At 70.8% G+C, this 57,671-nt stretch carries 44 protein-coding genes and 1 riboswitch (1 of these 45 only partly in view); of the genes, 13 read left to right on the top strand and 31 right to left on the bottom strand.

Features of this window, described 5'->3' with window-relative positions; all coding sequences use genetic code 11:
• The 3 genes from ACZ4E1_RS07635 to ACZ4E1_RS07625 form a co-directional block, all read right to left on the bottom strand.
• On the bottom strand, nucleotides 1–220 hold the 5' end (the start) of the coding sequence (locus ACZ4E1_RS07635; protein ID WP_467536847.1) for a M23 family metallopeptidase. It extends 566 nt beyond the left edge of the window; the window shows 220 of its 786 coding nt (coding positions 1–220); it begins with the start codon at nucleotides 218–220; its stop codon lies off the left edge, out of view.
• 12 nt (nucleotides 221–232) lie between these two features.
• Nucleotides 233–397, bottom strand: a riboswitch (cyclic di-AMP (ydaO/yuaA leader).
• 288 nt (nucleotides 398–685) lie between these two features.
• Nucleotides 686–2,053, bottom strand: coding sequence for a M16 family metallopeptidase (locus tag ACZ4E1_RS07630; RefSeq protein WP_467537585.1), 1,368 nt, complete (start codon nucleotides 2,051–2,053; stop codon nucleotides 686–688).
• Nucleotides 2,054–2,070: 17 nt separating this feature from the next.
• On the bottom strand, nucleotides 2,071–3,426 hold the full coding sequence (locus tag ACZ4E1_RS07625; protein WP_467536846.1) for a M16 family metallopeptidase: 1,356 nt from the start codon (nucleotides 3,424–3,426) through the stop codon (nucleotides 2,071–2,073).
• Between the two features lie 331 nt (nucleotides 3,427–3,757).
• Between ACZ4E1_RS07625 and ACZ4E1_RS07620 the strand changes: the two genes are divergently transcribed.
• On the top strand, nucleotides 3,758–6,214 hold the full coding sequence (locus tag ACZ4E1_RS07620) for a DNA gyrase/topoisomerase IV subunit A (protein WP_467536844.1): 2,457 nt from the start codon (nucleotides 3,758–3,760) through the stop codon (nucleotides 6,212–6,214).
• Here ACZ4E1_RS07620 and ACZ4E1_RS07615 read toward each other — a convergent pair.
• Nucleotides 6,211–7,398, bottom strand: a complete 1,188-nt coding sequence (locus tag ACZ4E1_RS07615; RefSeq protein ID WP_467536842.1) for a CobW family GTP-binding protein — start codon at nucleotides 7,396–7,398, stop codon at nucleotides 6,211–6,213. The two genes, ACZ4E1_RS07620 and ACZ4E1_RS07615, sit on opposite strands and share 4 nt — an antisense overlap.
• A 282-nt stretch (nucleotides 7,399–7,680) precedes the next feature.
• Here ACZ4E1_RS07615 and ACZ4E1_RS07610 point away from each other — a divergent pair, with 282 nt between their 5' ends.
• Both ACZ4E1_RS07610 and ACZ4E1_RS07605 read left to right on the top strand, forming a co-directional pair.
• Nucleotides 7,681–8,214: a DUF6082 family protein gene (locus tag ACZ4E1_RS07610; protein WP_467536840.1), complete on the top strand. Its 534-nt coding sequence runs from the start codon at nucleotides 7,681–7,683 to the stop codon at nucleotides 8,212–8,214.
• Nucleotides 8,215–8,400: 186 nt separating this feature from the next.
• Nucleotides 8,401–8,637 (top strand): hypothetical protein, encoded by a 237-nt coding sequence (locus ACZ4E1_RS07605; protein WP_467536839.1) that lies wholly within the window; start codon nucleotides 8,401–8,403, stop codon nucleotides 8,635–8,637.
• 35 nt (nucleotides 8,638–8,672) lie between these two features.
• On the opposite strand, the gene ACZ4E1_RS07600 is transcribed toward ACZ4E1_RS07605, so the two are convergent.
• Nucleotides 8,673–9,842, bottom strand: a complete 1,170-nt coding sequence (locus ACZ4E1_RS07600) for a citrate synthase/methylcitrate synthase (protein ID WP_467536837.1) — start codon at nucleotides 9,840–9,842, stop codon at nucleotides 8,673–8,675.
• Between the two features lie 96 nt (nucleotides 9,843–9,938).
• On the opposite strand from ACZ4E1_RS07600, the gene ACZ4E1_RS07595 reads away from it, so the two are divergent.
• The 4 genes from ACZ4E1_RS07595 to ACZ4E1_RS07580 all read left to right on the top strand — a co-directional run bounded on the left by ACZ4E1_RS07595 (nucleotide 9,939) and on the right by ACZ4E1_RS07580 (nucleotide 14,626).
• Complete coding sequence (locus tag ACZ4E1_RS07595; RefSeq protein WP_467536836.1) at nucleotides 9,939–11,189, top strand: citrate synthase; 1,251 nt, start codon at nucleotides 9,939–9,941, stop codon at nucleotides 11,187–11,189.
• A 45-nt stretch (nucleotides 11,190–11,234) separates the two neighbouring features.
• Complete coding sequence (locus ACZ4E1_RS07590; RefSeq protein WP_467536834.1) at nucleotides 11,235–12,161, top strand: sucrase ferredoxin; 927 nt, start codon at nucleotides 11,235–11,237, stop codon at nucleotides 12,159–12,161.
• Nucleotides 12,162–12,278: 117 nt separating this feature from the next.
• Entirely contained in the window at nucleotides 12,279–13,949 is a 1,671-nt protein-coding gene (locus ACZ4E1_RS07585; RefSeq protein ID WP_467536832.1) for a sensor histidine kinase, read from the top strand.
• Nucleotides 13,949–14,626, top strand: a complete 678-nt coding sequence (locus ACZ4E1_RS07580) for a response regulator (RefSeq protein ID WP_467536830.1) — start codon at nucleotides 13,949–13,951, stop codon at nucleotides 14,624–14,626. The genes ACZ4E1_RS07585 and ACZ4E1_RS07580 overlap by 1 nt, the downstream gene beginning before the upstream one ends.
• Nucleotides 14,627–14,692: 66 nt before the next feature.
• Here the strand turns inward: ACZ4E1_RS07580 and ACZ4E1_RS07575 are convergent, their stop codons facing one another.
• The 6 genes from ACZ4E1_RS07575 to ACZ4E1_RS07550 all read right to left on the bottom strand — a co-directional run bounded on the left by ACZ4E1_RS07575 (nucleotide 14,693) and on the right by ACZ4E1_RS07550 (nucleotide 21,687).
• Nucleotides 14,693–16,303, bottom strand: a complete 1,611-nt coding sequence (locus tag ACZ4E1_RS07575; protein ID WP_467536828.1) for a solute symporter family protein — start codon at nucleotides 16,301–16,303, stop codon at nucleotides 14,693–14,695.
• The gene (locus tag ACZ4E1_RS07570) at nucleotides 16,300–16,926 is read right to left on the bottom strand and encodes a DUF485 domain-containing protein (RefSeq protein ID WP_467537584.1); all 627 of its coding nucleotides are present in this window, start codon (nucleotides 16,924–16,926) and stop codon (nucleotides 16,300–16,302) included. The genes ACZ4E1_RS07575 and ACZ4E1_RS07570 overlap by 4 nt, the downstream gene beginning before the upstream one ends.
• A 54-nt stretch (nucleotides 16,927–16,980) precedes the next feature.
• On the bottom strand, nucleotides 16,981–17,688 hold the full coding sequence (locus ACZ4E1_RS07565) for a response regulator (protein WP_467536826.1): 708 nt from the start codon (nucleotides 17,686–17,688) through the stop codon (nucleotides 16,981–16,983).
• Nucleotides 17,685–18,785: a sensor histidine kinase gene (locus tag ACZ4E1_RS07560; RefSeq protein WP_467537583.1), complete on the bottom strand. Its 1,101-nt coding sequence runs from the start codon at nucleotides 18,783–18,785 to the stop codon at nucleotides 17,685–17,687. Before ACZ4E1_RS07560 ends, ACZ4E1_RS07565 begins: the two co-directional genes overlap by 4 nt.
• 53 nt (nucleotides 18,786–18,838) lie before the next feature.
• Nucleotides 18,839–19,345, bottom strand: coding sequence for a DUF1453 domain-containing protein (locus ACZ4E1_RS07555; RefSeq protein ID WP_467536824.1), 507 nt, complete (start codon nucleotides 19,343–19,345; stop codon nucleotides 18,839–18,841).
• A gap of 218 nt (nucleotides 19,346–19,563) precedes the next feature.
• A complete protein-coding gene (locus ACZ4E1_RS07550) occupies nucleotides 19,564–21,687 on the bottom strand; it encodes a DNA gyrase/topoisomerase IV subunit B (protein WP_467536822.1) in 2,124 nt (707 codons plus the stop codon).
• Between the two features lie 440 nt (nucleotides 21,688–22,127).
• On the opposite strand from ACZ4E1_RS07550, the gene ACZ4E1_RS07545 reads away from it, so the two are divergent.
• Nucleotides 22,128–22,358 carry a DUF7455 domain-containing protein gene (locus tag ACZ4E1_RS07545; protein WP_399129699.1) on the top strand — a complete coding sequence of 77 codons (231 nt, stop codon included), beginning with the start codon at nucleotides 22,128–22,130 and terminating at the stop codon, nucleotides 22,356–22,358.
• A gap of 117 nt (nucleotides 22,359–22,475) precedes the next feature.
• Here the strand turns inward: ACZ4E1_RS07545 and ACZ4E1_RS07540 are convergent, their stop codons facing one another.
• The 7 genes from ACZ4E1_RS07540 to ACZ4E1_RS07510 all read right to left on the bottom strand — a co-directional run bounded on the left by ACZ4E1_RS07540 (nucleotide 22,476) and on the right by ACZ4E1_RS07510 (nucleotide 33,253).
• Nucleotides 22,476–23,354, bottom strand: a complete 879-nt coding sequence (locus ACZ4E1_RS07540; protein WP_467536819.1) for a S1 family peptidase — start codon at nucleotides 23,352–23,354, stop codon at nucleotides 22,476–22,478.
• Nucleotides 23,355–23,515: 161 nt separating this feature from the next.
• Nucleotides 23,516–25,051 carry an RNA polymerase sigma factor gene (locus ACZ4E1_RS07535; protein ID WP_467536817.1) on the bottom strand — a complete coding sequence of 512 codons (1,536 nt, stop codon included), beginning with the start codon at nucleotides 25,049–25,051 and terminating at the stop codon, nucleotides 23,516–23,518.
• A 520-nt stretch (nucleotides 25,052–25,571) separates the two neighbouring features.
• Complete coding sequence (locus ACZ4E1_RS07530) at nucleotides 25,572–26,441, bottom strand: FadR/GntR family transcriptional regulator (RefSeq protein ID WP_467536815.1); 870 nt, start codon at nucleotides 26,439–26,441, stop codon at nucleotides 25,572–25,574.
• 163 nt (nucleotides 26,442–26,604) lie between these two features.
• The gene (locus ACZ4E1_RS07525) at nucleotides 26,605–28,593 is read right to left on the bottom strand and encodes an ABC transporter ATP-binding protein (protein ID WP_467536813.1); all 1,989 of its coding nucleotides are present in this window, start codon (nucleotides 28,591–28,593) and stop codon (nucleotides 26,605–26,607) included.
• A gap of 176 nt (nucleotides 28,594–28,769) precedes the next feature.
• Nucleotides 28,770–29,531 carry an NUDIX hydrolase gene (locus ACZ4E1_RS07520; protein ID WP_467536811.1) on the bottom strand — a complete coding sequence of 254 codons (762 nt, stop codon included), beginning with the start codon at nucleotides 29,529–29,531 and terminating at the stop codon, nucleotides 28,770–28,772.
• A gap of 108 nt (nucleotides 29,532–29,639) precedes the next feature.
• Complete coding sequence (locus ACZ4E1_RS07515; RefSeq protein ID WP_467536809.1) at nucleotides 29,640–31,652, bottom strand: glycogen debranching N-terminal domain-containing protein; 2,013 nt, start codon at nucleotides 31,650–31,652, stop codon at nucleotides 29,640–29,642.
• Between the two features lie 185 nt (nucleotides 31,653–31,837).
• Nucleotides 31,838–33,253 (bottom strand): DUF4192 domain-containing protein, encoded by a 1,416-nt coding sequence (locus tag ACZ4E1_RS07510; protein ID WP_467536807.1) that lies wholly within the window; start codon nucleotides 33,251–33,253, stop codon nucleotides 31,838–31,840.
• A 133-nt stretch (nucleotides 33,254–33,386) separates the two neighbouring features.
• Between ACZ4E1_RS07510 and ACZ4E1_RS07505 the strand changes: the two genes are divergently transcribed.
• Together ACZ4E1_RS07505 and ACZ4E1_RS07500 are read left to right on the top strand one after the other, a co-directional pair.
• Nucleotides 33,387–35,549 carry a RecQ family ATP-dependent DNA helicase gene (locus ACZ4E1_RS07505; protein WP_467536805.1) on the top strand — a complete coding sequence of 721 codons (2,163 nt, stop codon included), beginning with the start codon at nucleotides 33,387–33,389 and terminating at the stop codon, nucleotides 35,547–35,549.
• Nucleotides 35,550–35,818: 269 nt separating this feature from the next.
• A complete protein-coding gene (locus tag ACZ4E1_RS07500) occupies nucleotides 35,819–36,457 on the top strand; it encodes a hypothetical protein (protein ID WP_467536804.1) in 639 nt (212 codons plus the stop codon).
• 81 nt (nucleotides 36,458–36,538) lie between these two features.
• On the opposite strand, the gene ACZ4E1_RS07495 is transcribed toward ACZ4E1_RS07500, so the two are convergent.
• From ACZ4E1_RS07495 to ACZ4E1_RS07485, 3 genes are all read right to left on the bottom strand, one after another.
• On the bottom strand, nucleotides 36,539–37,168 hold the full coding sequence (locus tag ACZ4E1_RS07495) for a hypothetical protein (protein WP_467536803.1): 630 nt from the start codon (nucleotides 37,166–37,168) through the stop codon (nucleotides 36,539–36,541).
• A gap of 68 nt (nucleotides 37,169–37,236) precedes the next feature.
• A complete protein-coding gene (locus ACZ4E1_RS07490; RefSeq protein ID WP_467536802.1) occupies nucleotides 37,237–37,938 on the bottom strand; it encodes a ribonuclease HII in 702 nt (233 codons plus the stop codon).
• A gap of 51 nt (nucleotides 37,939–37,989) precedes the next feature.
• Complete coding sequence (locus tag ACZ4E1_RS07485; RefSeq protein ID WP_467537582.1) at nucleotides 37,990–38,616, bottom strand: TetR/AcrR family transcriptional regulator; 627 nt, start codon at nucleotides 38,614–38,616, stop codon at nucleotides 37,990–37,992.
• Nucleotides 38,617–38,773: 157 nt separating this feature from the next.
• On the opposite strand from ACZ4E1_RS07485, the gene ACZ4E1_RS07480 reads away from it, so the two are divergent.
• Nucleotides 38,774–40,321, top strand: a complete 1,548-nt coding sequence (locus ACZ4E1_RS07480) for an MFS transporter (protein ID WP_467536800.1) — start codon at nucleotides 38,774–38,776, stop codon at nucleotides 40,319–40,321.
• 108 nt (nucleotides 40,322–40,429) lie between these two features.
• Here ACZ4E1_RS07480 and ACZ4E1_RS07475 read toward each other — a convergent pair whose 3' ends face one another.
• The 3 genes from ACZ4E1_RS07475 to ACZ4E1_RS07465 form a co-directional block, all read right to left on the bottom strand.
• The gene (locus tag ACZ4E1_RS07475) at nucleotides 40,430–41,338 is read right to left on the bottom strand and encodes an ADP-ribosylglycohydrolase family protein (RefSeq protein ID WP_467536798.1); all 909 of its coding nucleotides are present in this window, start codon (nucleotides 41,336–41,338) and stop codon (nucleotides 40,430–40,432) included.
• Between the two features lie 12 nt (nucleotides 41,339–41,350).
• The gene (locus tag ACZ4E1_RS07470) at nucleotides 41,351–42,010 is read right to left on the bottom strand and encodes a histidine phosphatase family protein (protein ID WP_467536797.1); all 660 of its coding nucleotides are present in this window, start codon (nucleotides 42,008–42,010) and stop codon (nucleotides 41,351–41,353) included.
• Nucleotides 42,011–42,101: 91 nt separating this feature from the next.
• A complete protein-coding gene (locus tag ACZ4E1_RS07465; protein ID WP_467536795.1) occupies nucleotides 42,102–42,707 on the bottom strand; it encodes a YdbC family protein in 606 nt (201 codons plus the stop codon).
• A gap of 172 nt (nucleotides 42,708–42,879) precedes the next feature.
• Here ACZ4E1_RS07465 and ACZ4E1_RS07460 point away from each other — a divergent pair, with 172 nt between their 5' ends.
• Nucleotides 42,880–43,416 (top strand): TerD family protein, encoded by a 537-nt coding sequence (locus tag ACZ4E1_RS07460; RefSeq protein WP_467536793.1) that lies wholly within the window; start codon nucleotides 42,880–42,882, stop codon nucleotides 43,414–43,416.
• Nucleotides 43,417–43,541: 125 nt separating this feature from the next.
• Here ACZ4E1_RS07460 and ACZ4E1_RS07455 read toward each other — a convergent pair whose 3' ends face one another.
• Both ACZ4E1_RS07455 and nrdR read right to left on the bottom strand, forming a co-directional pair.
• Nucleotides 43,542–46,436: a vitamin B12-dependent ribonucleotide reductase gene (locus ACZ4E1_RS07455; RefSeq protein ID WP_467536791.1), complete on the bottom strand. Its 2,895-nt coding sequence runs from the start codon at nucleotides 46,434–46,436 to the stop codon at nucleotides 43,542–43,544.
• 136 nt (nucleotides 46,437–46,572) lie between these two features.
• Nucleotides 46,573–47,118: a transcriptional regulator NrdR gene (nrdR, locus tag ACZ4E1_RS07450; protein ID WP_467536790.1), complete on the bottom strand. Its 546-nt coding sequence runs from the start codon at nucleotides 47,116–47,118 to the stop codon at nucleotides 46,573–46,575.
• 516 nt (nucleotides 47,119–47,634) lie between these two features.
• Between nrdR and lexA the strand changes: the two genes are divergently transcribed.
• On the top strand, nucleotides 47,635–48,420 hold the full coding sequence (lexA, locus tag ACZ4E1_RS07445; RefSeq protein ID WP_467536788.1) for a transcriptional repressor LexA: 786 nt from the start codon (nucleotides 47,635–47,637) through the stop codon (nucleotides 48,418–48,420).
• A gap of 202 nt (nucleotides 48,421–48,622) precedes the next feature.
• Here the strand turns inward: lexA and ACZ4E1_RS07440 are convergent, their stop codons facing one another.
• The 5 genes from ACZ4E1_RS07440 to ACZ4E1_RS07420 all read right to left on the bottom strand — a co-directional run bounded on the left by ACZ4E1_RS07440 (nucleotide 48,623) and on the right by ACZ4E1_RS07420 (nucleotide 57,442).
• Nucleotides 48,623–50,596: an ATP-dependent DNA helicase gene (locus ACZ4E1_RS07440; protein ID WP_467536786.1), complete on the bottom strand. Its 1,974-nt coding sequence runs from the start codon at nucleotides 50,594–50,596 to the stop codon at nucleotides 48,623–48,625.
• Nucleotides 50,597–50,636: 40 nt separating this feature from the next.
• Nucleotides 50,637–52,562 (bottom strand): IucA/IucC family protein, encoded by a 1,926-nt coding sequence (locus ACZ4E1_RS07435; RefSeq protein WP_467536783.1) that lies wholly within the window; start codon nucleotides 52,560–52,562, stop codon nucleotides 50,637–50,639.
• Between the two features lie 42 nt (nucleotides 52,563–52,604).
• Nucleotides 52,605–53,411 (bottom strand): GNAT family N-acetyltransferase, encoded by an 807-nt coding sequence (locus ACZ4E1_RS07430; RefSeq protein ID WP_467536781.1) that lies wholly within the window; start codon nucleotides 53,409–53,411, stop codon nucleotides 52,605–52,607.
• 169 nt (nucleotides 53,412–53,580) lie between these two features.
• Nucleotides 53,581–55,701, bottom strand: coding sequence for an IucA/IucC family protein (locus tag ACZ4E1_RS07425; RefSeq protein WP_467536780.1), 2,121 nt, complete (start codon nucleotides 55,699–55,701; stop codon nucleotides 53,581–53,583).
• A gap of 112 nt (nucleotides 55,702–55,813) precedes the next feature.
• A complete protein-coding gene (locus tag ACZ4E1_RS07420) occupies nucleotides 55,814–57,442 on the bottom strand; it encodes a diaminobutyrate--2-oxoglutarate transaminase family protein (RefSeq protein ID WP_467536779.1) in 1,629 nt (542 codons plus the stop codon).
• Nucleotides 57,443–57,671: the final 229 nt, after the last annotated feature.

Genomic DNA, 57,671 nt, shown 5'->3' with positions numbered 1-57,671 from the left:
CCTGGGCGTCGATCTGGGCGGCCAGGGTGTCGCCGATCGCGATGGCCTGCGTCAGACCGTTCTGGTCGGCGGGCGCGGCGGTGTCGGCGGCGAGAGCGGGGGCGGCGAGGCCTCCGATGACACCGGTCGTGGTGAGCGCCGCGACGCCGGCGACCTGCGCCGTGGTGCGCGTGAGGCGGCTCGGACGACGATGCTTCCCGGTGGCACGGGTGAACGCCATGGAGTGGCTGATCCTTTCCTTCCCTCTCGCCTACCGGGTTAGCTGACGGGTTCGGAGCAGGAAGGTCTCCTACGGGCCCCCTCCCCGTACGGGAAGAGCGTCCGATTCACCCCAGGGACTGCGATGGGTCCCCGGCTCCCCTGGCTCGCGCCGTGGGGGACTCGGCGATGACTGTCCGGGGCCGCGGGCGCGGCTCATACGTGGCGAACAGCCGGACCGACGCTAAGCGGGACATCTTTCAATCAACAAACGGATCCCGGCTTTTGTAGCGCATGCCACAGGGCACACGGGCAACCTCTACATCAATTCGGGCATTTACGACGCACGGTGACGTGCTGGGTGAATCGAACGCGGCCCGCGGGAAACGTGAGTGACGCCACGAAGCCCCGGAGGCCTGTGCGGCTTCCGGGGCTTCGTCCCGTTTCGGGCGTTGCCGCCCGGGCGTGGCGTCGTCAGCCGGCGGCGTCAGCCTGCGACGACGGTCACCTCGCCGATGCCGAGGGCCTTGACGGGCTCCTCGATCTGCGCGGCGTCGCCCACGAGGATCGTCACCAGACGGTCCGCAGGGAAGGCGCTCACGACGGCCGCGGTGGCCTCCACGGTGCCCGTGGAGGCCAGTTGGCGGTACAGCTGGGCCTGGAAGTCCTCGGGCAGCTGCTGCTCGTCCTGGTCGGCGAGCGTGCCCGCGACCGCGGCGGCGGTCTCGAACTTCAGCGGGGCCACGCCCACCAAGTTCTGCACCGCCGTGTCCCGTTCGGCGTCGGTCAGACCCTCGGCGGCCAGCTTGCGGAGCACCTTCCACAGGTCGTCGAGCGCCGGTCCGGTGTTCGGCGTGTCGACGGAGCCGCTGATGGCGAGCATCGCGGCCCCCGTGCCGTCCGCCGTGGAGCGCAGCACCTGGGCGAAGGAGCGCACCCCGTAGGTGTAGCCCTTCTCCTCGCGCAGCACCCGGTCCAGACGGGAGGTCAGCGTGCCGCCGAGGCAGTACGTGCCGAGGATCTGGGCGGCCCACACGCGGTCGTGCTTGTCGGGGCCGATGCGGCCGATGAGCAGCTGCGTCTGGACGGCTCCGGGGCGGTCCACGATGACGACCCGGCTGGTGTCGTCGGCGGTGACCGGCGGGACCGGACGCGGCTGCGCCGTGTCACCGGTCCAGGCGCCGAGCGTGTCCTTCAGGAGGGTGTCGAGGTCGACGCCGGAGAGGTCGCCCACCACGACGGCGGTGGCGGTGGCCGGGCGGACGTGCCGCTCGTAGAAGGCGCGTACGGCGGCGGCGTCGATGCCGGCGACGGTCTCCTCGGTGCCCTGCCGCGGGCGCGACATGCGCGCCGTGGCGGGGAACAGCTGCTTGGAGAGCTCCTTGGCGGCGCGACGGGCCGGGTTGGCGCTCTCGTGCGGGATCTCGTCCAGGCGGTTGCGCACCAGGCGCTCGATCTCGCTGTCGGCGAAGGCGGGGGCGCGCAGGGCGTCCGCCAGCAGGCCGAGCGCCTTCGGGAGGCGGGAGACGGGCACTTCGAGGGAGACCCGGACACCGGGGTGGTCGGCGTGCGCGTCCATGGTGGCGCCGCAGCGCTCCAGTTCCGCCGCGAACTCCTCCGCCGAGTGCTTGTCCGTGCCCTCGTTGAAGGCGCGCGCCATGATCGTGGCGACGCCGTCGAGGCCCTCGGGCTCGGCGTCCAGGGGCGCGTCCAGGTTGATCTCCACGGCGACGACCTGCTGGCCGGGGCGGTGGCAGCGCAGCACCGTGAGGCCGTTGCCGAGCACGCCGCGCTGCGGGGCCGGGAAGGCCCACGGCCTGGCGTCGCCCGCCTGCGGCCGGGGGTGGAAGTCCATGGTCGCGAGCTGCTCGGTCACCGGCCCGCCTCCTCGTCGCTCTGGTCGCTCTCGTCGGATTCGTCGGTGTCCTCGGCCGCTGTGGGCTCATAGACGAGGACCGAGCGGTTGTCGGGGCGCAGGCGGGCCTTGGCGACCTCCTGGACCTCCTCGGCGCTCACCTCGAGGACGCGCTGCACGGCCGAGAGGGCGAGCTGCGGGTCGCCGAAGAGGACGGCGTAGCGGCACAGCTCGTCGGCGCGGCCCGCAACAGTGCCCAGCCGGTCGAGCCACTCGCGCTCCAACTGGGCCTGGGCCCGCTCCATTTCCTCGGCGGTGGGCCCCTCGTCGGCGAACCGGGCGAGTTCCTCGTCCACGGCGGCCTCGATGACGGGCACCTCCACGTCGCCGGACGTCTTCACGTCCAGCCAGCCGAGGGAGGGGGCACCGGCCAGGCGCAGCAGGCCGAAACCGGCGGCCACGGCGGTACGGTCCCGGCGCACCAGGCGGTTGTAGAGGCGCGAGGACTCGCCGCCGCCGAGGACGGTGAGGGCGAGGTCGGCGGCGTCGCACGCGCGCGTGCCGTCCTGGGGCAGCCGGTAGGCCGCCATCAGGGCGCGGGCCGGCACGTCCTCCTCGACGACCTCGCGGACCTGCTCGCCGATGACCTCGGGCAGGGCGCCGTCGCGCGGGGCGGGCTTGCCGTCGTGGCCCGGGATGGAGCCGAAGTACTTCTCGACCCAGGCGAGCGTCTGCTCGGGGTCGATGTCGCCGACCACGGACAGCACCGCGTTGTTCGGCGCGTAGTAGGTGCGGAAGAAGTTCCGCGCGTCTTCCAGGGTGGCCGCGTCCAGGTCGGCCATGGAGCCGATGGGCGTGTGGTGGTACGGGTGGCCCTCGGGGTACATGAGGGCCGTCAGCTTCTCGAACGCGGTGCCGTACGGAACGTTGTCGTAGCGCTGGCGGCGCTCGTTCTTCACGACGTCCCGCTGGTTCTCCATCGACTCGTCGTCGAGGGCCGTGAGCAGGGAGCCCATGCGGTCGGCCTCCAGCCAGAGCGCGAGCTCGAGCTGGTGCGCGGGCATGGTCTCGAAGTAGTTCGTCCGCTCGAAGCTCGTCGTGCCGTTGAGGGAGCCGCCGGCGCCCTGGACCAGCTCGAAGTGGCCGTTGCCCGGCACCTGCTTCGAGCCCTGGAACATCAGGTGCTCGAAAAGGTGAGCCAGGCCCGTACGGCCCTTGACCTCGTGGCGCGAGCCGACGTCGTACCAGAGGCAGACCGCGGCGACCGGGGTCAGGTGGTCCTCGGAGAGCACCACGCGCAGGCCGTTGGCCAGCCGGTGTTCGGTCGCTGTCAGGCCGCCGGAGCCGGCCTCGGCCGTGGCCGTGTGACCCATGGGCATGTACGTCCCTTCGATCGCGGAGAACTGCGTGAACGCGCAGAACTGCTACCAGTCCCGCCACTGTATGCAAGCGTGCTGACGCCTGGCGAAGTTCCCGCCGGCGCTACGCCGAGAGCGAGCGCGGAGCGCCTCGCGGGTCGAGTCGAAACGAAGCGCGGTTCGAGCCGGGGGCGCCGCGCGGGTAGCGTGCGAGCACCCAGCGGCGGCCGCGGACCCACCGGTATGGACGGGTCGCGATCGGCGTTGTCAGTGGGGCGGTCCACAATGGTCCGCGACAGTTCCCGTTCATGTACCCGTTCATGTTGGTGAAGGAGCCGCAGCAGCGATGGCCCGCCGCAGCACGAAGACCCCGCCGCCCGACGACTTCGAGGAGAAGATCCTCGACATCGACGTGGTCGACGAAATGCAGGGCTCCTACCTGGAGTACGCGTACTCGGTCATCTACTCGCGCGCCCTGCCCGACGCGCGGGACGGGCTGAAGCCCGTCCACCGGCGGATCGTCTACCAGATGAACGAGATGGGCCTGCGCCCCGAGCGCGGCTACGTGAAGTGCGCCCGTGTCGTCGGCGAGGTCATGGGTAAGTTGCACCCCCACGGCGACACGTCGATCTACGACGCCCTGGTGCGCCTGGCCCAGCCCTTCTCGATGCGGGTCCCCCTGGTGGACGGCCACGGGAACTTCGGCTCGCTCGGCAACGACGACCGCCCGGCGGCCATGCGGTACACGGAGTGCCGCATGGACCCGGCCGCGTCGCTCATGACCGAGTCGATCGAAGAGAACACGGTCGACTTCACGCCGAACTACGACGGCCAGGAGCAGGAGCCCGTCGTCCTCCCGGCGGCGTACCCGAACCTGCTGGTGAACGGCACGTCCGGCATCGCGGTCGGCATGGCGACGAACATGCCGCCGCACAACCTGGGCGAAGTGATCGCCGCCGCGCGCCACTTGATCAAGCACCCGGGCGCCGACCTCGACACGCTCATGAGGTTCGTCCCCGGACCCGACCTGCCCACGGGCGGCAAGGTCGTCGGTCTGTCCGGCATCCGGGACGCGTACGAGTCGGGCCGGGGCACCTTCAAGATCCGCGCGACCGTGGCGGTGGAGGCGGTGACGGCGCGTCGCAAGGGGCTGATCGTCACCGAGCTGCCGTTCGCGGTGGGCCCCGAGAAGGTCATCGCGAAGATCAAGGAACTGGTCGGCTCGAAGAAGCTCCAGGGCATCGCCGACGTCAAGGACCTCACGGACCGCGAGCACGGCCTGCGCCTGGTCATCGAGATCAAGAACGGCTTCGTGCCCGAGGCGGTCCTGGAGCAGCTCTACAAGCTGACGCCGATGGAGGAGTCCTTCGGTATCAACAACGTGGCGCTGGTCGACGGTCAGCCGCTCACGCTCGGCCTCAAGGAGCTGCTCGAGGTCTACCTGGACCACCGCTTCGACGTGGTCCGCCGCCGCAGCGAGTTCCGCCGCAGCAAGAAGCAGGACCGCCTCCACCTGGTGGAGGGTCTCCTCGTCGCCCTTCTGGACATCGACGAGGTCATCCGCCTGATCCGCTCCAGTGAGAACAGTGCGCAGGCCAAGGAGCGCCTGATGGAGCGCTTCTCGCTGACCGAGGTCCAGACGCAGTACATCCTCGACACGCCGCTGCGCCGGCTCACCAAGTTCGACCGCATCGAGCTCGAGGCGGAGCGCGACAAGCTCAACGGCGAGATCGACGAGCTGACCGGCATCCTGGACTCCGACACCGAGCTGCGCAAGATGGTCTCGGCCGAACTGGCGGCGGTGGCCAAGAAGTTCGGCACCGACCGGCGCACGGTGCTCCTGGAGTCCGCGGGCACCGCGGTCGCCTCGGTGCCGCTGCAGGTCGCGGACGACCCGTGCCGTGTGCTGCTCTCCTCGACGGGCCTGCTGGCCCGCACGGCGTCGGACGAGCCCTTCGCGACGGACGACGACGGCAAGCGCGTCAAGCACGATGTGATCGTCTCGGCGGTGCCGGCGACGGCGCGGGGCGAGATCGGCGCCGTCACGTCGACGGGACGGCTGCTGCGACTGAACGTGATCGACCTGCCCCAGCTCCCGCCGACGGCCACCGCGCCGAATCTGTCGGGGGGTGCGGCGATCTCCGAGTTCCTGTCCTCCCTGGAGGCCGACGAACAGGTCGTGTGTCTCACGACGCTCGACGAGTCCTCCCCGGGGCTCGCGATCGGCACGGAGCAGGGTGTCGTGAAGCGTGTGGTGCCGGACTATCCGTCCAACAAGGAAGAGCTGGAAGTCATCGCCCTGAAGGACGGCGACCGCATCGTGGGCGCGGTCGAGCTGCACACGGGCGAGGAGGATCTGGTCTTCGTCACGGACGACGCCCAGCTGCTGCGCTTCCAGGCGTCGATCGTCCGGCCCCAGGGTCGGCCGGCGGGCGGCATGGCGGGCATCAAGCTGGCGACCGGTGCGAAGGTCATCTCGTTCACCGCGGTCGACCCGGCGGCCGACGCGGTGGTCTTCACCGTGGCGGGCTCGCGCGGCACGCTGGACGACTCGGTCCAGACGACGGCCAAGCTGACGCCGTTCGACCAGTATCCGAGGAAGGGCCGCGCCACCGGTGGTGTGCGCTGCCAGCGCTTCCTGAAGGGCGAGGACTGTCTGAGCCTGGCGTGGGCGGGCCCGGTGCCCGCGCGTGCGGCGCAGAAGAACGGCATGCCCGCCGAGCTGCCGGAGATGGACCCGCGCCGTGACGGCTCGGGGGTCTCGCTCCCGAAGACGGTCTCGGTCGTCGCGGGCCCGGTCTAGATCTCGGCGGTGTCGTAGTCCGCTGCGTCCGGGGCAGGGTCGCCCTTGTCCTGGACGTAGCGCAGGACGCCCCACATGCCGCGCTCGTCCGCGGGGTGCGGGGCGTCGCTCCGCTCGCTCCTGCACGCGGCGAGCTCCTCGTGGAGTGCCTCGGCGTCGATTCCGGCCCCGATGAGGACGAGCTGCGTCAGCCGCTCCCCCGTGGGCCACGGCTCCGGGTAGAACCGCAGGAACCGCCCCACGGCGTGCACGGCGTACCGGTTGCCCGGGTCTCCCGTGCCGAAGTCGACATGTCCCTTGATGCGATAGAGCCCTTCGGGCCGGCCGTCGAGGAAGGTCATCAGCCGGCGCGGATCCATGGGCACGTCGGACGTGAAGGCGACGCTGTCGTAGACGGCGTGCAGATGCCCTGCATGTTCCGGGTTGCCCGCGGAATGAAGGTCATCACGGTGCGGGTCACCACGGTGCAGGTCACCATGGTGCAGGTCACCATGGTGCGGGTCATCGCGATGCAGGTCGTCGAAGGAGAGCTGCCCGATCCGCTCGGTCGACGGTCGGCTGTCGAAGAGCAGGTCGGGGTCGATCCGCGCGTAGGAGGCCGCCACGACGGCGGCACCCTCGGCGTCGGCCCGGACGACGCCGAGGACGCGCTCGCGCTCGCCGTCACCGACGCGGTCGGCCTTGTTCACGACGACGAGATCGGCGAGCGCCAGATGACGCCGCACCTCGGGGTGCTTCTCCCGTGTCGCGTCGAACTCGGCGGCGTCGACGACCTCCACCAGGCCTCCGTAGACGACTCGCGGGTTCTCACTGGCGAGGACCATCCGGACGAGCTCCTGCGGCTCCGCGATACCGCTCGCCTCGATGACGATGACATCGATGGCATGCAGTTCATTGACGGGACGAGTCAACTTGTCGAGATAGACGTCGAGTTCACCGGCATCCACGGCACAGCACAGACAACCGTTGCCGAGCGAGACGGTGGAGTCCCCCAACTGACCGGCGACGGCCATGGCATCGATCTCGATCGACCCGAAGTCGTTGACGATCGCCCCGATGCGGGTGCCCCCGCTGTGGTGCAGCAGGTGGTTGAGCAACGTGGTCTTCCCCGAACCGAGGAAGCCCGCGAGGACGACGACGGGGATCTGCTGCGGGCTGGCCTTGCTCAACGCGACCTCTCTCACGGGGCGACTCTCGTACGAAGGATGACGGCCGCCCCAGAATACGAGCGCGTGGAAAGCGCACGAAGTGAACGATTGCTAACGCCGCTCTTTGGGCACACGTTGGACATGGCGCCGGTTTTCGTTCCCTGAGCATCCCCGCGCGCCTCCTCTCCGCCTCCCAGCCGACCAGAGCCGCTCGGCGCTCCGGGAGACGGCAAGCGCGCCGCCCACCGCTCGCCGGTCCCCGCATCCGTCGACCCTTCACCGACGACCGGCGCACGGTCGCCTGAATCGGGGGTTGACATGGTCACAAAGAGTCACTGGGCAAGCCGGAACGTGACAGCCGCGGTCGTCGGCGCCCTGGCCGGGTGCGCCGCGACTCATCTGTGGCAGCGCTTCGGCCCAGGCCCGAAAACGGCCTCCGAAGAACGCCGACGCCTCGCCCGCGCCCATCAGCAGCGCATGCACTGGGAGCTCCTGAGCAAGGCGATCGACGATCCGGAGCTGGCGGTGGTGATCGACAGTTACGGTGTCGAGGACATCACTCCCCAGAAGCGGCGTCAGTTCATGTACGCCAACCTGTGGTACGTCAACGCCTTCCACCTCTACGAGTCCGGGCTGTTCGACCAACGGGAACTCTTCGGGCTCCTGCGTGAACTTTTCCAGAGTCCGCACATCCGGGAGTACTGGGAAGTGACCCGACCACACCGCGCTTCCCTCGATCCGACATCCACCGAGGCCCAGATCGGCCTCATGGCCGAAGCTCTGTTCCAGGAGATCGGCGCCGCCTCCGACACCGAGGAATGGTGGGTGGTCGGGCAGCCGCCGACCGACTGATGAACGGTCGGCTCAGCGAGGCGCGACGTTCGTCCCGCCGATCGGATTGCTCCGAACTGATGACGTCTCACGCGTACAACTCGCCCTGGGGTGGGGCTCGTCGGTATTCTCGCGCCCCAGGGAGCTCTACTGTCTCAACGTAGTGAACCCGTCCCTTCCCGCACGCCCCGAGAGAGACCGGTTCAGTTGAAAATCGTACGTCGCATCGGGGTTCCCCCCAGCGCTCGCGGAAGCGGTTCCGGTGCCACCTGCCCCGACGTCTTCGAGCTGAGCGACGGGAACTTCGCCGTGATCGGCACCGAGGCGACCGAGGACCTCAGGGGCGAGCTGCCGGCGGACGCGGGGGTCGCCGACTACGAGCGGATCGTGATCGTGAACCGGGAAACCATCCTGCGCGCCAAGAAGGACATCCCCGACGCCTGACCGCGCCCGGCCCGGCCCGCCCCTCCCTGGTCGGATCAGTCGAGCGTCGGCACCACCACCGGCGGTTCCGCACCCACGTACCGGGCCGCCGGTCGGATGATTTTCGAATCCAGGGCCTGCTCAAGGATGTTGGCACTCCAGCCGACGACGCGTGCCGCGGCGAACGTCGGGGTGAACATCGTGCGCGGCAGGCCGCACAGCTCCATGACCACGCCCGCATAGAACTCCACGTTGGTGTGTAGTTCCCGGCCCGGCTTCAGTTCGGCCAGGATCGCCTCCACGCGCCGCTCCACCTCGACGGCGAACTCCACCAGCGGTCCACCGAACCCCTCCGCGATGCCGCGCAGCATGCGCGAGCGCGGATCCTCCGTGCGGTAGACAGGGTGACCGAAGCCCATGATCCGGTCGCCCGCCAGGACCCGTTCACGGATCCATGGGTCGATGCGGTCCGGGGTGCCGATGGCGTCCAGGGTGTCGAGGGCGCGGCTCGGCGCCCCGCCGTGGAGCGGTCCGGACAGCGCCCCGACGGCTCCCACGAGGCAGGCCGCGACATCCGCTCCGGTCGAGGCGATGACGCGCCCCGTGAAGGTTGACGCATTGAATCCGTGATCAATGGTTGAGATCAGGTATTGCTCGACCGCCCGGGCACGTGCGGGTTCCGGCTCCGAACCCGTCATCATGTAGAGGTAGTTGGCCGCGTACGAGAGGTCCTCACGCGGCTCCACGGGTTCGAGTCCCTCGCCGAGCCGGTGCAGCGCCGTGAGCATGGTGGGCACCACCGCCGCGGCCGCCAGCGTGTCCTCCCTGCGCTGCTCGGCGTCGATGTCGTAGACGGGCCGGAATCCCCGCGTCGCCCCGAAGAGCGACAGCGCGGTCCGCAAGCCGGCGAGCGGGCCCGAGACCGCTCCGGCACGGGCCACCGCCGGCAACGCCGCCCGCACCTCGTCGGGCAGTCGGCGCATCGTCGCGGTCCGCCGCGCGAACGCCTCGGACCGCGCCTTGTCCGGCAGCGTGCCGTGGATCATCAGGTGCCAGACGTCCTCGAAGCTGCGGGTCCGCGCGAGCTCGACCGCGGAGTACTGGCGGTAGTGGTAGAAGCCCTCACGCCCCCTGACGTCCCCGAGCGCGGTGTCGTTGACGACGACGCCGGCGAGCCCGCGCGGTACGTCGATGACGGGGGTGGACGTGGTCCCGTTGATCGGCATGTTTCCTCCCTGAACTTGATTCGACTGTCCACTCTTGACGTAATCTCTGTCAATATTGATTGAATCAATATCAAGTCGATGGGTACGGTGACGCGCATGAGGGATCAAGAACCGGCAGCGGCCCAGGAGGCCCGCCGACTGACCACCCGCGAGACCGCCGAACGGCTGGGCGTGAAGCCCGAGACGGTCTACGCCTACGTGAGCCGCGGCCAGCTCACGAGCCGCCGCGGGCAGGGGCGCCGCGGCAGCACGTTCGACGCGTCGGAGGTGGACGCGCTCGCGCACCGCAACAGGCGGGAAAGTGCGCCGAGTTCGGCCGGATCCGATCTGTCCGTGCGCACCGGCCTCACCCTCATCGAGCGGGACCGGTACTTCTTCCGGGGGGTCGACGCGACGGAGCTCGCCGCGCATCACTCCTTCGAGGAGGTCGCGGAGTGGCTGTGGACCGGCGCACTCCGCCCCGGCGCGCGCTTCTCCGCACCCAAGGAGGCCCTGTCGGCGGCCCGCCGAGCGGCCGGCGCCTTGCCCGAGCACAGCAGCACGGTGGACCGGCTGAGGGTGGCTGCGGTCGCGGCCGCCACCGCCGACCCGCTGCGCTACGACCTCTCCGAGGACTCCGTCCTCGGGGCCGCCCGCTCCCTCATCCCGACGCTCGCGGCCACGTTGCCCCTCCGGAACGCCACGTACGTCGACGGCGAACCCATCGCGCGGCGACTGTGGGGGCGCCTCTCCCCCCGGCTCCCCGACGAGGCGTCACTCCGCGTCCTGGACACGGCGCTCGGCCTGCTCGTCGACCACGATCTGGCCGCCTCCACCCTCGCCGTGCGGGTGGCCGCCTCGGCCCGCGCCCACGCCTACGCGGCCGTCTCGGCGGGCCTGGGCGTCCTGGAGGGCCCCCTGCACGGAGCCGCGAGCGGTCTGGCCCACCGCCTCCTCCTGGACGTCCTGGACCGCGGCAGCGCGGGACCGGTCGTCGCGGACGAACTCCGGGCGGGTCGCCGTGTCCCCGGCCTCGGCCACCGCCTCTACAAGGGCGAGGACCCTCGGGCCCAGGCCCTGTTCACCGCCCTCGAAGGACTGCCCGCGGCCGAAACCGCCCTCAAGGCGGCGCGCGAGGTGGTGACGACCACAGCCCGGCACACCGACCTGCACGCCAATGTGGATCTGGCGCTCGCGGTGCTCACCACGTCGTTCGGCATGCCTGCGGAGGCCGGCGAGACGATCTTCGCCGTGGCACGCACCGCGGGCTGGATCGCGCACGCCCTGGAGGAGTACGGCGAGCGTCCTCTCCGTATGCGGCCGACGGGCCACTACGTAGGCGCGAGACCGCCTCAGCCACTGCCGTGACCTCTGGACGAGGGCCGGTCCGCAGGTCAGGTTAGGCTCCACTGCGTGAGTACGTGCGCGACCGCCTCGCGGGATCTTGACGAACCTCTCGCGGGGACCGCGGCCACCGCGCGGACCTGGCTGCTGATCGAGCAGCCCGGCCCGTGGGGCGCCAAGGCCCTGACCTCCAGCCACCTCGACCCCGCGGTGGGCCGGGCCCTGGAGTCCGCGGCCGAAGGCACCGGCGTACGCGTCGCCCTGATCCGGCGCCCGGGCCGCCACGCGGACTGTCACGCCCCCACCCGCCATCAGGTCTACATCGCCCACACGGGGCCGGGAAACGCCTGGTTGCGGGGCACCACGGTCGACTCCCCCGAGCAGCTGTGCGCGCTCGATTTCCCCGCCCTGGGAGCAGGCGACCACGGCGGCTTCGGCGAACCGCACCTCGGCGCACCCCTGGCCCTGGTCTGCACGAACGGCAAGCGTGACCGCTGCTGCGCCCTTCTGGGCAGGCCGCTCGCCTCCGAACTGGCCGCCACCGGCGAGGAAGGCGTCTGGGAGGTCACCCACCTCGGGGGCCACCGCTTCTCGCCCACTCTTCTGGTGCTGCCACACGGCTACGCCTACGGACGAGCCACACCGGACGGCGTCAAGGAGATCCTGGAGGCCGTTCGCTCGGACCGGATCCTCGTCGAAGGCTGCCGTGGCAACTCCGCCTGGGACCGTCCGGGGCAGGCGGCCGAGCTCGCGGTGCGCCGCACGATCGCGGAGCACCGCGCGGGCGTCCTCGACGTGATCGGATCGGAGCCCGGCGCGGACGGCGTGCCGCACTGGGGGGTGACCGTCGCGCATGCGGACGGGCGTCGCTGGCTCGTCACCGTGGCACAGGGCGCGTCCCTGCCGCCGCGCCCGGAGAGCTGCGGGAGTGCCCTCGGCTCACCCGCCCGGATGGACGTGACGGCCGTACGCGAACTCCCCGCGCCTCAGGGCTGACATCACCCCTCTCCGTAGAGAAGCCGTGACAGGCCGCAGTGGTAGCGGCGCTGTCGTACGAGATCCGCGCCACAAGGGCTACGGACTCCGGCGGAACGGCCCGTACCGTTCGTAACCATGAGCACCACCTCCCCCGCCCGCCGTCTGCGCTTCGGACTGCCCCGGCGTGTCTTCGCGCAGGTGCTTCTGATGCAGGTGGCGATCGCCGCCGGGGTCGCGGTGCTGGCCACCGGGCTGTTCCTGGCGCCGCTGAGCGATCAGCTCGACGACCAGGCGATGCGGCGCGCGCTCGCCATCGCGCAGACGACCGCCGCGCAGCCGCGGATCGCCGAGGACCTGCGGACCTCTCTGCCGACCGCGGACGGTCCCGTGCAGGCCGAGGCGGAACGGATCCGGCGGGCGAGCGGCGCCGAGTACGTCGTGATCATGAACATGCGCGGGGTGCGCTGGTCGCACACCGACCGCGCCAGGATCGGGAAGGTCGTCTCGACGGACCCCAGCGACGCTCTGGCGGGCCAGGACGTCATGGAGATCGACGACGGTACCCTCGGCCGCTCCGCGCGCGGGAAAGTACCCCTCAGGGACGCTGACGGGGCCATCGTGGGCGCGGTGTCCGTCGGCATCGAGTACGACAGCGTCCGTGCCCGCCTGATCCACGCGATCCCCGGCCTGTTCGCCTACGCGGGCGGCGCGCTCGCGGTGGGCGCGCTCGCCGCGTATCTGATCTCTCGCCGGGTCCAGCGGCAGACGCGCGACCTGGCGTTCTCCGACATCGCGGCACTGCTGGCCGAGCGCGAGGCGATGCTGCACGGCATCCGGGAGGGCGTCGTCGCACTCGACCGGAGCGGCCGGATCCGGCTGCTGAACGACGAGGCGCAACGCCTTCTCGGTGTCGACGCAACGGCGATCGGCCTGCCCCTGGAGGCGGCGCTCGGCCCCGGCCGTACGACGGACGTGCTCGCGGGCCACGTCACCGGCACCGACCTGCTCACCGTGCGCGGCCCGCGCGTCCTGATCGCCAACCGCATGCCCACCGACGACGGCGGCGCCGTGGCCACCCTGCGCGACCGTACCGAGCTGGAGCAGCTGGGTCGGGAGCTCGACTCGACCCGTGGTCTGATCGACGCGCTGCGCGCCCAGGACCACGAGCACGCCAACCACATGCACACCCTGCTCGGGCTGCTGGAGCTGGAGATGTACGAGGAGGCCTCCGAGTTCGTCGGTGAGGTGGCCGGCGCTCATCGGGTGACCGCGGAACAGATCACCGAGAAGATCAAGGACCCGCTGCTCGCCGCCCTCCTGGTGGGCAAGGCGACCGTCGCCGCCGAGCGCGGCGTCACACTCGGCGTCTCCTCCGACACCGCCCTGCCCGACCGTCTCGTCGACCCGCGCGGGCTGGTCACGATCGTGGGGAACCTGGTGGACAACGCCCTGGACGCCACGGCCGGTTCCACGCGCCACGCGCGCGTGGAGGTCGTGCTGCGGGCCGAGGGGCGCACCGCCGTCCTCACCGTGCGCGACACGGGCCCGGGGATCCCCGCGGACCGTAGGGAGTCGGTCTTCATGGAGGGCTGGTCCACCAAGGAGCCGCCCGCCCACGGCAAGCGGGGCATCGGGCTGGCGCTGGTGCGCCGGCTCGCGGAACGTCAGGGCGGCACCGCCACGGTGACGGACGCGGCGTCCGGAGGCGCCGAGTTCGTGGTCGTGCTGCCGGAGGCGTTCACTGATTCCCTGACCCTGCGGACCAAGCCACAAGATGCCGGTACGCACGAGACCGAGGAGGTCTGATGATCGACGTCCTGGTCGTGGACGACGACGCGCGCGTGGCGGACGTCAACGCCGCCTACGTGGCGAAGGTTCCCGGCTTCCGAGTGGTGGGCAAGGCGTACAGCGCCGCCGAGGCGCTCGCGGCCGTCGAGGAGCTGGACGTCGACCTCGTCCTGCTCGATCACTACCTGCCGGACGACACGGGCCTCGCGGTCGCCCGCGCGCTGCGTGAGCGGGGGCACCACATCGACGTGATCATGGTGACCGCGGCGCGCGACGTCGCGACGGTGCAGGCGGCGATGCGTCACGGCGCGCTGCAGTACCTGGTGAAGCCGTTCTCGTTCGCCGGGCTGCGCGGCAAGCTGGAGGCGTACGCGGAGCTGCGGCGCACCCTGGACGGTGGTGGCGAGGCCGAGCAGGCGGAGGTCGACCGGATCTTCGGCGCCCTGTCCGCCACGCCCGCACCGGAGCTGCCGAAGGGCCACTCCCCCACGACCGCCGACCTGGTCCGCAAGGCCATGATGAGCGCCGACGGTCCGCTCTCGGCCCAGGAGCTGGCCGACCGGACGGGCATCAGCCGCCAGACCGCCCAGCGCTACCTGAAGCTGCTGGAGCGGACCGGACGGGTACGGCTGAGCCTCCGGTACGGCGACACGGGCCGGCCAGAGCACCGGTACGCGTGGGCGGCCAGTCACTGAGCCGGCCCCGTCGCGGACCTACGAAGACGGGGCGGCCCGTGACGGCTGCCGGGCCGGGTGTCGCGGTCAGACGGCGCCGGCGCCGGTGAGCGCGCGCACCTCGGTCTCGGCGTGCTTGGCCTCGTCCGGCGGCTCGGTCGACGTCACGGTGCCCGCCCATCCCGCGAGGAAGCCCAGGGGGATGGAGACGAGCCCCGGGTTCTCCAGCGGGAAGAGGTGGAAGTCGACGCCGGGGATGAGGGAGGTCGGTCCTCCGGAGACGACCGGGGAGAGGACGACGAGGACGAGCGCCGGGATCAGACCGCCGTACACGGACCACACGGCGCCGCGCGTGGTGAAGTTCCGCCAGAACAGCGAGTAGAGCAGCACCGGCAGGTTGGCGGACGCGGCGACCGCGAAGGCCAGGCCCACCAGGAACGCCACGTTCAGATCCCGCGCGAGCAGCCCCAGTGCGATGGCGAGCACGCCGATCCCGGCCGCCGCGACGCGCGCCACGGCGACCTCGCTGTACTGCTTGCCGGAGTGCTTTCCCGGACGGTTGCGGCGTCTCAGTGAGGCGTACAGGTCGTGCGCGACGGACGCGGACGAGGCGAGGGTGATCCCGGCGACGACGGCGAGGATGGTCGCGAAGGCGACCGCCGCGACGATCGCGAACAGGACGGTGCCGCCCGTGGACGCCTCGCCGCCGCCCAGGTCGAGGGCGAGCAGCGGAACCGCCGTGTTCCCCGCGGCGTTCGAGGCGCGCACGGCGTCGGAGCCGACGACGGCAGCGGCACCGAAGCCGAGCACGATCGTCATCAGGTAGAAGCTGCCGATGAGTCCGATCGACCAGACGACGGATCGGCGTGCCGCACGCGCGGTCGGCACGGTGTAGAAGCGCGACAGGATGTGCGGGAGCCCGGCCGTGCCGAGCACGAGGGCGAGACCCAGGCTGATGAAGTCGAAGCGGGAGGTCCAGCTCCCTCCGTAGCGCAGTCCGGGCGCCAGGAAGTCCCGGCCCTGACCGCTGCGGTCGGCGGCGGCGCGCAGCAGAGCGTTGAAGTCGCCGTGGAAGCGGGCGAGGACCAGGACGGTCAGGGCGATCGCGCCGGCCATGAGGAGCACGGCCTTGACGATCTGGATCCAGGTCGTGGCCCGCATCCCGCCCAGGGACACATAGATCACCATGAGCGCGCCCACGCCGACGACGGTCCAGGACTGGGCGGCTCCGCTCGTGCCACCCAGCAGGAGCGCCATCAGGCTGCCCGCGCCCACCATCTGCGCCACCAGGTAGAGCACGGACACGACCACGGAGGACGTTCCCGCAGCGATCCGTACGGGACGCTCGCGCATCCTGGCCGCCACGACGTCCGCGAGGGTGAACCGCCCGCAGTTGCGCACCAGTTCGGCCACCAGGAAGAGGACCACGAGCCAGGCGACGAGGAAGCCCACGGAGTAGAGCAGTCCGTCGTACCCGTAGAGGGCGATGAGTCCGGAGATGCCGAGGAAGGAGGCGGCGGACATGTAGTCGCCGGAGATGGCAAACCCGTTCTCCATGGGAGAGAACAGACGTCCACCGGCGTAGAACTCCTCTGCCGATCCGTGGCGGTTGCGGCTCACCCAGGTGGTGATGCCGAGCGTGACCGCCACGAATGCGCTGAAGAGAACCAGCGCAAGGGTCTGATGCGTTCCGGTCACCACTGCCCGCCTTCGCTCCGCGCCGTTCCGTTGACGCGCGCCGCGCCGTTCGTCTGGTTGTGCGAGGAATCCTTCGTGCGCGCGGCGGTGTCGATGCCCCGGGTCATCTCCTGTGTGTCCCACCGCAGTTCGAGTGCCGCACGGTCGCGGCGCAGGCGGGCGTGGCGGGCGTACAGCCACGTCAGCAGGAACGTGCTGGCGAACTGGCCGAGCCCGGCCACCATCGCCACGTTCACCGAGCCGGCGACCGGCTGGGCCATCAGGTCGTGCGCGGTCGTGGCGGCCACGACGTAGGCGAGGTACCAGACGAAGAAGACCGCGGCCGCCGGGAACGCGAACCTCCGGTAGCACCCGCGTACTTCCTGGAACGCGGCGCTGCGCTGGACCTCCAGATAGATCCCCGCCGCGCTCCGCTTCCCTGGCACGGGCTGGGCGGGCACGGTCGGCGCCGGGGCGCCCGTACCGTCCAACTCGCCCCATCCCGAGGCCAGCGCGTCCTGCCACGGGTCACCGATGCCACCTCGATCACCGGCCCGGGGCTGCGCCGTCTCGCGCCCGTCGTGCTTCTCCACCGAACTCTCCTTGTCCGCGGCCACGTCGGCCGCGGACCCAAGGATGGACAGATCGGGAAGATCCCGGACTCTTCTCGCATGTCCTTCACCCCATTAGGTGATGCCTCAGGGGATTGAAGTGCCCGGAGGCCGCGCCAGGCCGTGCTGATACGCGTAACGCACGGCCTGCGCACGGTCCTTGAGGCCGGTCTTCGCGAACAGGTTGTTGATGTGCGTCTTCACCGTGGCCGTCGAGACGTGCAGCGACCTCGCGATCTCCTGGTTGCTCAGTCCGTCGGCGATCAGCACCAGGACCTCGGCCTCCCGAGCCGTGATCCCGTCCGGCGGCTCCTTGGTCTCCGCAACGGCGGTCTCCGCCTGGGACAGCCGCTCCAGCAGCCTCCGCTGGATCTTCGGCGCGAGCCCCGCGTCCCCCGACAGCACGTCCTCGACCGCCCGCACGATCTCGTCACCGCCGGCGTCCTTGGTCAGGTAGCCGCGGGCGCCGGCCTTCAGCGCGGGGAAGAGCGACTCGTCATCGGCGTACGTGGTCAGGACGACGACCTGCGTGCCCGGATACTGCTCCCTGATGCGTCTGGTCGCCTCCGCCCCGTCGCAGCGCGGCATGCGCAGGTCCATCAGGACGACGTCCGGCGCCAGCTCCGCCACGAGGGCGACCGCCTCCTCGCCGTCGCCCCCGGATCCGACGACCTCGATCCCGGGCAGCAGCCCCAGCAGCATCACGATCCCTTCGCGCACCACCGTCTGGTCGTCGACCACCACCACACGGGCCGGCGGCCTGCCCGTGCTGTCCCTCACCCCGCTCCCGCTCATACGGGAACCTTCAGACTGACCACGAAACCCTCCTCGTACGGCCCCGCCTCCAGCGAGCCGCCCAGCAACTCGGCACGCTCCCTCATCCCCAACAGACCGTAACCGGCGCCACTGACAGTGAGCTCGTCCCGCGGCCTCGATGCACCCGAATCCCGTATTTCCAGGGCCACTTCCCGCGGCAGGTACTCCAGCCGCAGGGCCGCCTTCGCTCCCGGGGCGTGCTTGCGCACGTTCGTCAGCGCTTCCTGCGCGACCCTGCGCACCGCCTGTGAGGCCTCGGCGGAGAGCGGTCTGCGCTCGCCCTCCACGGTCAGCGTGGCTCCGCCCGACGAGGCGACCAGTTCCCTCAGGAAGTCCTCGAGCGGCGTCAGGTCTCCGCGCAGCGCCGAGAGCGCGTGCCGGGTCTCGTCCAGACCGTCCCGGGCCATACCCCGGGCGGCCACGACCCGCTCCAGGATCTGATCCCGGTCGGCCCCGCGCTCGATGAGGAGCCGGGCCGCCTCCAGATGCACGAGCTGCGCCGAGAGACTGTGCGCCAGCACGTCGTGGATCTCACGGGCGATGCGGGACCGCTCGGCGAGCGCGGCGGACTCGGCCTCCGCCTTCCTCGCGGCCCGCTCCTGGACCAGGAGACGCTGGGCGGTGGCCCGGGCCTCGGCGTCCAGCCGCAGCACATATCCGGACAGGCACAGGCCCACGACGACGGCGGTCGTGGAGATCCACGAGTCGTCGTTGGCAAGCGTGAACGCGGCGAGCGCGACGCCTGCAGCGGGCACAGCGGCGATCATCGGCAGGCGCTCGAGCGCGGTGACGGCGCAACCGCACCACAGGACCACGGCGGGGCCCAGGAACCCGATCGTCTGGGCGAGTCCGGCGAGTACGAGCAGAGCGGCGAGGATGCCGAGGGACGGCCACAATCGGTGCGCGAGCGTGGTCCGGAAGAAGCCCCAGGCCGCACCGGCCGCGATCGCCAGCCCCACGGGCGCCGCCACCACGGCCCACCAAGGGACGTCGCGCTGCGTGACCGCCGTCCACAGCAGGATCGTGATCACGACCACCCTGACCAGCCAGGCCAGCATCCACCGCGCACGGGTCATCCCCTCGCGGGAGAGCGCCTCCCGCGAGGGCCAGGCCCTCACGTCTCGCTGACTCACCTGCGGTCCTCCCAGGCCGGCTGCAGGACAGCACCAACGTACGCCGGCTCCAGGGCACCGGCCCGCCACAGGAGAACCCCGGACCGGGCCAGCACGGAGACCGCGAACCCGAGCATGAACGCGGCACTTCCGAGGTGGACGCCCATCGTAAGGCCGATGCCGACGACGGCCGCCCGGGCGACGATCCCGCCGGCCCAGGTGCCGGCCGTGGCGACGGTGCCCTTCGTCCAGACGTCCCCGCGGTCGTCGGCCCACAGCCGTGTGGTGAACGCCCATCCGATCCCTATGCCGACGCTCACCAGCAGCTCGACGACGAGCAGGATCACGGAGCCCGTCATGTGATGCGGGTCGGCGAGCTTGCCGTCGCGGAGCGCGAAGAATCCGAGGACCGCGGGCAGCAGCCACCACTTCCTGTCCATCGACAGGCGCTCCGTCCTGAACTGGCGCACCAGGACGAGAGCGACTACGGCGACGATCACCAGGACTTCGGTGGGACCGGACATGACGGCCTCCGTGGAGGGTTCGAAGCGGAGTGGTTCAACGCCGTCGACACTACGGAAGTTCGCAGGTCAGGAGATCGGAGCCGGGGTGGATCGCGGGTGGATCAAGCGGCTCCACCCGTGGGTGGAGCCGTGGGGAACGCACCTGGCCGATGACGGCCGGCCCGGCACCCGAAGGCGCGGCCGGCCGTCACCGGCCAGGTGTCGCTGCGCGTCAATCGCTACGCGTCGATGCGCGAGCGGTCGAGTGTCGCCGCGGAGCTGCTGATGAACTCCTTGCGCGGTGCCACGTCGTTACCCATGAGCAGGTCGAACACCTGCTCCGCGGCGTCCAGCTCGCCGATGTTGATCCGCCGAAGGGTGCGGTGGCGCGGGTCCATCGTGGTCTCGGCCAGCTGATCGGCGTCCATCTCACCCAGACCCTTGTACCGCTGGATCGAGTCCTTGTACCGCACGCCCTTGCGCTGGAACTCGAGCAGCGTCTCGCGCAGCTCCCGGTCGGAGTACGTGTACACGTACTTGTCCTGGCCCTTCTTGGGCTGGACCAGCTCGATCCGGTGCAGCGGGGGCACCGCGGCGAAGACCCGGCCCGCCTCGACCATCGGCCGCATGTAGCGCTGGAACAGCGTCAGGAGGAGACAGCGGATGTGCGCGCCGTCGACGTCGGCGTCGACGAGCAGGATGATCTTTCCGTAGCGCGCCGCGTCGAGGTCGAAGGTGCGCCCGGAGCCCGCTCCTATCACCTGGATGATCGCACCGCACTCGACGTTCTTCAGCATGTCCGAGACGGACGACTTCTGAACGTTGAGGATCTTGCCGCGGATCGGCAGGAGCGCCTGGAACTCAGAGTTCCGCGCGAGCTTGGCGGTGCCGAGCGCGGAGTCGCCCTCGACGATGAAGAGCTCGCTGCGCTCCACGTCATCGCTGCGGCAGTCGGCCAGCTTCGCGGGCAGCGACGAGGTCTCCAGGGCCGTCTTGCGGCGCTGGGCGTCCTTGTGCTGACGAGCCGCGATGCGGGTGCGGGCCGCGGCGACGGCCTTCTCCATCACGGCACGGGCCTGCGCCTTGGCGTCGCGCTTGGTGGACGTCAGGAACGCCTTGAGTTCCTTGGCCACCACGTTGGCGACGATCCGGTTGGCCGCGGAGGTACCGAGGACCTCCTTGGTCTGGCCCTCGAACTGCGGCTCCGCGAGACGCACCGTGACAACGGCGGTGAGGCCTTCCAGGGCATCGTCCTTGACGATGTCGTCCTCGGCGACGCGCAGCAGCTTCTGGCTGCGCAGCACCTCGTTCATCGTCTTGGTGAGCGAGCGCTCGAAGCCCGCCACGTGGGTGCCGCCCTTGGGGGTGGCGATGATGTTCACGAACGACCTGAGGGTCGTGTCGTAGCCCGTGCCCCAGCGCAGCGCGATGTCCACGCCGAGCTCCCGGGTGACCTCGGTCGGCGTCATCTGGCCGTGGTCGTCCAGGACCGGGACGGTCTCCTTGAAGGTGCCCTGTCCGGTGAGCCGCAGGACGTCGCAGACCGGCTTGTCCTGCGCCAGGTACTCACAGAACTCGCTGATTCCGCCGTCGAAGCGGAAGGACTCCTCGCCCTTGCTTCCGCCGTCGCCCAGGCCGAACTCGTCGCGGACGACGATGGTCAGGCCGGGGACGAGGAACGCGGTCTGGCGGGCGCGCTGGTGCAGCGTCTCCAGGTTGAGCTTGGCGTCCTTGAGGAAGATCTGGCGGTCCGCCCAGTAGCGGACACGGGTGCCGACACGGGCCTTCGGGATCTTCTTGACCTTGCTCAGCCGCGCCGAGGGGTCGAAGGCCGCGTCGGGGCCGGGCTTGGCGAAGGCGCCGGGGACGCCGCGCCGGAAGCTGATGGCGTGCGTGTGCCCGTTGCGGTCCACCTCGACGTCGAGTCGCGCCGACAGCGCGTTCACCACCGAGGCGCCCACGCCGTGGAGACCGCCGGAGGCCGCGTAGGAGCCACCTCCGAACTTTCCGCCCGCGTGGAGCTTCGTCATGACGACCTCGACTCCGGAGAGGCCGGTTTTGGGCTCGACATCCACAGGAATGCCTCGGCCGTTGTCCCGCACCTCGACGGAGCCGTCGTCGTGCAGGATCACCTCGATGTGGTCGCAGTAGCCACCCAGGGCCTCGTCGACGGAGTTGTCGATGATCTCCCAGAGGCAGTGCATGAGGCCGCGGCTGTCGGTCGAGCCGATGTACATGCCCGGTCGCTTGCGGACTGCTTCGAGCCCCTCGAGGACCAGCAGGTGCCGCGCGGTGTAGTTGGAACCGTCACGGTCTGCTCCGGTCAGCAGCGCTGTGGACGGCACGGACGTCTCGGCGGTCACGCGGTTCGCTCCTCGCTGAATTTCAGATGGGGCCCTTGTGGGTAAAGGGCCGGCGTCGGTCGCCCGTCAGAGCCTACCGAGGCCTGGTAGAGCCGTTGTACCGCCACCCTCACCTCGACCAAGACTAGTCCAAGCTCGCATGGGTGTTCGATCCCTCGATGGAGTGAAGCACACATCACGTTCCCTTCCAGGCATGAACCATTTAGGCTCCGGGCACGTCCTCATGAACAACCGGCATCCCAGCCGGGAGGACCGACCTGACAGAACGCGCGAACCCGTAAGACACGTAAGAGACGCAATACGGCACATTCGCCGCCACCCGGCGACAGACAGCCGGCCTCGAAGAAATTTTTCGAGGAAAAGCCGCGAGCGGGAACGTTTTCGGCCTGGTTGGATGTTGACCCTGGTACGACAGCTCGTCGAGCTAGAGAAGAGGCGACGTGACTACTGTTCTGACCCCCGCGAGCCCGCTGACGGCCGCTGACCGCTGTGACCGTTGCGGCGCCCAGGCATACCTGCGCGTCGTGCTCCTCAGCGGTGGTGAACTGCTCTTCTGCGCCCACCACGGTCGCAAGTTCGAGCCGGAACTCAAGAAGATCGCCGCTGAGATACAGGACGAGACGGAGCGGCTCACCGCCGTTCCGGCAAACGCCGAGACCGAGGAACGCTGACGCCTCGCACCCACGACGAGCCAGCTCCGGCGACATCAGGCCGGTGACCGGGCGGTCATCCCTGCACCCCAGGGGTGACCGCCCGTCCTCGTGTCCGTAAGACCCCCCACGGCCCTCTCAGGCGCTGTGTGGCGCCTTCGCGTTCACCGCCCCCTCGGACACCCTTGAGGCGCGCTGCTCGAGCACGCGCAGGGCGTCCGAGACCCGCGTGTAGACGCCGGGGCTCTCGGGGCGCCCACATCCGCTCCCCCAGGACACCAGGCCGATCAGCTTGCCCTGGGCCACCAGCGGCCCTCCACTGTCCCCCTGGCAAGCGTCCTTGCCGCCCTCCGGCACGCCCGCGCACAGCATCGAGTCGGGCTGGTAGGTGCCTTCGGGGCCACCCGGATAGGCCCTCTGACAGGTACTGTCGGCGAGCACCTGCACACGGGCCGCGTGCAGCGTGCGGGCGTAGTCACCCGTCCCCGTGGTGTCCCCCCAGCCGTAGACAGCCGCTCCCGTACCGGGGCGGTACGCGGGATCACCCTCGTCCGCCATCGGAATCACGTATCCCGCGGGCAGCGCGGTGGACAGGGTGATGACGGCCACGTCCCCCGCATTCGTTCGTTCGTCGTAGTCGGGATTCACCCACATGCTGCGCACGGGGATCTCCGCGCCCGCCGTCGATTCGAGATCGTCCCGGCCGGCGATCACCTTGAGGTCGCGGACCGTTCCTCCCGGCCCGCCGATCACGTCGCGCCCGAGGCAGTGGGCCGCGGTGAGCACCGTGGACCGGGCGACGACGACACCCCCGCAGAACTGGCCCGACCGGCTGCCTCCGAACCGGTCACGACTGGACAGGGCCACCGCCCACGGACTGTCACCCACGCTGACCTGCTGCCCCCCGACGACCCCGTCGTCGGCGGCCGCGCGCGACGGCGAGGCCAGGGACGACACGGCCACCGCCGCCAGGACGGCCAGGGACGTGGTCAGCACTCTCCCACGGGCATGACGCATACGGTCTCCTCACTCCGGGTTGTTCACAGCACACCCAGAGTGATCCACTTCGTCGGCGCGCGCACCGCGAGTCCACGTGGTGTCGCCGACACACCGAAGGCCCGGTACGCCCCACGGAGGGGGCGTACCGGGCCTTCTGAGGGTCCTTCAGGAGCCGTCGACTAGTCGAGGTAGTCGCGCAGGACCTGCGAGCGCGACGGGTGACGCAGCTTCGACATGGTCTTCGACTCGATCTGGCGGATGCGCTCACGCGTCACGCCGTACACCTTGCCGATCTCGTCGAGGGTCTTCGGCTGACCGTCGGTGAGACCGAAGCGCATGGAGACGACGCCCGCCTCGCGCTCCGACAGGGTGTCCAGCACGGAGTGCAGCTGCTCCTGGAGGAGCGTGAAGCTGACGGCGTCGGCCGGGACGACGGCCTCGGAGTCCTCGATGAGGTCACCGAACTCGCTGTCGCCGTCCTCGCCCAGCGGGGTGTGCAGCGAGATGGGCTCGCGACCGTACTTCTGGACCTCGATGACCTTCTCGGGGGTCATGTCGAGTTCCTTGGCCAGCTCCTCCGGGGTGGGCTCGCGGCCCAGGTCCTGGAGCATCTGGCGCTGCACGCGGGCGAGCTTGTTGATGACCTCGACCATGTGCACCGGGATACGGATGGTGCGGGCCTGGTCGGCCATGGCGCGGGTGATCGCCTGACGGATCCACCAGGTGGCGTACGTGGAGAACTTGTAGCCCTTGGTGTAGTCGAACTTCTCGACCGCGCGGATCAGACCGAGGTTGCCCTCCTGGATCAGGTCCAGGAAGAGCATGCCGCGGCCGGTGTAGCGCTTGGCCAGGGAGACCACGAGGCGGAGGTTGGCCTCCAGCAGGTGGTTCTTGGCGCGGCGGCCGTCCTCGGCGATGATCTCCAGCTCGCGCTTGAGCTTGGGAGCCAGCTTGTCGGCGTTCGCCAGCTTGTCCTCGGCGAACAGACCGGCCTCGATGCGCTTGGCGAGCTCGACCTCCTGCTCGGCGTTGAGCAGCGGGACCTTGCCGATCTGCTTCAGGTAGTCCTTGACCGGGTCGGCGGTGGCGCCGGCGGCCGCGACCTGCTGCGCGGGCGCGTCGTCCTCGTCGTCGTCGGACAGGACGAAGCCCTGACCCTCGGCCTCGGGCTCACCCTCGGCCTTGCCGGTGGCGGGGGTCTCCTCGGTCGCCTCGTCCTCGAGAAGGTCGTCGTCCTTCTTGGAGGCCTTCTTGGCCGCGGTCTTCTTCGCGGTCGTCTTCTTCGCGGCGGCCTTCTTGGTCGTCGCCTTCTTGGCCGCTGCCTTCTTGGCCGGCGCCTCGTCCGCCGACGCCTCGGAGGAGGCTTCCTCTGCGGCGGTGCCGGTGGCGACCTTCTTCGCGGTGACGGTCTTGGCCGCGACGGTCTTGGTGGTGGTGCGCTTGGCCGGACTCTTGGCTGCGACGCTCTTTCGGGGACGCTTGGGCTCAGCGGCACTGACCATCAGCGTCACACCCTCTTCCTCGAGGATCTGGTTGAGGCTGCGCAGAACGTTCTTCCACTGAGTGGCCGGAATCTGGTCGGCCTCGAACGCACGGCGTACGTCATCGCCGGCGATCTGGCCATCAGCCTTTCCCCGCTCAATGAGCGCCATGACAGAGACGGACTCGGCGATCTCCGGCGGGAGCGTACGGGATGTGCTGGCCGACACGAACAACCTCTCGGAACGTTGGAAAACGGCTTCCGGCCCCGTCCTGTGTGGACCGGAGCCGACGACCGCCGGCTTGGGGATGGGCCGACGTCGCGGGCGGGGGCCGGGGAGATACACAGCGCCACGAATGGCTGCCGTATTCCCTCCTCGGCTGTCACCTCTTAGGTCATCGCGCTGTTCCGAGGAGCGTTACGCCCAATCTGCGTGGCTCGAGTCACACCCCGTAAGCGGTCAAAAAATGACGTATGCGGGCAGATGCGGTCACGATCCAGCCCCTACGGGACCCGATCGCCGGATCCGAGACGTAACGGACCTGCCGCGGGCACCCCGCAGAGGTCACCGCACAGCCTTTCAGAGAGACCCGCCCGGCGGAATACCCCCGGCCTTCCAAGAGACGAGTCACCGGACGGCGCCCACCGAAACGTGCCTGCGGCACACCAGGGGGCGCTCCGGCGACATCCGGCGCGTCCCGCACGGCTCGAACCGTGCTTCCCGCGCTCCTCGCGCACCCGCGCGCGTTCCCCGCTCAGTGCTCGCGGGGGCCCGGCACCAGGTGGACGGTCAGGAGCTGACGCATGGCCGCCTCGGCGCCGACCCCGTCACCCGTGGCGAGCGCCTCCACGATGCGCGCGTGGTGCGCGACGGTCGTCTCGTTCGGCCGGTCGCAGCCCGTGACGGGGCCGCCGGAGACCTGCAGGGCGGCCGAAACGATGCCGGACAGGTGTTCGAGCATGCGGTTGCCGGCGAGCTGGATCAGCAGCGCGTGGAACTCGGCGTCGGCGCGCGAGAAGGTGATCGAATCGCCCTGCCCGAGGGCGTGCCCCATGATCTCGACCATGTCGGAGAGACGTTGCTGCAGATCCTCGCGGCCGTGTCCGGCGGCCAGCCGGGCGGCGAGGGGCTCGATCGTCCAGCGCAGCTCACCGAGCTCTCGGCGCTGGTCATCGCGCTGCGGGCCGAAAGCCCGCCACTCGATGATGTCGGGGTCCAGCAGGTTCCAGTCGCTCACGGGCCGCACGCGCGTGCCCACGTTCGGCCGGGCGCTGACCAGCCCCTTGGCCTCCAGGACGCGGAGCGACTCACGCACGACGGTGCGGGACACCTCGAAACGCTGGCCGATCTCCTCGGGGACCAGCGGACGGTCGGCGCCCAGGTCTCCGGAGACGATCATCTGCCCCAACTGCTGGACGAGTTGGCCGTGCAGGCCGCGGCCACGGCTGCCGGCGGGCCGTCGGCCGACGCGACCCAGATCGGAGTCGCCGGTGTCCCACGCAGGTGCGCCGACACGGTCGACAGGAGCCTCCGCATAGGGGTAGCGATCGAGTTCGCCCGGTCCTGCGAGGCCGGATTCGGCGGAGCGGGCGGTGGTCATCATGGTGTGCGCAAGGGTACTCACGGAATCTGTTGTCGGCGTCGCCTCCAACTCCCTTGAGGTCTTTGGTGAAAAGCACACGAAAGGGTGATCGCCGTCCTCGCTGTAATTGACGCCTTATCGGAAAGAAGTGAGCGTTCCAGGGGGAGTTGCGGACAGCGGCGGACCCGAAGGCGGAAATGGGCCCTCAGCGCACCCTGGGGCGCACCGCGGTGAGCACGTATGCGCAGAGCAGCGCGGTGAGCGACAACATGAGCGCACCACCGACAGGTTGGGCGATCATCCGCACCGCGGCCGCCGCGTAGCGCTCCGCGCCGAACGGCCAGTGCACCAGCGTGAGAGCGCTCAGGCGGCTCGGCAGCCCCGCGGCCGTTCGCACAGACGGTCCCTCCAAGGCCTTCTGTACGAGTGGGACGATCACGATCGGCACGGCGACGACGGCGGCGAGCCCGGCGGTGGTGGACCGGAAGACCGCGGAGGCGAGGACACCCGCCCAGGCGCACGCGACAACGAGCACCAGCCAACTCGCGCTCAACGAGAGCCAGTCGGCGGGAACTTGTGTGAGCTCTCCGCCGTATACCAGATGGAGAAGGGCGGCGTCGCAGCCGATCACGAGGGTTGACATGACGACAGCGGTCGCGGCACCGACCACCAGTTTGGCCGTGAGGAGTCCCAGCCGACGCGGGACGGACCCCCGGTCGACGCCGAGGGCGGGGTGGCGGAACTCGTCACCGAAGGCGAACGCGCCGAGGAGTCCCGCGCCGAGTGCGGCGGGCGGCAGGGGCAGCTCGTACGGCCAGGCGGCGAGCAGGCGCGGCTGCGGCGTGTGCCCGATCCGGGCGAGGAAGAGGGAGAGGAGTGCGGACAGGACGAGAGCGAGGCCGACGGTCACGTAGCCGGTGGGGATGCCGGTCGCGCGGCGCAGCTCGTAGCGCAGCGGACGCAAGGGGCTGCGTGCGGACCAGACGGTGATGGGCGGCGGCAGGGGCGAGAGCGTCGCAGGCGCCGAGGTGCGCTGGTCGCCGCCGTCCCGTGCGGGCGCTTCGTCCTTCGCGAGGGGCACATGCTTCGAGTCCGGTGCGTCCGCCGTGGGCGTGCCCTCGCTCCGGGCGTTCGTGGCGGTGCGCGACGTACCGACGGCGTGTGTGAACGTACCTGCCGTGTCGGGCAGGTTGGGGGCGCCGTCCTCGGCGACGTCGGGTTCGCTGCGTCGGTCCTCGGGCGGCCCTGCGGGGTCGTGAACGCGTTCGGGGCCACTCGGCCGGACCGAGGCGCCTGGAGTCTCGCCGGAACTCGATCGCGGGCCCGTGTCCCCGATCTCGTCGGCGAGTTGGTGTACCAGGATCCCGTGGCGGAACGCGGTCTCCCCCACGTCGGCGCAGGTGCTGCCGTACACGGAGAGACGGCTGCCGTCCTCGGTCACGACCTCGACGGACCGTTTCGCCATCCGTGCTTCCTTGGCCAGCAGCACCGCGAGGCGTGCGGCGTGCGGGCTGCGGACGGCCACCCGGGGGCGCAGCCGGGTACGGGCGAACGCGCCGGCCTCCTGGTCCGCGACGACCTTGCCGCCGTCGAGCGAGACGACGTGATCGGCCGCCCGCGCAGCCTCTTTGGGGTCGTCGGTGGTGAACAGCACGGTGCCGCCGAGGTCCGCGTACGTCCGCAGGGCGCCGTGCAGCCAGCTGCGCTCGCGGTGCGACAGCCCTTCGGAGGGGCCGTCGAGCACGAGGGTGTGCGGGTCCGCCAGGAGCGCGCCGGCCAGGCCGAGCCGGCGGTCCATTCCGCGCGACAGTGTCCCGAGGCGCTGGTCGCGCAGACTCACCAGCCCCACGGCCTCCAGCACTTCGTCGGCACGCTGCACGGACACGCCCGTCGCCGCGCACAGCATGCGCAGTTGGCCGCGCACGGAGCGGGCGGGATGCCCCGGGACGTCACCGAGCAGGACGCCGACTTCCCGTGCGGGGTGCGGAATGCGGTGCAGCGGGCGCCCTCTGAAGTACGTGATGCCACGGCCCGGTTGCAGTGCGAGCATCAGCCGGACCGCGGTGGTCTTGCCCGCCCCGCGTGGGCCGAGCAGGGCCGTGACGTGTCCTCCGTGCGCCTCGAAGGACACGTCGTCGACCGCGGGCGGGCCCTCCTTACGGGCGTTGCTGGTCAGTCCGATGGCCTGGATCATCGCTTCTCTCGCAGGAGGGGAGACCGCTCGGCGGCCGGGGCCCGTCCATCGGTCCTACGACAGCGAACCCCGTGGGTACCGCAGCAAGATAACGCGATATTTCTGGCTTTTCGGGCAGGAAGTGGGCGTGGGCGTTCCTGCATTGCGACGGTGTGGGCCGCGTCGGGTCGTGCCCGTCAGACCTCGGGGCGCAGCATCGGCGGGTTGAGCAGCGTCGCTCCGCCCGCGCGGAAGAGCTGGGCGGGGCGCCCGCCCTGGCGGGTGGTGGTTCCTCCGGTCGGGACGAGAAAGCCTGGCGTGCCGGTGACCTTGCGGTGGAAGTTGCGCGGGTCGAGGGCGACCCCCCACACCGCCTCGTAGACGCGGCGCAGCTCTCCGACGGTGAACTCCGGCGGGCAGAACGCGGTGGCGAGCGAGGAGTACTCGATCTTCGAGCGGGCGCGCTCGACGCCGTCCGCCAGGATCTGTGTGTGGTCGAACGCCAGCGGCACCGCCTGTTCGCCCTCCCGCCCGAATCCGCTCTGGTCCATCAGCTCCTCGACCGGCGCCCATCGGGCGCTGTGCGCGTCGCCACCGGCCCGCGGCGCGGGCAGATCGGGCGCGAGGGCCAGGTGGGCGACGCTGACCACCCGCATCCGTGGATCGCGCTTGGGATCCCCGTACGTCGCGAGCTGCTCCAGGTGCGCGCCGTTGTCCTGCGCCGGCACTCCCGGGTCGTGGGCTCGCAGACCGGTCTCCTCGGCCAGCTCCCGCGCCGCCGCCTCCGTCAGATCCTCGTCGTCCCGCACGAACCCGCCAGGCAGGGCCCAACGCCCCTGAAAGGGCGGCTCACCTCGCCGTACGGCCAACGCGCACAGGGCGTGTCGGCGCACGGTCAGCACGACCAGGTCGACGGTGACAGCGAAGGGCGGGAAGGCCGACGGGTCGTAGGGTGGCATGGAACGATCATAGTCGTCTGCCTGACGATAAACACCTCCTTCAGTCATCGCCGCCCCACTTCGTGCCCCGCGCCCGCACCCGTCCGCCGCGCGCAGGTCACCGGCCGGTCACACCCCCAACTGGAGTCCGTCCGCAGCCTCCTCGACCATGGCCAGACCGAGGCGGGTGACACGGGCCGCGAAGGGCTGCCCGGCCACCTGCAGGCCCGTCAGTCCGATCGCCCCGAGGGAGGCGCTGCGCATCGGCGACAGAGCCACCGTGCGCGCCGGCGCGTCCGGTCTGATGCCCGCGAGCGAGAGCAGAAGGTGCACGCCGCCCGCGGCCGCGACGGCGGCGGGCCTGCACGCGGCGGGGTGCGGCACCGGGGCGCTGCGCTCGGTCCTCTGCTCCCCCGCGTACATCTCCGGCAGGCGGTACCCGAAGGACTCCGCGGCGTCGAGCACTCCCCTGAGCAGGGACGCGGCCTCCTTCTCGTACCCCGCGGCGTTCAGGCCCGCGACAGCGACCGCCGTCTCGTGGATCCGCACCGCTCCGGAGTGGTGGCCGAACGGGTTGTACGTCCCTTCCTTCGCGCCGAGACTGCGCAGTCCCCATCCGGAGTCCATGGCCGGCCCGCCGAGCAGCCGGGCCAGCTGCTCCGTCTGCACCTTGTCCAGCAGGCCGGGTGCGTGGGCGCCCGCACCGAGGAGACCGGTGTCCAGCAGGTGGGCGGCGCCGCTGCCGAGCTGTGCGATCGGGCGCCCGTCCGGTGTGCAGGCCGCGGCGGGCCTGCCGCCGCCGAGGTCCTGCACCCAGAAGTCCTCGCGAAAGCGCCGACGGAGCTCCTCGGCCCATTGCCGCAGCTCGGCGCCGCCGGGTCGGCCGTACGCGTCGAGCAGGTCGGCGCCGAGGACCGCGGCCCGGTGCGCGTGCGCCTGGGTCTCGCAGCGCCGTGGACCGCCCGGCCCCGGATCCGCGAGATACGGACGCTCCCGTTCGACCGCGGTGCGCAGCCAGCGCAGGCACCGCTCCGCAGCGGGGAGCAGTTCGACGGCTTCCTGCTCGGCCAGTCCCCAGCGTCTCGCTTCGGCCAGGAGCACGGGGAAGTGAAGGGTGGCTTCGATGCCGGTGCTGCTCGGTGGAAGGTGTGCGGCTGTGTGCCGCAACGGTCCGGGGATGCTGCCGAACTCCGGCCCCGGGGACGTCGATTGAGTGCGGGCGAGCGCGCGCAGGGTGCCCGCGGCGAGCCGGGTGCCCAGGGGGAGGGCCATGCGTGCCGCGGCCAGTGCCTCGGCCGGCGCCGGTCCGCAGCGCCAGGGCGCGCCCGCGGCCAGGCGTACGTCCAAGGGGTGCTCCGGGTCCCGCACCAGCAGCGCGTGGAGGTCGTCGACGCAGGCCCTCAACAGCGCGCCCGCGCGTGGATCGTCCCCCTGGGCCTGTGCCGAACCGAGCAGCCGCCGCCCGGCGCCCGGAACCGCGCTGCCGCTCCCCGTGTCCGCCTTCAGCTTCAGCTCCACGGTGCGCGAGCCTCCGGGCGGGAGGTCCAGTTCCCAGCGCAGCAGGCCTGCCGAGGCGAGCGCGTCCGTGGGCGAGGGAACCGCGGTCACGACCGTGTATCCGGCCGCCGAGGACCACCGCATCCCCGAGTCGTGGACGCTCGCGGGAAGTTCACGGACGATGCTTCCGGCGGCCACGGCGCCCAGTTCGGCGAGGTCCGTGCCGAGGGAGACCTCCAGAGGCAGGCGTAACCGATGCCGAGCCGAGCTGTGCAGAGTGATCCGCTCGGTACCGTCGGCGCTGCGAATGCGCTCGACGATCACGTCGGGATCGGGTCCGGCCTCCGGCGAGGCCCGCACCGTCGACACGAATCGGGCCCGGTCCGCCGCGATCATGCGGGCCTGCACGGCGAGCGGCTCCCGGCCGCCGACACGGATCTCGCAGCGCGAGAGCAGTCGCCTTCCGCCCCGGTACACGCCGTCGAGGCCCTGCGCCTTCAGCTGCCCGTGATCCGAGGAGATCGCGAGACCGGGAAGGGCCACACAGATCAGCGTCCCGTGCGTGGACGGCAGGTCCGCGCCGCGACCCGGTGCCGTGGCGTGCTGCGGTGTGCCGGCCACCCGTCGCTGTTCCCACTCGCCCATGGGCCTCATCTTTCGAACGCGGCCGAGCGAGGCGCCGGCGTACCGCCGGGCTGCCGAACACTTCGGCGGCGCGGCCCGGCCGTCGCTTCCGCCATCCACGTGAACGGGGCGGCCCCGTCGCAAGTAACGCCCCAGCGCCTCGAAACAGCCCCATCGACGCCGACGCCCGGCGTGTTCGCCCCGGCTCATCCCTCACCCCTCTGGCGCTGGTGTCCGACCCGGCGGCGGCCCGCGGGACGACGCGGCGCGCGCGTCCCCGCCCGGCCGGGCCTGGTCCCCGCTCCGAGCCGTCGCTCGCCCCGTCGCCGCAGGGCCGCCTCCAGTCCACGCGCCGCGCGCGAGACACCGGGGTCGACCACGTGCTCCGAGCCGGGAACGGGCAGCTGCGAGGGCTGTTCGCCCGAGCCTCCCTCTCCTTCACCGCCGCCTTCGACGTCCGCGTCGCCTCGCCCGGCCACCGGGAGCGGGTCTTCTTCGTGATCCGCCCGCCGGCCGCGCAGGGAGCGCCGCACCGGTTCGGGATCCAGTCCGCCCGCACGGGCCTCGTTGAGCAGGCGGGCGAAGACGTAGTCGGGGTCCGCGCCGAGGGCCATCTCCAGGGCGGCATCCGCCTCGACCGTGTCGCCGAGCGACCAGGCCACCCATCCCGCGAGGGTCAGCGGCGCCGCGGCGTGCTCGCAATAGGGACCCACACAGCGTCGGGCCAGTGCGCGCCACAGGCGTAGGGCGCACGCCGCCTCGTCGCCCTCCATCCACTCCGCGGTCCGGTCCCTGGTCTCGCGATCCTGCAGGCCGAGGATCAGTGCGGCCGCCTCGTCGTGGGCCAGCAGCTCATCGTCCTTGACGTCCGCCTCCAGCGCGTCCGCCGCGCTCGGAGCATCCGCGAGGCGGCGCATGACCAGCCTCGCCAGATCCAGCGTCTCGGCCCCCACGCCCGCCCGCCGGCGCGGACTCAGCATCCTCGGCACCAGGGCCATCGACGCGGCGTCGAGCGCCCGCTCCTGGTCCGAGCCGAGCGACGTGATCGGAGCGAGGCGTGCCTTGACCTCCTGCTCCGAGGCGCGGACCTGGATGCCCGCGTACGCGGCGGTCGCCGCCATCACCGAGGTGCCCGGTGCCGCGACCGGGTTCCCGTCGGGCGGGCAGCAGTCGGGGCGCACGCAGCAGTAGGACCAGTAGTGATCGGCGGAGAGGCACAGGACCTCCGTCACCGGCACGTCCTGGGCGCCGCAGGCCGTGCGCAGGAGCTGGGCCAGCGGACGCAGTCGCTCCATGGTCAGCCTGCCCGTGCCCGCTCGTGCGGGCGCCGGGTCCTGGCAGAGGAACGCGATGATGCTGTCGGGCTTGCCGTCGCGACGCACGCACTCGCCGATCAGGCAGCGCGCGAGCAGGTCCGCCACGCCTGGCCAGTCCTCGGGCCGGTCAGGGATGCCGAGGCGCACCCGGCCGCCGAACCGGCCCTCGTGCAGGGCGACCAGGACGATGCAGTCCTCGGGCCGGAAGCCGAGCAAGTACGGGAGCGCCTCGGCCAGTTCGCCGGCGGAGCGCAGGGTGATCTTGGCCTCGCCGGTGACGCCGACGGGCTCGCTGTGATTCGTCATGCGAGGACCATGCCGCGGATCGCCCGACTCCGGTTCACCCTGTGGATAACCCGCATCAGGGACACGTCATGAGTTGTCCACAGGTCAGGGAGCTCGTTCGCGCGATGTCGGTGCCATCGGGTTGCATGGGGGCATGAGCAACGAAGACCTGCGGACCGCGGCCGACACCGTACTCGCCCGCCTCGTCGGAGATCCGAGCGGCACCGCCCGCCTGCGTGAGGACCAGTGGCGGGCGATCGAGGCGCTGGTCGCCGAGCACAGACGCGCCCTGGTCGTGCAGCGGACCGGCTGGGGCAAGTCCGCGGTGTACTTCGTGGCCACGGCGCTGCTGCGCGAGCGGGGCAGCGGGCCGACCGTGATCGTCTCGCCACTGCTCGCCCTCATGCGGAACCAGGTGGAGGCGGCCGAGCGTGCGGGCATTCGCGCCCGCACGATCAATTCGTCGAACACCGAGGAGTGGGACGCGGTCCGAGCCGAGGTGGCGGCGGGTGAGGTCGACGTGCTCCTGGTCAGCCCCGAGCGGCTGAACAACCCGGACTTCCGGGACAACGTCCTGCCGCAGTTGGCCGCCGCCACCGGCCTGCTGGTGGTGGACGAGGCGCACTGCATCTCGGACTGGGGGCACGACTTCCGTCCCGACTACCGGCGCCTGCGCACCATGCTGGCCGAACTCCCGGCGGGTGTCCCGGTGCTGGCCACGACCGCGACGGCGAACGCCCGGGTGACGGCCGATGTCGCCGACCAGCTCGGCACGGGCTCCGGCTCGGACGCCCTGGTGCTGCGCGGCCCGCTGGACCGCGAGAGCCTCAGCCTCAATGTGCTGGAGCTGCCCGACGCCGCCCACCGGCTGGCCTGGCTCGCCGACCACCTCGACGACCTGCCGGGCTCCGGCATCATCTACACGCTGACGGTGGCGGCCTCCGAGGAGGTCACCGCGTACCTGCGGCAGTGCGGTCACACCGTCACCTCGTACACCGGCAAGACGGAGAACTCGGACCGTCAGCAGGCCGAGGAGGACCTGCTGGCGAACCGGGTGAAGGCCCTCGTGGCCACGTCCGCGCTGGGGATGGGCTTCGACAAGCCCGACCTGGGGTTCGTGGTCCACCTAGGCTCGCCGTCCTCCCCCATCGCCTACTACCAGCAGGTGGGCCGCGCCGGCCGTGGCGTCGAGCACGCAGAAGTGCTGCTGCTTCCGGGTAAGGAGGACGAGGCGATCTGGCGCTACTTCGCCTCGCTCGCCTTCCCGCCCGAGGACCAGGTGCGGCGCACGCTGGACGTGCTCGCGGGTTCCGAGCGCCCGCTGTCCCTGCCCGCGCTGGAGCCGCTGGTCGAGCTGCGCCGCTCACGCCTGGAGACCATGCTCAAGGTCCTGGACGTGGACGGGGCGGTGCACCGGGTGAAGGGCGGCTGGATCTCCACGGGCCGCCCCTGGGTCTACGACACGGAGCGGTACGTGTGGGTGGCCAAACAGCGTGAGGCCGAGCAGCAGGCGATGCGGGACTACGCGACGACCACCGGCTGCCGCATGGAGTTCCTGCGCCGGCAACTGGACGACGAGGCGGCGGCCCCGTGCGGCCGGTGCGACAACTGCGCGGGGGCACGGTTCGACGCCTCCGTGTCGCCGCAGGCGCTGACCTCCGCCCGAGGCGAGCTCGGGCGCCCCGGTGTGGAGGTGGAGCCCAGGAAGATGTGGCCCACGGGACTCTCCGCGGTCGGGATCGACCTGAAGGGGCGCATCCCCGCGGGCGAGCAGGCGGCGTCGGGGCGGGCCCTCGGACGGCTCTCGGACATCGGCTGGGGGAACAGAATCCGCCCGATGCTCGCGCCCCAGGCGCCGGACGGCCCGGTGCCGGACGACGTGGCCCGTGCCGTCGTGGAGGTCCTCGCCGACTGGGCCAAGGGGCCGGGCGGCTGGGCGTCCGGTGACGCGTCCGCACTGCCGCGCCCGGTGGGTGTGGTCACCATGGCCTCGCACACCCGGCCACAGTTGATCGACTCCCTCGGCCGGGGCATCGCACAGGTGGGGCGGATGCCGCTGCTCGGGCAGATCACCTACGAACCGGGCAGCGACACCGCGCACATCCCGCGCAGCAACAGCGCGCAGCGGTTGCGCGCGCTGGACGGCACCCTGGTCCTGTCGCCCGAGCTGGCCGGGGCACTCGCCGAGGCCTCGGGGCCGGTGCTGCTCGTGGACGACTACACGGAGACAGGCTGGACGCTGGCCATGGCCGCGCGGCTGCTGCGCCGGGCGGGCGCCGGGGCGGTGTTGCCGCTGGTCCTGGCGGTCCAGGGCTGAGGCATCGCCGGAGGGGCCGCGCTGGGCGCCCGGGGACGGCCTCGGGCGCGCGGCCACACATGGGTACCTCAAGCTATGGGCAGGGATATTGAAGACGCATCGTCAGATACCGGGCCTCGGCGCCAATTGCTCGTTGCCGAGCGACAGTACGACGGGAAGAATTGGGAGTGCTCCCCGCACGGCTCCCGTGGTCCGGTAGGGCTGTGCCGCGGTGCGCTCCCCCAGTCCGCCCCTGCCCTCCTCGTGGGCGTCCAGCCGAAGGGAGGACCGTGACCTTCGGATTCGCTCCGTCCTCGGCGGCATCGTTGTCCGCGTCCTCGATGCGCACCGAGAGGTCCGCCGATTCCGTCAACCGACCGACCAGGCTGCTCGAACCCACGGAGTGGGCTGCGGCCGGGATCCCGCTGCTGCGCAATCCGCGTGAGGTCGTCAGCGGGCTGCACAGCCGCCACCGACCGATACCGCAGACCGCTGTCGTGGCGGTACTCGATCCTGAGGAGCGACTGCGCGCGAGCGCCTCGTTCACCCGCCGCGAGAGCCACACCGACGGCTGGACGTTCAGGAACTCCCTGCTGTCGCAGCTGCGTCGGGTGATCCCGCACGATCTGCGCCGCCGCACCCCGGTCCGGACGGCCGTCCTGCTCTACTGCCGCGAGGGGGACGCCCGTTGGACGGAGGAGGACGGAGCCTGGATGTGGGGACTGCGTGACGCCTGCACTCTGCACGGGCTGCGCTGCGGTGCGTACATCACGATGACGCGGGACGGCTGGCAGGTGCTCGGCGAGGGACGCGGAGGCCGGAGCCCCGGTCTTGGGTCCGTCGTCGAAGCCCTCGGGAGCGGTGAGCCTCCCACGCCGCGCACGGGTGGCGCCGCGACGGAGATGCTCCGCCGGGCGGCCGCACGCTGAACGGGTCGGCGGCGGCCGCACACCGGCCTGCCGGACTGACCGGGCACCGTCGGGCGGTGCGGGCAGCCGGCAAGCCGGGCGTCAGACCCCGGCGCCCAGCAGCGAGTTGATGCGCTGCGGCTCACCGCACACGATCAGCAGGGAGCCGGCCCTGCCGAGAGCGAGCGGAAGCGCAGTTGCGGTCACCTCGTCGTCGCCGTTCACGGCGACGACGACCACCGGGCGGGTCGCGGCGCGGTCCAGGGCGGATGCGTCGGCGTAGAAGACGTCGTCGCCCGCGTCGTGCTGCGCCCAGTAGGCGTCGGCACCGAAGGACAGCTCGTGCGCGGCCCACGGGTGCGGGTCGCCGGTGGTGATCACGAGGACCTCACCGGGCGTGCGACCGGAGTCGAGCAGCAGGTCGACGGCTTCCTCGGCGGCGTCCAGCGCGCCCTCGGCCGAGGCCGGGATCAGCTGGAGCTGCGGCCCGGCAGGAGCCGGCGCCGCGGCCGGAGCCTGCGGGCCGGGCCTGGGGGCGCCGGCGGCGTCACGCGGGGTGCGCTGCGCGGGCGGCATGGGCCTTGCGGGGCCCGGACGACCGGGGCGCGGCGGCGCCGCGGGACGCGGGCCGGGTACGGGGCGAGGGGTCGGTGCGGTACGGCCGTTGGCCGGAGTCGCGCGGGGACCCTGGGCACTCTCGTGAATCTGAGGCTCCTCGGGAATGAGAGGCATGAGCTGATATCTATCAAACGCAGGTGCGGATCGCGCCAGCGGGTGGCACGTCAGTGCGAGCGCAGCGGTCAGAAGTCGAAGCCGAGCTGGCCCTCGATCTCAGGAACGCTTGCATCCGCCCAGCTGCGGGCCTTCTTGAGGTGCCGCCACTGGGGCAGCGCATCAAGATACGCCCACGACAGTCGGTGGTACGGGGTGGGCCCCCGTTCCTCCAACGCGGCGCGATGCACCGGCGACGGGTATCCGGCGTTGGCCGCAAACCCGAAGTCTGCATGGTCGATGCCCAGTTCGGCCATCATTTTGTCGCGGCGGACCTTCGCGATCACCGACGCCGCGGCGACGGCGATGCAGGAACGGTCCCCCTTGATCACCGTGCGGACCTGCCACGGCGCGCCCAGGTAGTCGTGCTTCCCGTCCAGGATGACGGCGTCGGGCCGCACCGGCAGGGCCTCCAGGGCCCTCACGGCGGCGAGCCTGAGCGCGGCTGTCATCCCCAGGTCGTCGATCTCCTCGGGCGAGGCGTGACCGAGGGCGTGGGCGGTCACCCAGCCCTCCAGGACGTCCGCGAGCGTTTCCCGTCGCTTGGGGCTGATCAGCTTGGAGTCGGTCAGCCCCTCGGGCGGTCGGCGCAGGCCGGTGATCGCGGCGCACACCGTGACGGGACCGGCCCAGGCACCCCGGCCGACCTCGTCGACACCGGCGATGATCTTGGCACCGGTAGTGGCGCGCAAGGAGCGCTCGACGGTGTGGGTGGGTGGTTCGTACGGCATGGCGCCAACCAGCCTACGCCGCCGGCGGGGCTCCGCGACACCCGCCTCCGCTCATTCCGGACGCCGCTCCAGAAGGGGCACCATCACCCGGTCGATCATCTCCACCAGATCCCCCTCCCCCCATTCACTCCCGCACACTTTGGAGCGGTACATCATCATCGCGGGGATGACGTCGCACACATAGGGATCGACGGCGTCGGGACGCACCTCACCCCGCTCGATCCCGCGACGCAGGACCTGCTTGATCAGTTCGACGCTCGGCTCGACGACACCCTCGACGATCACGGAGTGGAAGCGCTCCGCGGTGAAGGTGTCGCACTCGTGAAGCACCGAGCGCAGCGCCGAGCCGGGGCGCGAGTACATCGCCGCGCGCATCTGCCGGCACAGCTCCAGCAGATCCTCACGGACACCACCGCGGTCGGGGGCGGAGTCCAGCCGGGGCAGCCCCGCCTGAAGCGCGTCGACGACGAGGTCCTCCTTGGAGGGCCAGCGCCGGTAGACGGCCGCCTTGCCGGTCTGGGCGCCCGCGGCGACGCCCTCCATCGTCAGCCCGTTCCAGCCGACCGTACTGAGCTGGTCCAACGCGGCTTCCAGGATGGCCCGTTCCAGTACGGCGCCACGCCTGCGCAAGGAGACGGCACCCTGGGGCGGGGCGGCCGTCCAGCGCGAACTAACCATCGTCATCTCTCCGTTGAGCGGTCCGAGAGGGGCCGGAAGTGGCCCGAGACACACGGCGGCGAGTTCAGTGAACGGTTGCGTTCACTGAAGGGGACTCACTACCGTTGAAGCGACAGTGAACGCGTTCGTTCACTAATGCTCTCGTGGGGGATCCATAGTGACAACCTCTCAGTTAACGCAAGATCAGAAGCCGCGGGCGGCCCGCCGGGAGGGGCACCCCGGCATCGCTCTCACCGTCATCGCCGCCTGCCAACTCATGGTGGTCCTCGACGCGACGATTGTGAACATCGCGCTCCCGCACATCCAGAACGCCCTCAAGTTCTCCACCACCGACCTGACCTGGGTCGTCAGCGCGTACACCCTGACCTTCGGCGGCATGCTGCTGCTGGGCGGCCGCGCGGGAGACATCCTGGGGCGCCGCCGGGTCTTCATGACCGGCATCCTCCTGTTCACCGCCGCCTCCTTGCTGGGTGGCCTGGCCCAGGAGCCCTGGCAGCTGCTCGCCGCCCGCGCTCTGCAGGGAGTGGGCGGCGCCATCGCCTCACCCACGTCCCTGGCCCTCATCACCACCACGTTCCCTGAAGGCCCGGAGCGGAACCGGGCGTTCGGTGTCTTCGCCGCCGTCTCCGCGGGAGGCGGCGCGGTCGGCCTGCTCGCCGGCGGCATGCTGACGGACTGGCTGGACTGGCGCTGGGTGCTGTTCGTGAACGTACCCATCGGCATCCTCATCGCCGTTCTCGCGCCTCTCTACATCACGGAGTCGGAGCGACATCCAGGAAGCTTCGACATCGCGGGCGCGATGACCTCCACGTTCGGCATGGTGGCGCTCGTCTACGGCTTCATCCGCGCGTCCGAGGAAGGGTGGCGGGACAGTCTGACGCTGGGCTCGTTCGGCGCCGCGGTCGTGCTGCTGCTTGCCTTCGCGATCGTCGAGCGGCGCGCCGAGGACCCGATCACGCCGCTTCGGATGTTCGCGGACCGCAACCGCTCCGGGACGTACGTGATCATGCTCAGCCTCGCCGCGGCGATGTTCGGCATGTTCTTCTTCATCGTGCTCTTCGTGCAGAACGTGCTGGGCTACTCGCCGATCAAGGCCGGTGTGGCGTTCCTGCCCGTCACCGTCGCGATCGCGGTCGGCGCGGGGCTCTCCCAGCGCTTCCTGCCCGTCCTGGGTCCGAAGCCGTTCATGGTCACCGGCACCGCGCTCGCCGTGCTGGGACTGACCTGGCAGACGTTCGTGACGCCGGAGAGCTCGTACGCGAGCGGGGTCCTCGGCCCGATGCTGGTCTTCGGCGTCGGCATGGGGCTGAACTTCGTGACCCTCACGGTCACGGCGGTCTCCGGCGTCGCCCAGCACGAGGCGGGCGCAGCGTCCGGCCTGCTCAACGCGACACAGCAGGTCGGCGGCTCGCTCGGCCTCTCGATCCTGACCACCGTCTTCGGTTCGGCGAGCCGGGAGGAGGCCAAGCACCAGGTTCCGGACTTCATGGCGCACGCCTCGCCCGAGCAGAAGGCGGCGTTCCTCAAGTCCCATCAACTACCCGCGCCTTGGGGGCACGAGGTGCTGGCGCACGGCATCTCGACGGCGTTCATCCCGGCGGCAGCCATGGCGCTGCTCGCGCTGACCGTCGCGCTCGTGGTCATCAAGGTGCGCAAGAGCGACCTGGAGGCACTCTCGGGTGTCGCCGGGCCGGCCGGGGGCTGATGCCCTGGCGGGGGACGTGGATGCCGGGCCTCCGGCTGTCGGCCAGGGGCCCGGCATCCACGGCGCCGCACCCGAGCGGCGCCCGAGGGCAAGATCTTCCGGAGCGGTCTACGCCTTCTGGGGCGCGGCCCACTCCGGGAGGGCTTCGGTCCGCTCCAGCCAAGCGGCCGGCGGGGCTCCCGCGGGGGCGGAGGCGAGGATCCCACCGACGATCGCGCAGGTCGTGTCCACATCGCCGCCCACCTGGGCGGTGCTCCAGAAGGCTCGCTCGTAGTCGCCGAGCCCGCGGGCGGCCGACCAGAGGGCGAACGGCACGGTGTCGTGCGCCGAGGTCCGCCGGCCACAGCCGAGCACCGCGGCGACGGTCCCCGGGTCCCCGTAGTCGAGCATGTCCCGGGCCCGGCGCAGCCCGGCACCCACCGCACTGCGCGGCACCAGCGCGACGACCCCGTCCAGCAGATCGCCCGGGGTGGGCGGACCGGCCGGAGCGGCGACCAGGGCTGCCGCGGCGGCCACCGCCATCGCACCGACCACCGCCTCACGGTGCTGATGCGTCGGATACGCCGAGATCTCGGCCTGGTGGGTGGCCTGCTCGGGGTCGTCCGCGTAGTAGGCGCCGAGCGGGGCGATCCGCATCGCCGCCCCGTTCCCCCACGAGCCCTGGCCTTTGAACAGCGCCGAGGCGAGCTCGCGCCAGTCGCCACCCTCGCGGACCAGCCTCAGCAGCCGGTTCACCGCGGGGCCGTACCCGCGGTCGAAGTCATGGTGCTCGGCGAACGACCGGGCGAGGTCGTCCTGGTCGATCCGGCAGTGTCTGGCCAGGACGGCCACCACGGAACAGGCCATCTCGGTGTCGTCGGTCCACTGCCAGGGGCCGTCGGGCAGGTCACGGCGCTGGAGGAGCGGATAGTTCTCCGGAACGAAGAACTGCGATCCCAGCGCGTCCCCCACGGAGAGGCCGCGCAGGCTGGACAGGGCGCGGGCCATGCGCCCTTCGGGAGAGGAATCAGCGATCATCGCAAAGCCACTCTAACCGGTGATCCCGTAGGGCTCAGGTTCACGCCAGCGTTCGAACGGCCGGTCCAGGGTGTACTTGCCGTTCTCCCCCAGAACGAGCGAGCGCGTCTCCGCGTTCCCGGGATTCGACAGCGCCTCGAAGTCCGCGACGCTCCAGTGGAACCAGCGCATGCAGAACAGCCGCATCGTGAGCCCGTGCGTCACCAGCAGCACGTTGGGCGGGTGCCCGGGGTCCTCGAAGCTCCGGTACAGGCTCTCCAGGAAGGCGCCGACCCGGTCGTACACATCGGCCCCGGACTCTCCCTGCGCGAAGCGGTAGAAGAAGTGCCCGTACGCGTCCCGGTACGCCTTCTGGAGCCGCACATCGTCACGGTCCTGCCAGTTGCCCCAGTCCTGTTCGCGCAGGCGCGGCTCCTCCCGCACCCGTACGAGACCGGGATCCAGGCGGAACGCCCGGAACGTCTGGTGCGTACGCCGGTAGGGCGAGACATAGACGCTCACCCGCTCGTCCCCGAACAGGTCACGCAGCTCTCGGCCGGTGCCCTCGGCCTGGCGCCATCCGTTCTCGGTGAGCGCCAGCGCGTGGTCGGGCTCGCGTTCGTACACGGTGTCGTCCGCGTTCCCCTCGGACTCGCCGTGCCGGACCAGAACGATGCGCCGTGGTCGTGCCATGCCAAGACAGTAGATCGATCCGGCCGGTTTCGAGCACCCGTACGGGCTCCATCCGGCGTAGATCACAGGGCACGCGCGCGTGGGGCCCCGTTCACACCGTCCAGCTCGGCTCCAGTCCGACGATGTCTCCGCTCACGTCCAGGACGTCGGTCTCGGTCTGCGCCCGCGCGGAGAGCCGCTCCACCCGGTTCACCTGGTACTTGCCTCGCTCAGCCTCGGAGCGCCACATGGAGAGGACCAGGAACTCGTCGCCGGGCGCCTCCCCGAAGAGGCCGCGGATCATGCCGGGCGAGCCGGCCATCGCCGGGTTCCAGACCTTCTGCTGCATCAGGGCGAAGTGCTCCGCCCGCTCGGCGTGCACCTTGAGGTGAGCCACCCGCACGACGTCCGCGTCCGTGAACTTGGCCTCGAACCCGGTCTTCACGTCGAAGCTGTAGTCGAAGAGCTTCACCTGTATGTCCTTGAACGTGCCGGACTGCGCCGCGGCGAGCCGGTCGTGGGACCGCGCCATGAAGGAGTCGTAGAAGGCCCGGCTCTCCCAGAAGCCGAACACGTGGGCCACGTCGGACCGACGCCTGCTCCAGCCTCCGCCCTGTCCCCTGAACCCCGGCTCCCCGAGAAGCCCCGCCCATTTCCGCTGCCCCCGCTCGAACCCCCGACGGTCCACCACGGTGCAGCGAATCCACTTGACCAGCACCGCATCATCGTACGGCGCGACGCATGACGTGGCGTCACTCTCCGCTGTAGTGCGGGGACTTCGGGGGGGCGCGCGCGAGTGGCCGACGGCGAACGGTCGGTCCCCCTGTTGTCGGTGGGACGACGTAGCGTGTCGGTAGCACTCAAACATCGCGCCGAGAAGGGGGAGTTCGGTGAGCAGCCTGCGCAAGGGGATCGACAAGATCGAGGTCGGACTGAAGTGGGACCCGAGCCCGATCGGCTCGCCTCCCCATGACCTGGACCTCGTGGCGGCGACGTACACGAGCGACGCGCCGCACGGGGATCCCGACTACGTCGTGCACTTCGACAGCCGTTCCCCGGACGGCACCATCACGCTGGACCGGGACAGCCGCACCGGTCAGGGCTTCGGCTACGACGAGGTCATGACGCTCGAACTGGAGCGTCTGGCACCGCGGTACGCGCGCGTGATCGTCGGCGTGGCCATTCAGCAGGGCGAGGAGAGCACGGACCGGACCAAGGTCTTCGGGGACGTGACGAGCACGGCGGTGCGCATACGGGAGGGGTACACGGAGCTGGCGCTCCACGACTTCGCCTCGGTGAGCGGCTGCTCGGCGGCGACCGTCGCCGAGTTCGTGCGGGGCGCCGACGGCGAGTGGTCGTTCCACGACACGGTCCACGGCTTCGACGGCGACCTCACCTCGTTCGCCGCCGCGATGGGCGCGCTCTAGAGCGGCGGCGCCACGGACGGCGAAGAGGGAGCCGACCGCGGGTCGACTCCCTCTTCGTGTGCCGCTCAGGGACCTGAGCGGTGGCGCGTTCTCACCGCCGCCGCGTCAGTCCCGGTGCCGACGGTTCAGCTGCAGCCGCTGGTCGAGCCGCAGCCCTCGCAGATGTAGCAGGATCCGGCGCGCTGCATCTTCGTACCGCAGGAGAAGCAGAGCGGGGCGTCGGCCTGGATGCCCAGCTGCATCTCGACGAGCTCGGCGCTGGTGTGCGCCTGCTGCGGGGCGGGCACCTCGGCGGCGACCGCGGCCTTCGGCGTCTCGACGGCCTTCAGCTCCTGCGCGCGGGGCGCGGACTGGGCCAGACCCTCGACGTCGACCTCGTCCTCGGTGGGCTCGTAGGAGCCCGTCTCCAGGTGACGCTGACGCTCCTCGGCGGAGTGGATGCCGAGTGCGGAGCGCGTCTCGAAGGGCAGGAAGTCGAGCGCCAGGCGGCGGAAGATGTAGTCGACGATCGACTGCGCCATCCGCACGTCCGGGTCGTCCGTCATGCCGGCCGGCTCGAAGCGCATGTTGGTGAACTTCGAGACGTAGGTCTCCAGCGGCACGCCGTACTGGAGGCCGACCGAGACGGCGATGGAGAAGGCGTCCATCATGCCCGCGAGGGTGGAGCCCTGCTTCGACATCTTCAGGAAGACCTCGCCGAGACCGTCGTCCGGGTAGGAGTTGGCGGTCATGTAGCCCTCGGCGCCACCGACGGTGAAGGAGGTGGTGATCCCCGGACGGCCCTTGGGCAGACGCTTGCGGACCGGGCGGTACTCGACGACCTTCTCGACGGTCTCGCGGATCGTCGCCTCGGCCTTCGCGGTCACCTCGGCCTTCTCGTCCTCCTTCTTCTTGGCGGAGAGCGGCTGGCCGACCTTGCAGTTGTCGCGGTAGATGGCGAGCGCCTTGACGCCCATCTTCCAGGCCTCGAAGTAGACCTCCTCGACGTCCTCGACCGTCGCCGTCTCCGGCAGGTTGACGGTCTTGGAGAGGGCGCCCGAGATCCACGGCTGGATGGCGGCCATCATGCGGACGTGGCCCATCGCGGAGATGGAGCGCTCGCCCATGGCGCAGTCGAACACCTCGTAGTGCTCGAGCTTGAGGCCCGGGGCGTCGATCACATTGCCGTGCTCGGCGATGTGGGCGACGATCGCCTCGATCTGCTCCTCCTGGTAACCCAGGCGGCGCAGGGCCTGCGGCACGGTGCCGTTGACGATCTGCATCGAGCCGCCGCCGACCAGCTTCTTGAACTTGACCAGGGCGAGGTCGGGCTCGAGGCCGGTGGTGTCGCAGGACATCGCGAGACCGATGGTGCCGGTCGGGGCGATGACGGACGCCTGCGCGTTGCGGAAGCCGTTCTTCTCGCCGAGGCGGACGACGTCCTGCCAGGCCTCCGTGGCGGCGGCCCAGATCGGGCTGTCCAGGTCGTCCATGCGGACGGCCACGGTGTTGGCGTCGGCGTGCTGCTTCATGACGCGCTGGTGCGGCTGGGCGTTCTTCGCGTAGCCGTCGTACGGGCCGACGACCGCGGCGAGCTCCGCGGAGCGCTTGTACGAGGTGCCGGTCATCAGCGACGTGATGGCGCCGGCGAGAGCGCGGCCGCCGTCCGAGTCGTAGGCGTGGCCGGTCGCCATGAGCAGGGCGCCCAGGTTGGCGTAGCCGATGCCGAGCTGGCGGTACGCGCGGGTGTTCTCGCCGATCTTCTCGGTCGGGAAGTCGGCGAAGCAGATGGAGATGTCCATCGCGGTGATGACGAGCTCGACGACCTTGGCGAAGCGCTCGACGTCGAAGGACTGGTTGCCCTTGCCGTCGTCCTTGAGGAACTTCATCAGGTTCAGCGAGGCGAGGTTGCAGGACGTGTTGTCCAGGTGCATGTACTCGCTGCACGGGTTCGAGCCGTTGATGCGGCCGGACTCCGGGCACGTGTGCCAGTGGTTGATGGTGTCGTCGTACTGGATGCCCGGGTCGGCACAGGCCCAGGCGGCCTCGGCCATCTTGCGGAAGAGCGACTTGGCGTCGACCTCCTCGATGACGTCACCGGTCATGCGGGCGCGCAGGCCGAACTTGCCACCGGACTCGACGGCCTTCATGAACTCGTCGTTCACGCGCACCGAGTTGTTGGCGTTCTGGTACTGGACGGACGTGATGTCGTCGCCGCCCAGGTCCATGTCGAAGCCCGCGTCGCGCAGGGCGCGGATCTTCTCCTCTTCCTTCACCTTGGTCTCGATGAAGTCCTCGATGTCGGGGTGGTCGACGTCCAGGATGACCATCTTGGCCGCGCGGCGGGTGGCGCCGCCCGACTTGATCGTTCCTGCGGAGGCGTCGGCACCGCGCATGAAGGAGACGGGACCCGAGGCGTTGCCGCCGGAGGAGAGCAGTTCCTTGGAGGAACGGATGCGGGAGAGGTTCAGGCCGGCGCCGGAGCCGCCCTTGAAGATCATGCCCTCTTCCTTGTACCAGTCGAGGATCGACTCCATGGAGTCGTCGACGGCAAGGATGAAGCAGGCGGAGACCTGCTGGGGCTGCGGCGTGCCCACGTTGAACCACACCGGCGAGTTGAAGCTGAAGATCTGGTGCAGGAGGGCGTAGGCCAGCTCGTGCTCGAAGATCTCGGCGTCGGCGGGCGAGGCGAAGTACTTGTAGTCCTCACCGGCCTTCCGGTACGTCTTCACGATGCGGTCGATGAGCTGCTTGAGGCTCACCTCTCGCTGCGGCGTGCCGACGGCACCGCGGAAGTACTTGCTGGTGACGATGTTGACCGCGTTCACCGACCAGAAGTCGGGGAACTCGACGCCACGCTGCTCGAAGTTGACCGAGCCGTCGCGCCAGTTGGTCATGACGACGTCGCGATGCGCCCACTCCACCTCGTCGTACGGGTGCACGCCGGGGGTGGTGTGAATGCGCTCGATACGCAGACCCTTGGTGGCCTTGGAACCCTTCGCGCGGGAACCTCGTGCCGGGCCGCTCGCCGTCTCTGTCATGCCGCCTCCCATATATCGGGCTAAAACGCCCTAAAGTGCCTCGATCTTCCCGTGGCACGGTGTGTGTCTTGTATTGCGGGACCGCTTTCGCGGCCCGCAACAGGTCTCTGGATCGCCGCCGCCGGCCCGTGGGCCGTCAGTCGGCGGCGCGGGCGGGCACGGGGACTTCGACAGTCCCTCCGGGCCCGCTCTCACTCTCTGCGCAATCCCTGCCCGCGTCGTCCGCCGTCGCGCCGGGCGCTTGTTCCCTCAGCTCCGCGATCGCCGAATCGAAGTCCTCCAGCGAGTCGAACGCCCGGTACACGGACGCGAATCGCAGGTAGGCCACGAGGTCCAGCTCCTGCAGCGGGCCCAGTATGGCCAGGCCCACGTCATGGGTGGTCAGCTCGGCGCTCCCGGTGGCACGCACCGCCTCCTCGACCCGCTGACCGAGCAGGGCGAGGGCGTCCTCGGTGACCGGACGCCCCTGGCATGCCTTGCGGACGCCGTTGATGACCTTGGTGCGGCTGAAGGGCTCCGTCACGCCGCTCCGCTTGACCACCATCAGTGAGCAGGTCTCCACCGTCGTGAAACGACGGGAGCAGTCCGGGCACTGACGGCGCCGGCGGATGGACGTGCCGTCGTCGGTGGTGCGGCTGTCGACGACACGGCTGTCGGGATGCCTGCAGAAGGGGCAGTGCATGAACTCCAACCCTCCTTCACGGCACGACTCGATAGCCTCGAAAGGGCTGGTCGCACCTCTCGAAGCAGCCCCAAGCATAGGCGATGGACACGACCCCGACGGACGCGGGACCACAACTTCTGGGCTGCCGAGGCAATCCAACCACTACATCTGGGGTTTGGTCGCCTCTTCGGCCCTACGCGTGTCGCGGCGTCGATTCCGGCCGCACAAGACCCCGCAAGGCCGCTGAACACAGGCATCCACGGGTTCGCGGGCACGGAAAACGGGGGCCACGGCCGAGCGGCCGAGGTGCGGATGGCAGACTGATACGGCCCACGGAGAGGTCCTCGACCCCGGCGGTGAAGCGTACCGGATTGAGCCGAAATGCCTCACTCCGACAGCGGTAGCCATACACCCGAGCACATGATCACGACAAGTAATCTACGGTTTTTCACTCGAACGTGTGTTTGGCGCAACCTTTCGAAAGGAACTACCGTTGGCTAGCTAGGGAGACATTCTCGAGAGGGGCCCACCGACGTGACCACGACCGCAGACAGTGCCACCATCACTGCCCAGGGCCGCGCCCAGGGCCGACTCGAGCCGGTGCATGCCATGAATGACGCCGCCATGGCCCAGGAGGGCCCCAAGCCAGGGCGCTCGTTGCCCGGTCGGCCCCCAGGAATCCGCGCGGACAGCACCGGCCTCACGGACCGGCAGCGCCGCGTGATCGAGGTCATCCGGGACTCCGTGCAGCGGCGCGGGTACCCGCCGTCGATGCGTGAGATCGGCCAGGCGGTAGGCCTGTCCAGCACCTCGTCCGTGGCGCACCAGCTGATGGCTCTCGAGCGCAAGGGCTTCCTGCGCCGCGACCCCCACCGCCCGCGCGCGTACGAGGTCCGCGGCTCCGACCAGCCGAGCGCGCAGCCCACGGACACGACGGGCAAGCCCGCCGCCTCGTACGTACCCCTGGTCGGCCGGATCGCCGCCGGTGGCCCGATCCTCGCCGAGGAGTCCGTCGAGGACGTCTTCCCGCTCCCCCGACAGCTGGTCGGCGACGGAGAGCTCTTCGTCCTCAAGGTCGTCGGTGACTCGATGATCGAAGCGGCGATCTGCGACGGGGACTGGGTGACCGTCCGTCGCCAGCCCGTCGCGGAGAACGGCGACATCGTCGCCGCGATGCTCGACGGCGAGGCCACCGTCAAGCGTTTCAAGCGCGAGGACGGCCACGTCTGGCTGCTCCCGCACAACGCCGCGTACCAGCCGATCCCCGGCGACGAGGCGACCATCCTCGGCAAGGTCGTGGCCGTTCTGCGCCGCGTCTGACGCGCTCCCTGACCGGGCCCCGGAACCAACTGCGCCGGTTCCGGGGCCCTGCGCTGTCCGAATTCCCGATCGAACACCTCGGGCGCGGCAAGCAGAAGTACGCGCACTGGCGCCGGGAGGCAGTCGTACGTACATGCGGCCGCTCCGGGCTGTGCAGCCGTCCGCCGAGCCCGGATCCGGCCACGCCGCGTGGCTTGCGCGCCTACTTCTCGTCGGCCTTCGCTGCAGCATCGATGGCCGCGAGCGAGCGGCGTACCTGATTGCGGTCCACCGTGTACCAGAAGTCGGGCATCGAGGCCCTCAGATAGCTGCCGTAGCGAGCCGTCGCGATGCGCGGGTCGAGGACGGCGACGACGCCCCGGTCCCCCGTGGCCCGGACGAGCCGGCCTGCTCCCTGCGCCATCAGCAGGGCGGCGTGGGTCGCGGCGACGGCCATGAACCCGTTGCCCCCCGCGTCCTCCACGGCCTTCTGGCGGGCGCTCATCAGCGGGTCGTCGGGGCGCGGGAACGGGATCTTGTCCATGACGACGAGCTGGCAGCCGGGGCCCGGGACGTCCACGCCCTGCCAGAGGGACAGCGTCCCGAACAGACAGGTCTTGGGGTCCGCGGCAAAGCCCTTGATGAGCTCTCCGAGGGTGTCCTCGCCCTGCAACAGGATCGGATACTCGGGGATGCGGGTGCGCAGCTCCTCCGCCGCGGCCTGGGCGGCCCGCATCGAGGAGAACAGCCCGAGCGTGCGGCCACCGGCCGCCTGCATCAGCTCCGCCAGCTCGTCCATCATGTCGGTGCGCGTGCCCTCGCGCGCGGGACGGGCGAGGTGCTTGGCGACGTAGAGGATGCCCTGCTTCGGGTAGTCGAAGGGCGAGCCGACGTCGATGCCCTTCCACTCGGGCAGGTCGTCCCCGTGCGTTCCCTCCGGGGCCAGCCCGAGGGACGCGCCCACCCCGTTGAAATCACCGCCGAGCTTCAGGGTCGCCGAGGTCAGGACGACGGAGCGGTCGGTGAAGAGCTTCTCGCGGAGCAGTCCGGACACGGACATCGGGGCGACCCGCAGGGAGGCGCCGAAGCGCTCGTGGCGTTCGTACCAGACGACGTCCCACTCCGAACCGTTCGTGATCCGCTCCGAGACGTCGTGGATCGTCTCCACGGACGCGAGCGCCTGCTTGCGTACGGCGTCCTCGTCCTGGACGGACTTGTCCCGGGTGGAACCGAGCGCGGTGATCACGGTGCGGGCGGCGTCGCGCAGTGCCATCAGGGCGTAGCCGAGGTCCTCGGGGATCTCCTCGAGGCGGCCCGGCAGGGCGAGCTCCATGAGTCGCTCGAAGCCCTCGGCGGCGGTCTGGAGCTGGTCGGCCGCTTTCTCGTTCACGAGCTTCGCGGCGCGGCGCACCGCACGGTTGACCTGGCCCGGAGTGAGCTCGCCGGTCGCCACTCCGGTCACGCGGGAGACCAGCTCGTGGGCCTCGTCCACGATCAGTACCTCGTGCTGCGGAAGGACCGGCGCGCCCTCGATGGCGTCGATCGCGAGCAGCGCGTGGTTGGTGACGATGACGTCGGCCAGCTTGGCCCGCTCCCGGGCCATCTCGGCGAAGCACTCCTGCCCATACGCGCACTTCGACGCGCCCAGACACTCCCGCGAGGAGACGGAGACCTGGGACCAGGCCTTGTCGGAGACGCCCGGGGTCAGATCGTCCCGGTCACCCGTCTCCGTCTCGTCCGCCCAGTCCCGCATCCGCAGCAGGTCCTGGCCGAGCTTGCTGGTCGGGGCGGCCGCCTCGAACTGGTCGAAGAGACCCTCCTCCTCTTCCTGCGGCACTCCCTCGTGGAGACGGTGCAGGCACAGATAGTTCGACCGGCCCTTGAGCATGGCGAAGTCGGGGCGGCGCCGCAGGAGGGGGTGTAGCGACTCGACAGTGCGCGGCAGATCCCGCTCGACGAGCTGGCGCTGCAGCGCCAGCGTCGCCGTGGCGACCACCACGCGCTCCCCGTGGGCCAGCGCCGGCACGAGATAGCCGAGCGATTTTCCGGTGCCGGTGCCGGCCTGGACCAGCAGATGGGAGCCGTCGTCGATCGCCTCGGCGACGGTCTCGGCCATGGTCACCTGGCCAGGGCGCTCCGTGCCGCCGACGGCGGTGACGGCGGCGTGCAGGAGCTCGGGGAGTGAGGGCTTCGTCATAGCTCGACCACCCTAAACGGCACCACTGACAATCCCGCGATCACGGTTGGTGCAGGGGGTTGGCCACGGTGCCGTGCACGGCGGCGTGCGGCCGGTGGGCGCGGTCGCGGTAGCCGTCCAGGTGCAGACGGTTGCGGTTCAGGCAGAGCCGCTCGATACGGGGGGTGAGCAGGTCGAACATCTCGTACCGGTCCTTGAGCTCCGGGAAGCGCGCCTGGTGGTGGAGGATCTCGGCCCGTACCAGCGACCAGAACGTGTGCTCGGGCACCCCCAGCTGCTCCTCGCACAGCGGGGCCAGGTAGCGGAAGACGCCCACGAAGAGTCCTGAGTGGATGAACTGCGTCAGGAAGTCGGGGCGTTCCGTGAGCAGGACGTCGCGCACGTCCTGGGGCATCGCCGCGTGCTCGGCGAGGGGCTCGGAACTGATGTTGACGTCGTCCACGAAGTCCTTGACCGCCAGACGAGCCGGGACATCCTGTTCGTCGAAGACGACGATCGCGTTCTCTCCATGAGGCGAGAAGACGGTGCCGTACTGGTAGAGGAAGCGCAGCAGGGGCGGCAGCAGCGCGGCGAAGAGCCGGGTCAGCCAGGTCTTGGGGTCGAGTCCGGAGCGCTCGACCAGTTCGGCGACGAAGGCACGCCCCTCAGGGTCGGTGTGCAGCAAGGAGGCGAGCGTGCGGGCGCGCTCACCTGCGGCCAGGTGGCGTGTGACGGGCTCGCGCCAGATCGCGCCCAGGAGTTCCTTGTACTGGTAGGGGACCTCGTCGAGCCGGTCGTACTGGGGGTGTTCCACGGCCACCGAGGCCACTTCTCCCAGCAGGATGACGCCGCACTCGTCCCTCAGGAAGGGATCGGCGTCGCGCAGTGTCCTCATCCATGTGGTGACGGCCGGCGCCGCGATCGTGCGCTCGGTGGGGAGCCCGCGCCATACAAGGGTGTTGAGGACCGACAGCGGCAGTTTCACCGTGAGCCGGTCGGGGCGGCTCACGTTGAGGAAGGTGCGGATGGACTGCTGGGGTAGTCGCAGGTCGCCGTCGCACGGGAGGGGGACGATGGTGCCGTCGGCGACGGCGGGCGCGAAGAGCGGCAGGACGATGTCGTCCCACTGCCACGGGTGGACGGGCAGACAGAGATAGGCGTCAGGGTCCAGACCTCGGCCGCGCAGGGTCCGGACGAACAGTTCCCTTGTCTCAGGCTCCAGTTCGCGGGCGTAGAGGGAGTCTGCCGATGCGAGTCCCGCCACTCCGCGATAGGTGGCGAGGCTGGTGTGGACGGCGATCCAGGGGAGGGTCGTGCGACGCCTGGCCTCTGGGGTCCAGCGGGCCGCGTCGGTGGCGGAGAAGCCGAGACGGCCCTTGTTGAGGACGAGCCAGGGGTGGCCGGTCTGGTGCCCCTCCAACTCGGCGTATCCCAGGTCAGCGAGCTGCGCGACGCTGAGCGCCGTGTGATCGAGCCGGGCGTCGGCGGCGAGAGTGACGGTCAGTTCGCGGATGAGGTGCCCGAGCGTGGTGCCGTCGAGGCCGAGGAGTTCGCGGGCTCGGATGACGAAATCCAGCGGGTCGCCGGCGGGGCGCCCGAGCTCGCCCGTCGCCAGGGCCGCCGCCTCTGACACCCAGGCCAGGGAGTCCGGATCCACCTGCCAACTGCCGTACGCGCCCCGACGGGCGTGGAAACGGAGGATCGCGTCGTCACCCGACGCGGAACCTGTGGGCACAGCCAGGGAGTAGGCCTGGCGACCCGTCACCGTCGATTCGGACAGATCCCTGTCGGTGGAGGCGCTCTGTCCGCATGTCTGAGCGGGGCCGCCGACGGGCGCCGGGCTGAGGATCTCCTCGTAACTGAACTCGGCGATGAGCTTGGCGAGCAGCCGCGCACCCGCCCGGCCCCAGTTCTCACGCGTCAGCTCGGGCGGGTCGTACAGCACGTGCGGCTCGGTGGAACTCGGGGCGTCGGACGGATTCGGCACGGGGACTCCTCGCGAGGGAACCGGATCGGGGTGAGCGGTGTACTAAAAGTGATCGGCTCGCAGCACGGAGCGCAGAGCTCGGTCACGGACCATGAGCGCGGCTCGCTTGTCCGGCAGGTCGACCTCGGCGGAGAGGCGGAAGCCGGCGCTCAGAAAGGCTGAGACGGAAGGGGTGTTGCGGATGTCGGGTTCTGCCACGACACGTGCGCAGGAGGGCCGGTGGTCGAGGATCAGGTCCGCGACCACGGTGAGGAGCGCCGTGCCAAGACCTCGCCCCCGGTCGGCGACGCCGCCGATGAGCAGATGGATACCGGTGTCGTGGGGGCGGGCCGGGTAGTAGCGGGCGAGCGGGTCCAGGTCGGCGCGGTAGATCTCCCAGTAGCTCATCGGGGTGCCGTCCAGGACTCCGAGGCAGGGGATGCTGCGGCCGTCGCCGCTGAGCTGCGGGCGCAGGTGTTCCGCGGTGACGGTGTCCGGGCCCGCTAGTTCCCAGAAGGCCGACACGGCCGGGTCGTTCATCCACCGGCTGATGAGGTCCAGGTCCCGGTCGAGCCGCACGGGCACGAGTTGGAAGACGCCTGCGGGTGCGGCGGCGGGGCCCCACTCCCCCACGTTGTCGAGCAGGTCGTGATCGAGCGGGGGCAGCGGGTCCGGGCTCGGCCGACGCTCGCCGGCGGGCCGGGCCGCGGGCAGGGCGCCGTCCTGCTCGGCGATCAAGCTGAGCAACTCGTCGGGGAGCCGCAGGTCCACCGTGTCCCGGCCGTCCTCGTCCTCCGCGCGGGATGCGGTGACGGCCGGATCGGCGGTGGGGGTGGTACCGGCGTCGGTGCTCGCATCGGTCGGGGGCACGGCGGGTTCCTCTCGGGCGGTGGGTGAGGTGCGGCCCTTCGCAGGCGGAAGGGCTGGTCGTCAGGGCCGCCGGAAGGTTCTCGGCGGAGGGCAGTGGCACAGGCAAGGACAAAGGGAGTGCCGGAGCCGGGGCAGAGAGAGAAGGAGAGCCATTGAGAGGAGGCGCCCCTCAGGAAAGGAGAGGGTTGGCGATGGTGACGTAGACGGACTGGGTGTCGACCGGGCCGACGAGTTCGTCGAGACCGTGGAGGCGAGTGAGCAGGTTCGCCTTGGAGCGCAGGGTGGTCGTCTCTAGCAGTCGGCTCGGGAGCGGGCTGCGCAGACGATCCGGCCCGGTGGCGGCGCCTTCGAGGAAGCGACGGAAGGCTGCGAGCAACAGACGTTCGTCCGCGAGCTGTTGGGAGCCGAAGGCTCCGATGAGGCCGAGGACGTTGTTGATGCCGAGGTAGTAGGCGAAGCGCTCGTCGGTGACCTCGTCGGAGACGAAGGTGTCACTGCGCTGCCCGATGCCGGGAAGCCTGCCGTCGAGCTCGATGCGCCGGGACTCCCGGAAGTAGTAGCCCTGGTTGTCGCGATAGCGCCCGCCGGCCGGCCATCCGTCGGGGTCCAGCAGCAGGACCGTGTTCTGTTGGTGGGCCTCCAGGGCGATGCCTGCCTCGCTGTCGAGCCAGAGCACCGGGCGCACGACGTGTTCCAGATAGCGCAGGAACCACTCGGCGGACACGGCTCCGAGGGATCGGCCCGTGCGCGCGGCGAGGCCGGTGACGAGGTCGGCGAGCCGGGAGCTCATGGGGCGGCTGTCGGCCTGGCCGTCCACGGAGCTGGTGGAGGGACGGGGCGAGACGAGGCCGGCGACGCAGCACGCGTCGCCCTGACCGAAGGGGTTGTTGCGGATCATCACGTCGAGGCCGGGCACGGGGTCGCCGGACGGCGCGTCGACAGCGAGCCAGGCCGGGTCTCTGACGATGTCGAAGCCGGGGTGGGCGGCACGCCATTGCGCGGCGAGACCGGTGCGCAGGAGACGGTGGACCTCTACGCCCCGGTGGAGTTCCTTACGGAGGTTCTCCCTGCGGGAGTTGGTGATGCGCAGGCCGAGGGAGAGCTTGAGCATCGCCGGGGAGCCGGGGCGGTACAGGGTGCGCACGGAGGAGGTGGGGTACCAGGCGTCGCCGTGGGTGCCGAGGTCGCGCAGCAGGCCGGAGTCGAACAGAGCTGTGGTGTCGGCTCGGTGCTGAAGTTCGCGTGCCTGCCAAGGGTGCATCGGCAGCGCGGCCCAGCCCTGGGGCAGTGACAGTTCGGTGCCCGCGAGTCGGGCGGTCAGGTCGGCGGCGGTTACGGGGCGGCCACGCTCGGTCCAGGCGGAGTCCTGGGCCAAGAGGTCGGGTGAGACGGCGATCCAGTGGAGAGGGAAGGAGCCACGCACTTCGGGTGAGTACAGGCGCCCCTCGGATTCGGAGAGGCCTTCGCGGCTCTTCGGAGTGGGGTGCAGTGGGTGTCCGAGAAGCAGTGACTGCTCACCGGCGAGAAAACGGTCCAGGACGTCGACGGGCCGGACGCGTCGGTCGGCGATGAATGCGGCGGTGCGCCGGACCGAGTCGGCGACCTGGCCGACCAGGTCGCTGCCGTCGCCGGAGGGTACGGGAGCGGGGCCGCGGAGGAGGGCGGCCGACGGGTCGGACACGGCCGCCTGGCGACCGGTAGCTCCTGCGGGCTCATCGCTCTCGGTATCCGGCGCCGTCTGCCCGGCCGGCGTTGTCGCACTCGCCGCCTTCGCGTCTCCGGAATCTTCGGGCGCGGCGCCGTCGGGCGCGGCGCCGTCGGGCGCGGCGCCGTCGACGGAACCTTCCGTGCCGGGCCCGGATTCTCGGCTCAGCAGGGCGGCGAGGGTGACGGCGTCGGCGTACGGCGCGGAGCGGGGGCCGTTCTCGAGGCGGGGCAGGCCGAAGCGGTGCCAGCCGGTGGGCGACCAGTAGTGGACAGGGACGAGGAGTGCGGTGCCGCTCGCGGGCAGGGGGACGCGGAGCGGGCCGCGGGAAGGAGGAGCGATGTTGTTCTCACGGACCCAGCAGCGCAGCAGGTTCTCGATCGCGGCCGCCTGGGCGGCGGTTGCGGCGTCGGTGTGTTCCAGGAGGTCGAAACCGTCGAAGGTGGCGCGCGGGCGGTCTCCGTCCTGGCCGTCGGCGGTCTTCTGGCGGGGGACGGTGTCCCGGGCCACGGCGAGAGGGGCCGGTGTGTCGCAGGCGCCGGCGGAGGGTCGGGGACGGCCGTCGGAGGCGGGAGTCGCGTTCAAGGGGGCTTCCTCGCGTGGGGTGGTGGGCTCCGTGATGCGGTGGTCCGGTCGGTCCGGTGTGCCGATTCCGCGGTGGGTCGGGGCGGGCCGCTGGGGGCTCGGCCGGCTCCGGTCAGGTGAGGTGCCGGGTTCGCGCGACGGCGGCGAACGCGTCCGCGAGCCGGTCGATGACGGCGGCGGCCTGCTCGTCGGTGATGGTCAGCGGCGGCAGGAGGCGTACGACGCTGGAGTGGCGTCCGCCGAGTTCGACGATGAGCCCGCGCTCCAGACAGGCGTCGCGCACGGCACTGGCGATGCCCGGCGCCGCGGGACGCGGCGCCGGGCGGTTCGCGAAGAGCGGGTCCTCGGTGTGGAGGGATCTGGAAGTGAAGAGGTCGCCGTCGCGTGCCTCCTCACCCCGTACGTCGCGCCGTACAGCGCGCCCGCGTACGTCGCGGCCCCGCGCGCCGCCGTCCTGCTCGGGAACCTCGGGGCCGCCTCGGTGGAGGCCCCGGCCTTCGAGCCCGGCCGTGGGCCCGGACGTAGAGGCCGAGGCGGAGGTGGACGTGGGCCCGCCCGAGGACGGATCGGGGTCGACCAGCTCGACGCCGATCATGAGCCCCCGGCCGCGGACGTCACCGATGTACGGGAACTCCTTGGCCAGGGCGTTGAGTTGGTCGAACATGCGGGCGCCGAGCGTGGCGGCGCGGGCGGCGAGGTCGTTCTCCCGGACGTAGGAGAGGGTGGCGGCGCCGGCGGCCATGGCGAGTTGGTTGCCGCGGAAGGTGCCGGCGTGGGCGCCCGGGGGCCAGACGTCGAGGTCGTCGCGGTAGACGATGACGGCGAGCGGGAGGCTGCCGCCGATCGCCTTGGACAGGACCATGACGTCGGGGACGACCCCGCTGTGGTCGACGGCCCAGAAGGCTCCGGTGCGGCCGACACCCGTCTGCACCTCGTCGGCGATGAGGGGGATCGAGCGTTGCTCGGTGATGGCGCGCATCCGGCGCAGCCACGCGTCGGGGGCGGGGATCACTCCGCCCTCGCCCTGTACGGGTTCGAGGATCATCCCAGCCGGCTGGGGCACTCCCGCCTTGGTGTCGTCGAGGAGCGACTCGGTCCAGTGGGCGGCGAGTTCGGCGCCGCGGGGACCGCCGACGCCGAAGGGGCAGCGGTAGTCCTGAGGATAGGGCAGGCGCGTGACGCGGACGTCCGTGGCACCACCGGACGCGGCCAGCGCTCCCGCGGTCATCCCGTGGTAGGCGCCGGTGAAGGCGAGCAGGCCGGTGCGACCGGTGGCGGCACGGACGAGTTTGAGGGCGGCCTCGACGGCGTCCGTCCCGGCGGGGCCGCAGAACTGGACGCGGGCACGGTCGGCGAGGCCGGGCGGCAGGGTGCGGAACAGCTCGGTGGTGAAGGCGTCCTTCACCGGCGTGGCCAGGTCGAGGACGTGCAGCGGGGCCCCCGAGTCGAGGACACCGCGGATGGCTTCGAGCACCACGGGGTGATTGTGGCCCAGGGCGAGCGTGCCGGCTCCGGAGAGGCAGTCCAGATAGCGGCGGCCGTCGGCGCCCTCGATGGTGAGCCCCCGTGCCCGTACGGGCACGATCGGCAGCGCACGTGCGTAGGTCCGCGCGGCCGACTCCCGCGCGGACTGGCGGCGCAGGATTCCTTCGTGCTCGGTGGTGCCGCGTGCGGTTGCTCCGCGCGCCGCCGCATCGTGCGGGGCGGGCGCCGGCACGGGCGAAGGATCGGTCACGGCCACGTCTGCTGGTCCTCCCGCTGGGCGTACGGCCGACACGGGTCGTCGGCTCACCTGTGGGCGGCACGCAGCGGTGCGCGCTTCGTGCGGCTGTCCGGGCGCCGGGCCGGGACGGACCGAGGGCTGCGCGCCGACTGCGAATCCCCCGTGCGTACCAACGACGGGAGGGCGCGAGGAACACGGGTCGTGCTTCGACTCATGACGAGACCTTTGTCACGTGGCCGTCACACGG

The organism is Streptomyces sp. NPDC025806 (genome assembly GCF_055558275.1).
Note: the sequence above shows the minus strand (reverse complement) of the source record. Positions and strands in the feature narration are given on the sequence as shown.

What these genes read in the sequence shown, in the direction of transcription:
- ACZ4E1_RS07630 (WP_467537585.1), bottom strand. Translation starts at nt 2,053, where the DNA reads ATGGACTTCCACCCCCGGCCGCAGGCGGGCGACGCCAGGCCGTGGGCC.
- ACZ4E1_RS07625 (WP_467536846.1), bottom strand. Translation starts at nt 3,426, where the DNA reads ATGGGTCACACGGCCACGGCCGAGGCCGGCTCCGGCGGCCTGACAGCG.
- ACZ4E1_RS07620 (WP_467536844.1), top strand. Translation starts at nt 3,758, where the DNA reads ATGGCCCGCCGCAGCACGAAGACCCCGCCGCCCGACGACTTCGAGGAG.
- ACZ4E1_RS07610 (WP_467536840.1), top strand. Translation starts at nt 7,681, where the DNA reads ATGGTCACAAAGAGTCACTGGGCAAGCCGGAACGTGACAGCCGCGGTC.
- ACZ4E1_RS07600 (WP_467536837.1), bottom strand. Translation starts at nt 9,842, where the DNA reads ATGCCGATCAACGGGACCACGTCCACCCCCGTCATCGACGTACCGCGC.
- ACZ4E1_RS07595 (WP_467536836.1), top strand. Translation starts at nt 9,939, where the DNA reads ATGAGGGATCAAGAACCGGCAGCGGCCCAGGAGGCCCGCCGACTGACC.
- ACZ4E1_RS07585 (WP_467536832.1), top strand. Translation starts at nt 12,279, where the DNA reads ATGAGCACCACCTCCCCCGCCCGCCGTCTGCGCTTCGGACTGCCCCGG.
- ACZ4E1_RS07580 (WP_467536830.1), top strand. Translation starts at nt 13,949, where the DNA reads ATGATCGACGTCCTGGTCGTGGACGACGACGCGCGCGTGGCGGACGTC.
- ACZ4E1_RS07565 (WP_467536826.1), bottom strand. Translation starts at nt 17,688, where the DNA reads ATGAGCGGGAGCGGGGTGAGGGACAGCACGGGCAGGCCGCCGGCCCGT.
- ACZ4E1_RS07560 (WP_467537583.1), bottom strand. Translation starts at nt 18,785, where the DNA reads ATGACCCGTGCGCGGTGGATGCTGGCCTGGCTGGTCAGGGTGGTCGTG.
- ACZ4E1_RS07555 (WP_467536824.1), bottom strand. Translation starts at nt 19,345, where the DNA reads ATGTCCGGTCCCACCGAAGTCCTGGTGATCGTCGCCGTAGTCGCTCTC.
- ACZ4E1_RS07540 (WP_467536819.1), bottom strand. Translation starts at nt 23,354, where the DNA reads ATGCGTCATGCCCGTGGGAGAGTGCTGACCACGTCCCTGGCCGTCCTG.
- ACZ4E1_RS07525 (WP_467536813.1), bottom strand. Translation starts at nt 28,593, where the DNA reads ATGATCCAGGCCATCGGACTGACCAGCAACGCCCGTAAGGAGGGCCCG.
- ACZ4E1_RS07520 (WP_467536811.1), bottom strand. Translation starts at nt 29,531, where the DNA reads ATGCCACCCTACGACCCGTCGGCCTTCCCGCCCTTCGCTGTCACCGTC.
- ACZ4E1_RS07515 (WP_467536809.1), bottom strand. Translation starts at nt 31,652, where the DNA reads ATGGGCGAGTGGGAACAGCGACGGGTGGCCGGCACACCGCAGCACGCC.
- ACZ4E1_RS07510 (WP_467536807.1), bottom strand. Translation starts at nt 33,253, where the DNA reads ATGACGAATCACAGCGAGCCCGTCGGCGTCACCGGCGAGGCCAAGATC.
- ACZ4E1_RS07505 (WP_467536805.1), top strand. Translation starts at nt 33,387, where the DNA reads ATGAGCAACGAAGACCTGCGGACCGCGGCCGACACCGTACTCGCCCGC.
- ACZ4E1_RS07495 (WP_467536803.1), bottom strand. Translation starts at nt 37,168, where the DNA reads ATGCCTCTCATTCCCGAGGAGCCTCAGATTCACGAGAGTGCCCAGGGT.
- ACZ4E1_RS07490 (WP_467536802.1), bottom strand. Translation starts at nt 37,938, where the DNA reads ATGCCGTACGAACCACCCACCCACACCGTCGAGCGCTCCTTGCGCGCC.
- ACZ4E1_RS07485 (WP_467537582.1), bottom strand. Translation starts at nt 38,616, where the DNA reads ATGGTTAGTTCGCGCTGGACGGCCGCCCCGCCCCAGGGTGCCGTCTCC.
- ACZ4E1_RS07475 (WP_467536798.1), bottom strand. Translation starts at nt 41,338, where the DNA reads ATGATCGCTGATTCCTCTCCCGAAGGGCGCATGGCCCGCGCCCTGTCC.
- ACZ4E1_RS07470 (WP_467536797.1), bottom strand. Translation starts at nt 42,010, where the DNA reads ATGGCACGACCACGGCGCATCGTTCTGGTCCGGCACGGCGAGTCCGAG.
- ACZ4E1_RS07455 (WP_467536791.1), bottom strand. Translation starts at nt 46,436, where the DNA reads ATGACAGAGACGGCGAGCGGCCCGGCACGAGGTTCCCGCGCGAAGGGT.
- nrdR (WP_467536790.1), bottom strand. Translation starts at nt 47,118, where the DNA reads ATGCACTGCCCCTTCTGCAGGCATCCCGACAGCCGTGTCGTCGACAGC.
- ACZ4E1_RS07440 (WP_467536786.1), bottom strand. Translation starts at nt 50,596, where the DNA reads ATGACGAAGCCCTCACTCCCCGAGCTCCTGCACGCCGCCGTCACCGCC.